This window comes from Variovorax sp. P1_H2, from assembly GCF_056405295.1.
This window is the reverse complement of sequence record NZ_JBFUCJ010000031.1, coordinates 1-53,947: the sequence shown is the minus strand read 5'-3', so window position 1 is coordinate 53,947 and position 53,947 is coordinate 1. Positions and strand designations below refer to the sequence as shown.

The following is a 53,947-nucleotide window of genomic DNA, read 5'->3' as shown; positions in this document are numbered from 1 at the left end:
GGTGGACTGCTGCGAGGGAACGGCCGGCGTGCCGCTGTTGAATGGCGTCATCGCCCGCTTCATCTGTCGCAACGTGAGGCAGTATGACGGCGGCGACCACCTGATCTTCATCGGCGAGGTCGAGCGCTACGACCGCTTCGACGGCGAGCCGCTGGTCTTTCATTCGGGCTACTACCAGGTGACGACGCGACATCCGGAATGCGTGCAATGAGCGCGCGGCCCGCACCATCCATCAACCAATGAACGGAGCACTTCACATGCAGGACAAAGCACCCACCTCCCCGCGCCGCATCCGCATCCAGGCCAGCGACGGCAGCGGAAGCTTCGACGGCTACCTCGCCGTGCCGCGCTCGGGCAGCGGGCCCGGCCTGGTGCTGGCGCAGGAGATCTTCGGCGTGAACCGGACGATGCGCGACGTGGCCGACTACTACGCCGAGGAAGGCTACGTGGTGCTCGTGCCCGACCTGTTCTGGCGCCAGCAGCCCGATGTCGAACTGGGCTATTCACCCGACGACTGGCAGCGTGCCTTTGCCCTCTACAAGGGCTTCGACGAGGCCCGCGGCGTGGAGGACATCCAGGCCACGATCAGCGCGTTGCGCGGGCGGCTCGAAGTGCAGGACGCGAAGGTCGGCGTGCTCGGCTTCTGCCTGGGCGGCAAGCTGGCCTACCTGGCGGCCTGCCGCACCGATGCGGACGTGGCCGTCGGCTACTACGGCGTGGGCATCGACGCGGCGCTGGATGAGGCCGACCGCATCCGCTGCCGCCTCGCCCTGCACGTGGCCGAGCTCGACGCTTTCTGCCCACCCGAGGCACGCGAGCGCATCGTGCAGGCGCTGCGCGGCCGGCCCAACGTCGAGGTGCATGTGTACCCCGGTGTCGAMCATGCGTTCGCGCGGGTGGGCGGCGAGCACTACCACCGGGCCTCGGCGCTGATGGCGCACGAGCGCAGCATCGCCGCACTGAAGAGCGCCATCGGCCCGCACTACGACCTGGCCGCGCTGTGGGACAAGCACTGCGAGTACGAGTTTGCGACGCGCAACGTCGACGACACGATGGGCACCATGGTGGCCGAGCCCTACGTCAACCACATCCCGACCATGACCGGCGGCGTGGGCTACAAGGCGCTGCACCACTTCTACACGCACCACTTCGTCAACAGCAATCCGCCCGATACCTCGCTGGTGCCGATCTCGCGCACCGTGGGCGCGTCGCAGGTGGTCGACGAGATGCTGTTCTGCTTCACGCACACGACGGAGATTCCGTGGATGCTGCCTGGGGTGGCTCCGACGGGGAGGCGGGTGGAGATACCGCTGCTGGCCGTGGTCAAGTTCCGCGGCGACAAGCTCTATCACGAGCACATCTACTGGGACCAGGCCAGCGTGCTGGTGCAGGTGGGGCTGCTCGATGCAACGGGGCTGCCGGTGGCCGGTGTGGAGACGGCGCGCAAGCTGCTGGATGAGACGCTGCCGTCGAATGCCTTGATGGGTGGGCGGGAAGGGGGTTGACTCGCTCTTCTGCTCCGGCGAAAGGCATCGGAACGCCGGTCCAGTCGGACGGATCGGCCTTCAGGTCGCCCCATTCATAGTGGTTGACGAAGCCGGCGGAGGCGATCTCGGCCCGGGCGAGCGGCCGGTCGATGGCTGCGAATTCGCAGTACCGGTATTCGCTCATGGGAAGGGATCGAACAAGGGGTCCGCATCGGGGTCGAAGGCTTCCTGATCCATGAAGCGGCCATGCGCACGCATCAGCGGCAGGAGGTATTGGTCGGCATGGCGGCAGCCTGTCAGCCCAGGATCGATCTGCAGCTCCTTGCCTGCCTGGGTCGGCAGGTGGCCACCGCCCAGCTCAACATTGCGAGCCAGCGCGCCATAGCCTGGCACCCAGGCTTGCGCATCCGGGAACACCTCGCGCAGACTGGCCAGGATCTGCATGCCGGCGTAGTCGAGGTCGCCGAAGAAGCGCACCGGACAGGGCGCATCGGCGAACAGCCATTCTTCGACACGCTGGATGCATGCCGGCGCGGCGCTCGGCGTGCGCACATACAGCCGGCAGCCTTCGCGGGAGCGCAGGCGCCTGGCGCTGCCCTTGAATCCTGCGGCATAGACGAGCAGGCTGGCGGCCCAGCCCGGCCTGCGCCGGTCGGCCATGCGCTCGAAGCTGACCAGGTTCTCGACGAAGAGCACCTCGTCGAAAGCGCTTGCCGGATCGGGCAGCGCCACGAGAAGCTGGATCGGCGCCTCGTGGAACTGCCCAGGGGCCGACCCCAGCAAACGCAGCAATTCCTCGCGGCTGTCCAGCACCTTGGATCGCCCCTGAAAGACCTGGGCCGAGGCTTCGCGCAACGGGAGTGTCCGGCCCGACACGCACAGCGCGCGCAGGGCGTCGATGCTGCGCGTCGCTTCGATCAGCGGCAGGTCCTCCACCAGCGTCAACGGGCTGCGGGCCAGGTAGTCGAGCACGGCCTGCGGGTCGGACGGGCGCACCGATTCGGGCGAGGCCCAATGCGCAGCCAGATGGCCCAGCCATTGCCGTTGCCAATGCAGCGCCCGCGGCGTGTAGCCGGCCCAGGCGGCGAGCGCTTCGAAATCCCGCAGTTCGAGCCGCGGGTTGCGGTCGGTGAAGGTGGCGAAGTCTCGCGGTGGGTTCAGCAGAATGGCCACCCAGCCGGTGGCGCACAGGTCGTCCAGCAGCATCAGCCAGAGCTGCAGCTGTTCGGCGTCGGCTTGCGCATGCAGTTCCGGCGCCCATTTGCGGTCCAGCGGCAGCCGCGCCGGCCCCGTGCTGGGGGAGCGCTCGGCCCTCTGCAGCAACGCCTTCGCGATCCGCTGCAGGAACGGATGCGCAGGCAAGGCGTCGGCGCTCGGCATGGTCAGGCGGTCGGTTCCGGATCGGGCGCCGGCGCTTGGCGCGCAGCCTCGGCGGCCTGGCGATCCGCTTCGTAGGCCGCCCGCGCGACCTCGCGCGCCTGCGCCGCGTGGGCATCCCAGAGCCGCGCCAAGGCCTCCCGGTTCAAGGTCTTTTCTTGCGCCTCGCTGATGAACAGCTCCTGCCCGTCGCGGCTGGCCATGACCTTGGAGAAGGTGAACTCCTTGTCGAACTCGGGCTTGACGGCGCCCGACTTCGAGGTGGGCATCGCCACCACGAGCTGCAGGCCCAGCGTCTGCGACAGAAAGCGCAGCACGCTGCGCGAGCGCGATTCGTCCATCTTGGAGAAGGCCTCGTCGCTGAGCATCAGCCGCAGCGCGGGTGCCTCGCGCCGCTCGCGGCCGAAGTGGCCCAGGGCATTGGCGAGCACGGCCGAGCGCACGACGTAGAACGGCGTTTCCAGTTCTCCGCCCGAGCCGGTGCCCCAAGTGGAAAGTTTGGTCTGCCCGACCGGGCTGGTGCGCACGATGTCGTAGCGCCGGTAGTTGCGGTAGTCGGCCAGTTCCTTGAGCGCACGTTCGCTGGCGCCCTGGTCGTTGGCCAGCAGCAGACGGCGGATGTCCTCGGCGGTGGCACGCTGTTCGTCGCTGAGCTGTGGCGACGCGAAGATCGAGCCGCGTTCGCGCTCCAGCCCCTCGACCACACCCTCGACCGCCTCGAAGAACTCGTAGACCTTCTGCATGCGCGGAATCCAGTCCCATTCGAGCTTGAAGCTGTCGTTGCCGAATCGGATGTCCTGCAGGTGGCGATTGAGCCGCTGCAGCGTGACGGCGCCCTGCTTCACGTCGTCGCGCAGCTTGAAGCAGAAGCTGCTGGTGAAGACGTGGTTGAAACTGGCTTCGGCCTCTTGCAGCGATCGGGCGTTCTCGGCCAGGCCGATGGCGCGCTGGCGCTGTGTCTGTTCGGCGAGCGCCTGACGGGTCTGGAAAACAAGGGGCAGCAGCTCGTCCAGGCGGTCGATGCTGCGTGGCGGGTCGGTCCAGGCGAAGCGCTCGGCATCGTCGCGTGCGCCCGAGAGGTAGGCCCCCACCCCCTGTGCCAGCTCGCGCAGCGTGCGCGGCAGGTTGTCGCGCAGGTTCTGGGCGCGGTGACGCAGCGCGTCGAGGGTGGTCTCGGTTTCTGCGGCCATGCCCTCGGCCTCCGCCAGTAACTGCGTTTCCATGGCCAGTTCAGGCACGGCGCCAGCGAAGCGCGAGGCCCAAACGCCAGCGTTGATACAGGCGATGTCCAGTTCGGGCAGGCGTTCGGACAACTCCCTCTCGCGCCGGCGCAGGTCGGTCAGCACCTTGTCGGTGGCGCCTACCTGCTTCATCTCTTCATCGTGCTGGTCTTTCACGGTGCCGATGCGGGCGTTCAAGTCCTGGCTTTCGGCCAGCAGCGCCTCGATGGACGACAGGTCGAGCGCCTTCAGCGCCTGTTCGGCGTTGGCATGCTGGAGCTGGCTCTCGAGCACGGCCAGCAGCAGCGGCGTCAGCGGCGTGAATGCGGCCCCGTTGAACATGCGGGCGACGGCGTTCAGCGATCGGCGCAAGGCCTCGAGGACCAAGGCCTCGCGCGCCAGCCGCGCCAGCTCCTCTTCGCACCACTGCCGGCGCCGCTGGCGGGCCGCTTCGCCAAAGGCCAGCTCGCCATCGAGCGCCCGGCAGGCGAACATGCCGTAGCCGCGGCTGCCCAGGCCTTGCGCCATCAGGCCCTGGGGCGTGCGGGCCAGCTCGTCCTCGCTGTCCACCTTGCGCACGCGACCGTACTGCGCCATCAGGAAGGCGTTGGCCACAGGGTGCTTGCACAGGAGTTCGTGCAGCACCGCGCGGGCCTCGAGCTGGCGGCCCTCGGTGTCCTCCATCGCCTTGCGCCCCTGTACGACCTTGGGCGAGCGCACCGGATAGCGCTGCTTGACCAAACGTGCACAGCGCGCTTCCATCCCGGCCTCGACGATGATCGCGAAGCGGTCGCCGCCCATGTAGCCTTCGATGGCGTTCTGCCACTGCGTGCCGGGCCGTGGTTCGACCAGCTGCGCCAACAGGTGCGGGTGGGCCTGCGGCAGTTCCTGCTCGATCAGCGCCACGGCGGTCGTGGCATCGCGCGCGGCGGGCAGCCCCAGGCTGCGGCCGGTCTGCAGCAGGCGCAGTTCGGCGTCGAGCTGCCCGGCGTCGTCGGCCGTCGACTTCAAGCGCACGCCCACGTCGGTCAGCGCCTGGACCACGGCAGCCTGCACCGACCCTTCGCCCTCATGGATGCTCCGCTGCAAGGTGGCCAGATGGGCATCGAAGACTTCCAGTTCGAAGGCGGGCAGTTCGACGTCGAGCCGGGCCTCGCGCGCGTAGGCCCGGGCCATGGCCGGCCACGGCGTCAGCACGGCCGTGGCCGCCGGGCGCAGCGCCTGCACGGCGGCGGCCAGCGCCGGCACTTCGGCGAGGTCCAGCGCCAGCAGTTGCCCGAGCTGTGCCACCATCGCGCCGATGCCGCGTGCCGCTTCCTGCACGCGCGTCCAGTGCAGGCGGAACTGGTCGGCCTGCTGGCGTATCTCGTTTTCGAGCGCGGCTTTCTTCTGGGCGACGTCGCTGCCGGCCAGGCGCTGCTCGACCGAACTCAACTGGCCGCGCAACTGCGTTTCCTGCGCCTCCAGGGAGGCCAGCTTCTCCTGCAGCTGGGCTTGCCGCTTGTCCTGCGTGCCGATCTGGCGCTGCACCGAGGCCAGTTCGTCGTGCGTGTCGTTGCGGGCGCGCAAGGCGTGAGCAATGGTGGTGACAACGAAACGGCGCGACTCGTCCAGCGCGCCCTGTGCGCTTTCCGTGGCGGCCTTCAGCCGTTCCAGGTTCAGCGCCAGCCGGTCGGCCTCGGCCTTGAGCGCGGCGATGGAACGCATCAGCTCCCGCATCTTGTCCAGGTCGCGGCTGAAGTCGTGCGGCTCCAGGATCTCGTCGCGCACGAGGTCGTTGACGTTGCCCAGTTCCTTGTAGGCCATGGCCCTGACGACCGACTTGGCGGCGCGCACGGCGTCGTTCTCGCCCACGGCGGTCTTGCCCATCAGTGCGCCGTACAGGTGCTGCAGATAGCCGCCCTTGTCCGGGAAGCGCTGGACCACGGTGTCGGTGCCTGGCTGCAGCCGGTGCTGCAACTGCACGTAGAGTTCCTTGAGCGGCAGCGGCGCTCTCACGAGCGCCTCGCCGGCGCGGCGCGCCAGATGGTCCAGCGACAGGGCACGGCGGACGATGAAGAACTGGGGCGTGCCCTGCAGCACGGCACGCCGCCCGTCCTCGAAAGCCTCGACGCCGACCAGCGCCGTGAACGGCGCGGCCTGCTCGCCGGCGCGCTCGGACGCTTCGAACACGATGCCGGCATAGCTGGTGGAGCGCGAGCGCAGGAACACGCCGTCGGCCTGCTGGCCCAGCGCGTAGGCGGCCAGGGTGCGCGGCTCCTTGCCGCCGCGCCGGCTCTGCGTGGATTCATCCTGGCCGATGTTGAACTGCACGAGGTGCTGGTGGGCGGCGGTCAGCACGGTCTGGATGGCGTCCAGCAGCGTGGATTTGCCCGATCCCGATTCGCCGGTCAGCAGCACCGTGTCGGCGAAGACCCACTCGCGGTCTTCCAGCGAACCCCAATGCCAGGTCAGCAGCTTGGCGATCTTCATGCGCGGTGGTCCTCCTGGGCCGGGGGCGGCACCGGGGTTGGCATCGGCACCTGGCGCCCGGCCAGGCGCAGTGCGTCTTCCATCGCCTCGTCGCTGACGAAGCTCATCACGGGCCGCAGCACGGCCAGGCCCATCTGCATGTCGCCCGCGTCGTCGCCTTCGATGAAATGCACCACCCGATGCTTGCGCAGATCACGCAGCAGCGCCATGCGCTCGGTGGCGGATGCGGGAAGCCGATGCGCTAGCAGCGAGACCACGGCTTGCGACAGCTCTTCGAGGCTGATGGCCAGGCGCTCGTCCACCAGTGGACGGCGGCCGGTGAGCGCCTCGGTGTAGAGGAAGCGCAGCGCGATCACCGTGGCCGCGAAATCGCGTGACAGGCGGACGCGCAGCTTGCGGACGCCGTCCTCTTCCTCATCCCCGCCGCTCTCCCCGGGCGGATACAGGCGCAGCAGGCGCGCATCGGTGTCATGGACGAGCACGAAGCCGACGCAGCCGAACCATTCGCGCAGCAACTGCTCGCATTGCAGCGCATCGTCGTAGAGCGCGGCTTCGGGCCGCGAGTGATCGCGCCAGAGCACGCCGCTGGCCAGCAGCCGGCCGACCAGCTCGGCGAAGCGAGCGGGCCTGACGTTGCCGACCCCCTCGGTGGTCAGGCGCTGTTCGATGAACTGGGCAATCGACTGCAGCATGGCGTTGCCGATTCAGCGGTGCACGGGCTGGCCGGCCTGCGCGGTGACGGGCACTTCGGCCTCCAACTCGTAGTCGTCGGCCTGGAAGAACGCGTTGCGCACCTGGTCGGCGCGCTTGCGGGCGCGCATCAGGCCCCGGCCCTCGGCCGAACGCGCCGCTCCCACGGCGTGCAGCACGCGCACKGCATCTTCCGCAGTCGCCACCGGCAGCGCGGCCAGCGTCACCGGACCCTTCGCAAGGTAGGGCAGGAGGCCCTGCAGCACGTCCTGGTCGCTGAAGGAAAACGCCTCGGCCTCGGCGCGGCGCAGGGCGGCGCTCAAGCGGCTTTCGTCGTCCACCACCAGCGGCGACTGATCGGCGTGGGCGGCCTCGCGGTCGCGCACCGTCCAGCGCAGCACGCCGCCGGGCAGGCGGATTTCGCTGGTCGCCAGGCGCGCGGCCAATGCGTCCAGCAGCAGATCATGCGCCGGCGCAGGCCGGTCCTTGAGCCAGGCCATGGTGCGGCCCAGCGCCGATTCGGCACCGTAGTCCAGCGACAGGGCCTGGCGCAGCAGGCTGGTGAAGCGCCGGACATAGTTGTTCATCTCCGAACGCAGCATCGGCAGCTTCAAGCCGCAAGCGGCCTCCACCATGCTTTCGATGCGATCGGCCAGCCACAGCATCGGACTGCGGCCCTGCACCTCGCGTTCCAGCCAGGGCGCCTGCTGCAACAGGTGGCCGTCCGCCCGCGTGCGGATTTCTTCGGGCAGGGCGCGCACCTCGTCCAGCGTCTCGACGATCTGCCCGCGGTGCCGCTCGGCGGAGTCGGCCACCAGGCGCACCGCGTATTCGCGGGCGAAGCGCTTCTCGATGAACTCGTTGAACTCGCCCCAGGCCACCTTCTGCGCCAGCGCCTCGCGCGTGAGGCTCTGGATCAGCTGGCGAAAGTACTCGATGTCGTCCTGCAGGTCTTGCACGACACGGCTGGCGAACTCGTGGGCGTCGAGCAACTCGTCGGCATCGCGCGTGTCGAGGAAGGCCACCAGCGCCTTGCGCGCCGAGCGCATGTTGCGCTGGCGCGTCTTGACGCGCGAATCGTCCAGGTTGGCAAAGGTCTCGCTGAAGGCCTTGCCCGCGCGGCTGAGCTTCAGCGTCGGCTTGAGGTCGATGGGGTCGCGATAGTCCTCCAGCCAGCCGTGCTCCTTGAGCTTGCGCAGCAGCTCGCCGGCATGGCTGCGTTCTTCTTCGGCTGTCACCGACCGTCCCGCATCGAAGGCCAGCGCGCGCAGGGTGGGGTCGGAGAGGGCGCGCAGGATCACTTCGAGAACCACGTCCCGCGTCAGCGCTTCGGCGTAGTCCGCGTTGGCGCCGTGCACCCGTTCATGCAACTGCCGGAGCACGGCCGCGCACAGCTCGCGATTCTCGTGGGTGAGCGGACGGAAGAAGTGCTCGCGGGGTGGGATGAAGAAGGTCATGGAACCGCATATCTTGCAGGAGTTCCGGATTGGCTTCGATATCGGTCGCCGGATGCGGGCCTGTCACCGGGACGAGCCCAACGCCCGCAGCAACTGCTCCGCCAGCGCCCGCGCCATCTGCGGGTCTGGCAGGGGCAGCTTTAGATAGCGTTTTCCGGACGCTGCGTCGGTGTGAACCATCGGCAGCGCCGGGGCACCGTCCGAGCCCGGGCGGTGGTCGGCTTGTTCGGAGAGTGTCTTCAGCAGTTGCATGCCTGCCTGCAGCAAGGGGGCCCAGGGATCGGCCGCAACGCGACCGGAGGTGTCCGGTTCGGCCGAATCCCCGGACACGTTCTGCCGCGTGGCTTCGTGCTGCCCCGGCACATCCTCGTCCTGCGGACTCTGCGGCGAGGCGGGCAGGGGAATGCCCTCGGTGATCTTGTCCACGCTTTCCATGAAGCGGCTCAGGCTACTGCCCTCCATGAAGACGGCGCTGGCGCCACCATCGAGCACGCCGGCGAACAGCGACTTCTTGAACGACAGCACTGACAGCATGCCCTCCTCGATGCTGCCTTCGGCCACCAGGTTGATCACCTGCACGCCGCGACGCTGTCCCATCCGGTGGACGCGGCCGATGCGCTGCTCCATGACGGCCGGATTCCACGGCAGGTCCATGTTGACGACCACGGCCGCGGCGTGCTGCAGGTTCAGGCCCGTGCCGCCCGCATCGGTCGAAAGGAACAGCCGGCACGCCGGGTCGTCATGGAAGCGCTGCACCAGCGCGCCGCGCTGTTCGGATGGCACGCTGCCGTGGAAGAACACATGGCCCCATCCCCGCGCGGCCAGCCGCCGGATCAGCACCTCGTGCGTGCCCAGCCACTGGCTGAAGACCACCGCCTTGGCCTGGGGGTCCTCGAACAATTCCTCGAGCAGGGTGACCAGTTCGTCGGCCTTGTGGCCGTGGTCGCTTTCATGGTCGAGCAGCCAGGTGCTGTTGCAGGCCATGCGCATGTATTGCAAGGCGCATTGCAATCGCCGCTGATCGGAATCGGACAGGAAGCCCGTCTTGCGCCAGCGCTGCACGATGCGGGTGACGATCATGCCGTTCTCGTCGTGGTGCACCCGTTGTTCGGGTGTCAGCGGAACGAACAGGGTCTGGTCCACCCGCTCGGGCAACTGGCTCAGCACCTCGGATTTGCGCCGCCGCAGCAGGATCGGCGCGAGCGTGGCGCCGATGCGGTCCAGGTTGCGGTAGCCGATCACGCGCCCGGCGTCGTCGGTGTCCTGGTGCTCGTGAAGCAGGCGCCACGTGGGGCCCAGGCAATTCTGATCGACGATCTGGACGATGGAGACCAGCTCCTCCAGCCGGTTTTCGAGCGGCGTCCCCGTCAGCACGATGACGTGCGGACAGAGGGAGGGTGCCGAGATGCGCTTGATGGCCCGCGCGGCCCGGGTGTTCCAGTTCTTCACGCGCTGCGCCTCGTCGACGATCAGCAACTCGGGCGCCCAGTCTTGCGCCAGATCGGCGTCGCGCACCAGGGCTTCGTAGTTCATGATCTTGCAGAACGCATCCTCGCGCCATTGGCCCTGGCGCGCCGTGCGCAGGCCGCCCAGCACCTGCGCATCGCGGCCGGAGAAGCGCTTGATCTCGCGCTGCCACTGCTGCTTGAGCGAGGTCGGGCAGACCACGAGCACGCGCTGAACGCCGAAGTGGCGGGCCATCAGCTCGACCGCGGCGATGGCCTGGACGGTCTTGCCCAAGCCCATCTCGTCGCCGATCAGCACACGCCCGGCGCGTGCTGCGAACAGGGCACCCTCGATCTGGTAGGGATACAGCCGGGTGTCCAGCAGCTTGGCCAGTCCCTTGTCCTCGATGCCCTTGGGATAGGCCGCGACCAGCACCTGCAGGCGATGCTGCGCATCGCGCGCCTGGGCCACGAAGGCCAGTGCGTCCTCGTGAACCTGCAGCGTGTGGCCTTTCGACTCCGCGAGCTTGCGTGCTGCGTCGATGAAGCCATCGAGCTGCAGCAGCCTGTCGTCCGGCAGCCGTGCGTCGTCGGCCAGGTCGAACAAGCCACCCGCCAGTTGCTGCAGCTTGGCCGGGCACTGCGCGCCGGCACGCCAGCGCACCGAGCGCTGATCGCCGTAGTGCAGCCATATTTCACTGAATTCGGGCTGGTATCCCTGCCGGAAGGCAGCTTTCGCGCCACGCTTGCCCTGGAGCTTGTGCAAGGCGAACTCGATGTGCTTGCAGGTGCCCAGGCCGTTGGTGGCGTAGTCCGCGCAGGCGCAGAAGTTGTCGCCGGCCGCCAGGCCGCGGATGGCTACGCGATAGCTGGACTGGCTGCCGGGGTTGCCGACGTGGTAGTCGCCGAATAGCGGGGCGGATCCCAGCGCCTGGAGCGTGAAAGCCTGCTCGGCCCCGAACTGGCGGCGCAGTGCGCGCTGCCAATCGGCGGGGGCCATGTCATCGGGGCGCCGCCGGGGCGACAGGCGCGGTGCCGCCTTGAGGGGCTTCCTGGGCTTGAGGGGTCTCTTGGCCTTGGCGGGCCGGGCATTGCTGATCTGGAAGGAGGTGTCGGTCATCGGATCGCGCCCTCGGCAAGGGCTTGTGGGTGGCGAGCGGGACGGGGTTTCCGGATGGCTTGAGCGATCGCGAAACCCGACGGCTTGCCGCGGTAGCGAGCCTCCGACGTGCTCATGATCTTGGAAAGTCTATCAGCCAGTTCCTGTGACGAAACAGGACGTGGGGCCAGCGTGAAGCGTGCGCTCGCGCCACCGTATTCGCAGGCTGCGAGACTGGCGTTTGCGGCAGGCGTCGATCGCGAGATGTCCCGCAGCGCGCGTGGACCTGCACTTTGGTTGCCTTCAAATTTGCCGCGATCGACCAGGAAGAGCGGGACATGTTCCATAGGCAGGCCCATGCGGCCCCTGATGGCGTCGAGCCATTCGAGGCCAAGGGTGGGCCGACTCGCTCCTTGAGCCTTCGCAAGAGGGAAGACTCGCACCCCACCCCGTCACATTGCACGCAGGGGTTTGTGTAGCTTGGAAAGCAAATGAACGCGAACAAGATCGCATCGGCCCGCACCTTGGGCTCTGATTTGGCGAAGGTGGACAGCCACCAGGTGCAGGCCTCGGAGTACGACGAGTTGCCGGAACTGTCGGATGACATGCTGGCGCGAGCAACGGTGAACCGCGGCGGCCGGCCACGCTCGGCATCAAGCAAGGTGCTGCTGTCGGTTCGGTACAGCCAGGAGGTGGTCGACTTTTTTCGGGCGACGGGCGACGGCTGGCAGTCCCGGATGGACGGAGTGCTGAAGGAGTACGTCGCGCAGCATTCGCGTAGATAGATAGGGAGCGCGCCGGCGGGTTGAGCTGGTGCTCATGACCACCTTCAAGCCCAGCTCATAGCCAGGGCGACGAGGAATGCGAGGAAGAGGGCGGCCCCTCCTTGCGAATGACGGACGCGGATATTCGATGCGCTCAACCGCGCGAGCAGCCTGGAGCTGATCCAGCGGCGGCTCAGTCCAGGCCGAGGATGGCCCGGTTGCGGGCCTTGAGCGTGTCAACCGTCTTCGCCGTCGCGCCCGGGCCGGGTTCGAGACGCACGTCGCGCAGCCCGAGACTGCGCCTCCCCACGCGCAGGCCCATGGGCTCGACAGGCTGACCGCTGTCGTGCTCGACGAGCCGCAGCGGTGCTTCGTGCCCGCACCACTGGTCGCCCCATTGCATCAATGCGACGAGTGCCGGATAGAGAGCCTCGCCCTTCTGCGTCAGCCGGTACTCGTTGCGCCGTTCGCTGCCCTCGGTCAGCACCTTGTCCAGCACGCCGTGCTCGACGAGGTGGTTCAACCGCGCAGTCAGCACATTGCGCGCAATGCCCAGGCGGCGCTGGAAGTCATCGAAGCGCGTCGTGCCCAGCGTGCACTCGCGCACGATGAGCAGGCTCCACCACTCGCCGACCTGATCGAGCGCGCGCGCGATCGAGCAGTTCATGCCGTCGAAAGTCTTTCGGTACATGGGGCCATCCTACCCTCGATAGTTGCGTGACGCAACTTGATTGGCTATAGTCAGTTTCGTCACGCAACTATTTTGATTCGACCCACGCCGCTGCGGCGCGGGTCCCTCTGGAGTTCCTCATGGACAAACGCCTCCTCGTTCTGGCCAGCGGCATGTTCGCGATCGGCACCGACAGCTTCGTCGTCGCCGGCGTGCTGGCCCAGGTGTCCGCCTCGCTCGGTGTATCCGTCGCGCTGGCCGGGCAGATGGTGACGCTCTACGCGCTGAGCTATGCGCTGCTGTCGCCGGTCATCGCGGCGACCGCCGCGCACTGGCCGCGCAAGCGGCTGCTGCTCACCGGCCTTGTGATCTTCGTGCTCGGCAATGTCATGACCGCCTTGGTACCGAGCATCGAACTCGTGTTGGCCAGCCGGCTGCTGGCCGGCTTGGGCGCTGCCATGTTCAGCCCGACGGCGACGGCCACCGGTGCGTCGCTGGTGCCGCCCGAGCAGCGCGGCCGCGCGCTGGCCATCGTCATCGCCGGCCTGTCCAGCGCGACGGCGCTGGGCGCGCCGCTGGGCACCTTCATTGGAGGATGGCTGGACTGGCGCGCGACGATGTGGTTCGTCGCAGCCGTCGGCACCCTGGCCGCGGTCGGCGTGGCTTGGCGCCTGCCGGACATCCCGAACCCGCCGGCCGTCAGCCTCGCGCGCCGTCTCGAGCCGCTGGGCGATGCACGCGTGCTGCTCACGCTGTTGACCACCTGGCTTGTCTATGCGGGCCTCTTCCTCGTCTACACCTATATCGGCTCAAGCTTCGACCGCGCCACCGGCGGTGACGCGCGCGTGCTGGCTGGGCTGCTCCTGCTCTGGGGCGTGGCCGCGACGATCGGCAACCTGGCCGCCGGCCGGCTGACCGACCGCTTCGGTAGCCGCCGCATCATCAACGCCGCCATCGCCATCGTCGCGCTTGACTTCGCGCTGCTGCCATGGAGCTCGGCCTCGCTCGCGACCGCCGTGCCCGCCCTCGTCGTCTGGGGCCTGTGCGGCTGGGGCCTGCTCGTGCCGCAGCAGCACCGTCTGATCGGCATCACGCCGGCCGCGGCGCCGCTGCTGCTGGGGCTGAACTCGGCCGCCATCTATGTCGGCGTGTCGATGTCGGGGCTCGTCGGCGGAGCGGCACTCACGTGGTTCGACAGTCATTCCCTCGGCCTCGTCGGCGCGGTCTTCATCGCGGTGGCGCTGTTCGTTGCCGAACGGGCGCACCAGCGTATTGCACGAGCGGTTCGCCACCCGGCCGGCCCGGCCGCCGCTGCGTCCAGCACGGCCCGCTGAGGCGATGGCGCGCTCGCGCCGAGGCGGCCTGAAGGCATCAGCTCTCGTTGTGCGCGACCTGCACGCGGCTGCGCGTGCGGGCCGCGACGTCGTAGACGTTGAAGTCCTTCATCGAGCGTCCGTACAGGTGCAAGCTCACGGCCCTTGGGCGCTCGGTCGGAACACCGGTCATGTGGATGTGATCCGGATTCGGTACAAAGCTTGTCACGGCGCCGCGCGTGAGCAACAGGACGCCGCCGCGCGCAAGTTCGATGTCGTCGTCGCCACCCTCGGGCGACATGCGTAGATAGCTGCGCTCCTCCAGCACGCCTTCGACGACGCCGACAACGCCCCAGCTGCCGTGATCGTGCACCGGTGTCCACTGGCCCGGACGCCAAACCAGCGCGTAGAGCGACAGGCCGTGGTCCGGGTCGTCACGGATGAGGTTTCGTGCGTACCCGTTCGGATCGCTTCGATAGTGCTGCGGCTGCAGGAACGCAGCGGCTTCACCTATCAACTCCAGCATCAGCGGCGCCAGGGCCAGCACGCGATCGGCGGCCTCCGAATGCATGCGGCTGCGTGCAGCAGCCTGGGAGAGAAAGTCGTCCAGCGTGGATGTCGTCATGGCGAGATTGTCTGCGGCCCATCCGAGAAACGGTCTTCGTCCAAGGCCGATTACCAGTTTTCCGTGATGGTGTGATTGAAACAAAAGACACACACTTAAACATGTTTCGTTGAGTTTGTCTTCATTTCGGAAATCACTCATGCCGGCGCCTGTCCAAGCCAATAGCACCTTCCGTCAGCCCTGGCGCTGCGTGTCCACATCACTCGCAAGAACCCTTCGGCATCCGCTGCCAGTGCTTGCACTGCTTGTCGCCGGGAGCGCCTGCGCGGCCGACTATTCGGCGGGCGGCGCGGGCAACGGAGGACTTGGATCTTCCGGCGGGACGGGAGGCGCCGGAGGCGGCGCAGCCGTGGTCTCGGGAGAGGGCGCCACCGCGGTCGGTGCGGGCGGTGACGGCGGCGCCGGCACCTCTGGCGGAATCGGCGGCGCGGGTGGGGCGGGCGCCAGCGCCACCGCTATCGGCGCGACGGCCGTCGGCGGCGGTGGTGCCGGCGCGCGAGGCGATGCGGGGGGAACGGGCGGCGCAGGGGGAACTGGCGCCCAGGCTTCGGCGGGCGGTGCGATCGCGCTCGGTGCGGGAGGCGCGGGAACCGACAGTTGTTGCGGCAACACCGGCTCGGCGGGCGGCAGCGGCGCGCAGGCTTCCGGCAACGCCGCGGTCGCCATCGGAAGCGCCTCGGGCACCAGCCGGGGCGCCTTGGCATCCGGCGACGGCAGCACCGCGATCGGCGGCGCGAACAACGGGGCTTCGGGCGCGACCGCATTGGCCACGGGCAGCGTGGCGATCGGGTCCGGCAGCCAGGTCGCAAGCGGCGCGAACGGCAGCGTGGCCATCGGCGCGAACTCGGTCGCCACGGCGGCCAACACGGTGTCTTTCGGGTCCGCGAGCCAAACGCGTGGCCTGGTCAATGTCAGCGCCGGATCGGTGGCCGCCACGAGCACGGACGCCATCAACGGCGGCCAGCTGTATACCGTGCAGCAGACCTCGAACACGGCGGCATCGGCCGCCACGGCTGCACAAGCCACCGCCAACTCCGCGCTGGGCGTGGCGCAGAACTCGGCGCAGTACGGCGCGGGCGGCACCTCGCTGCAGCTCAACGCCAATGGCGGCGCAGGCACCACCATCAGCAACGTCAGCGCAGGCCAGGCGTCCACCGATGCGGCCAATGTCGGCCAGGTGCAGCAGGCCCAGCAAACGGCCGTCGCCACGGCGAACAACTTCACTGTCCAGCAGGTCAGTGCGCTTCAGAACCTGATGAATCAGGCGTTGGCCAGCGGCGTGTGTGCGGTGGGGGCCGGCGGCGCCGTTGCCTGCGGTGCCGGGGCCGCCGCGAGTGGCGCGGGCAGCACCTCGATGGGCACCAACGCCCAGGCCAATGGAGAGAAAACCGTCGCCATCGGGAATGGTGCCCAGGCCAACTATGCCGGCTCGGTCGCCATCGGCGCGGGCGCCAGGGCGCTGGCCGATCCCACGACCGCGGTGGGCAACGACGCAGTGGCCGCCGGCAACAACGCCGTTGCCCTTGGGGCCAATACGCTGGCCACGGGCAGCAATGCAGTCGCGCTGGGGCAGGGGTCGTTGGCCGATCGGGACAACACCGTGTCGGTGGGCAACGCAGCCACCGGCCAGTTGCGCGGCATCACGAATGTCGCGCCGGGCCTGCTGGGCACCGATGCCGTCAACGTCAATCAGTTGCAGCAGGCGGTGGGCAAGGCGAACGACTTTGCGGCGCAAGGCGTGGCAGCCTCGTTGGCCATGCCGTCAATGCCGGCGCTGCCGGCGGGCAAGAAGTGGATGGGCGCGGCGGCTGGCAACTATGCCGGCGCGTCAGCCGTCGGCTTCGCTTTCGGCTACCAGGTCAGCGACAGCCTGAACCTCGGGCTGGGCGTCTCCACCGCAACCAGCGGCAGCAGCAACCGCGCCGCCGCCCGCGTGCAGGCAGGCTACGCCTGGTGACGAAGGTCGCTCGGCCGATGCTCGCCGCCGCTCAGGGGAACCGGACCACGGGCCCCTCGGCCTTCGTGCCCGGCGGCACGTAGGCGGGGGCCGGCGTACCGGCCGCGCCCAGCGAACGGGTGTAGGCGTAGATGGCCTTGAGGTCGGCGTCGCTCATCGCGCGGACGTTGAACCAGGGCATCGGCGGCCTCGGCTCCATGCTGCGCGCGTAGCGCAGCCACTGTTGCTCGCTCATGCCGGCGAAGAGCAGCCGCAGGTTGGTGGCATAGGTCGTGCCCCAGGGGCCTTGCCAGCCGAGGCCGTCGCCCGTGAGCCAGAGGCTTTCGTCGACCCGCCCATTCTTCGCGCCGTAGTTCGGCGTATGGCAATCGTTGCAGCCGGCCACCTTGATCAGGTAGTGGCCCCGTTGCAAGGGACTGGCGGGCGCTGCGGCGGGCTGTGCCGCGGCGGCGCACGCGGCGCCAGCGAGGGCCAGGCCGGCGGCTACTTTCCAGAGAGATGCGTTCATGACAAGCTCCTTTCTGCTGCGGCGACCAGGGCCCGGATGGCCCAGCGCCTGACCTTGCGTGCCTCGGCGTCGTCGAGCCGCAGCACGTCCTTGAACACGATGGCGGATTCCGGGCCCATCACCAGGGCCAGGGCATGCTTGAGGTGCTTCAGCGCCGCGGGCGAGAAGCGGTCGCTCGCCGGCGCCAGCGCGGCTTCGATCAGCGGCGTGCGCCGGTTCTGCCGCGCCGGCAACTGCGCGTCGGTCTCGCCCCGGGCGCTGAGCTCCAGCGACTGCGCCAGCATCAGGCGCAGAGACACCTCGTTGGCCACTGTCATCGCATGCAGCGCGTCGTCGACGCGCTCCAGCCGCGCGACCGGGTTGGCCGCCGGTGCGCCGGCCAGCACCTGCTGCGCATCCGGCGTGTCGACGTCGATCGCGGCCTCCAGGTAGAGCGCCTCGACCTTCGGAAAATAGCGATAGGCCGTGGCGCGGGACACCTGGGCTTGCGCGGCGACTTCCTCCAGCGTCGGCCGGCCGCCGCGCGGCATCAACTCGGCTGCCGCTTGCAAGAGGGCCTGGCGGGTGCGCTGCTTCTGCTGGTGGCGCAAGTCCGTGCCGGTCATGGCGCGGGCACGGACTGCGGCAACTGCTGAACGATGGCGGCCATGTCGACCCAGACGTTCTCGCGGCCGATCTGGCCGTCGTCCGTGAACTCGATGACGTGCAGCAGCCGGAAGCTCAGCGGCCGGTCTTGTCCGTCGAGCCCGAACGGCCGCCCGGGCGCCTGGCCGCTCCACAGCGAGTCATCGACCATGAAGCCGTCGCCATAGAGGCGCCGCAACGACTTCACCTGCCCGTGCGACAGGTCGGCGAACAGAGTTTCGTAGAACGGCCGGGCGCCCTCGCGGCCGCGGCTCGGCCCGGTGGGCCAGCCGACCACGTCGTGCTCGACCTCGGGGGCCAGGGTGCGCAGGACGCCCGCGACGTCGTCCCGGGCCTCGAAGCCGAAATGCTCGTCGAGCCGGCGGTCCATTTCTGCAGGGGTGAGTGGCATGGCAATGGGTCCTTTCAAGAAGTCGTGTCTTGTCGGTGATTTGGTGAGATGAAAATCTCACGATGAGAATTGTAGATCGTGAAAAAGGCGCAGGCAAGACGCTGGGCCGGCGCATGGCGATGGCATCGTCGGACGCCGAGTGGTGCAACGCATGGTCCGCGACGGCGAACTGAGGCGCGTCGACAGAGGCCTGTACGACAGACCGACCATCAACCGTCTCGCCCAACGGCCCCAGCGTTGCTGCCTTGCAGGAGGCCATCAACGCGGTGGCCCCAAAGCCCGCCGCGCGCAAGGCGGGGGCCGCGTGATCAACTACGTCAGCGACCGCGCACGCGAAGAGCCCTTCATGTTCGGAAAGGCTGTGCGTGCGCCGCCGGAAATGGCCTGTCCGGGATGGTTTTCACCGGAGACCTGGGCGGGGTGTAAGCGCGTTCCGCCAAAGCCTTGGCGAGCACATCGGACGGGTCTATCAGGCGCACGCTCGGGTGGCGCGACAGCGTACGCAACGCCAAAGGAATCTCCGTGCAAGCAAGCACCAATGTGGAGAGGCCATGACGCTCTACCAGGCGTTGGGCAACCGTCTCGAAGTGCATGCGCGCCAAACCAAGATTGCCTGCTTTCACACCGTCGCAAATTCCATTCATCACCAGCATCTGCTCTTCGCGCGTTGGCGCATGGCAATGAATGCCTGCTCGCTGCAACTCTGACTCGTACAGATGGGTCTTGTGTGTACCCATCGTGGCCATCAGACCCACTGCCTCGACGCGATCTGTCCGGAGCTTGCTGACGGTTTGTTCCACGATGTGCAGCAATTCCACTTCCGGACAACTGTGCTGCAGTGCTTCATGCCACGCATGCGCTGTGTTGCACGGTATGGCTACCGTCTTGGCCCCCAAGGCTTTCAGTTGCCGCAACCCTGCCACCAGCCCGGGCAACGGGCTGGGCGCCCCATCGATCAATGCGTTGGTTCGATCAGGCACCGGCAACTGTGCGAGCCAGTGTTCGGGAAAGGCCTGATCGACGATCAACTCTCCACGCCCCTTCAGAAACGCATCGCAAGCCTGAACGAACAATTGGATGAAATTGGCCCCCGCAGCCGGGCCCATCCCGCCCAGAATGCCGACAATGGCCGGCCTGATCTCTCTCACTTGATGATTCCCCATGACACAGACACGATCAGCGCAGCATCGACGACATGGCTGAACAGCAGTTCAGCATGCGCACCGCCGCTTCCACCGTGTCGGCGGTGAAGCGCAGGGTGACGCCGTCGAGGCGCTCGAACGCCGGCCACTGGCAGAACAGGTCGGCCAGCGAAGGCGACTGGGTGCGCAGCGTGACCACCTGCGGTCCCTTGAAGACCAGTGGGCGCGCATGGGAGCGCGCAGCCAGCGCCTGCGCCACGCCGGCACGGATCGCCTGGCGCGACTGTTCGGGCGAGAGCGACACACCGCTGTTGAAGCCCGTGGCCCGCTTGGTCTGCACGAAGGTGGCATGCGGAAAGATCGGCCGGTTCTCGGCGATGAACACATCGTCCCCGCTGCCCATCACGACCGGCACGCCGTATTCGCCGGCCAGGGCGCCGTAGAGCCCGGCCTCGCCCAGCGCCTGCTCGGCCAGCCAGATGCCGGCAAAGGCAAAGCTGTTGATCGTGTGCGCGAGGATGCCGCGTCCCTGGGCGCGTGAGTGGTAGCCCACCATGCAGACCGCGTCCACGCCTTCCTCGACGCCCGCCACCATGCTCAGGTAGCGTGGCTTGCCCTGCACGACGCGCGCGCGTGGGTCGAGCACGTCGGGCGGCATGTTGCGAAAGCCGCCATGCGAGTCGTTGACCAGCACCTCGGTGGCGCCGGCGTCGAAGGCGCCGGCGATCGCGGCATTGGCTTCCTGCGTCATCAGCAGGCGGGCGCGTTCGAACTCCGGGTTGCCGGGGCGGGTCTGCTCCGAGTGGTAGACGCCCGCGACGCCTTCGATGTCGGTGGAGATCAGGACTTTCATGTGGGAACGCGCAATTGCGCGAAGGAGGAAAGAGAAGAGGCTGGCAGCAGCTCGCTGAGTGCCGCCCGGTGGTTGCCATCGCGGCCCGTCACGGCCGTGGCGCGCCAGAGGGCGTGCAGGATGGCCTGCTCGGTGCTGTCGGCTGCAGCCTGGAAGAGGCCATCGAGCAACCCGTCATGCACCATCGCAATGGCCGGCATCGGGCGATCGACCCGGTCTGGCACCGTGTAGCCGGTGGAGAAGGCCAGCACGATGTCGCCGCTGCCATGGCCGAAGACCGAACCGGTGCGCGCCAGCCCGGCGCCCGCGCGCAGCGCCAGCCGGCGCAACTGACGCGCATCGAGCGGCGCATCGGTGGCGACGACGATGATGATCGAGCCCTTTTCCGGCTCTGTGGGCACAGCCCGGCTTTGCGCCGCCAGCCGTTCGCCGACCGCGTGACCGGCAAGCACCATCTGCGGCTGACGCCCGTAGTTGGCCAGTACCAGCGCGCCCACCGTGTGCAGCTCGCCATCGGGTGCCGACGACACGCGGCGCGAGGCGCTGCCGATGCCACCCTTGAGCTGAAAGCTCGACATGCCGCGTCCCGCGCCGACCGAGCCTTGGGCGAAGTCGGCATCGGCGCCGGCCAGTGCGTGCAGGTAGTCGGCTTCGGTGACCGCCAAGCGCTGGATGTCGTTGAGAAAACCGTCGTTGCACTCGAAGACCAGCGGATTGACCGTGGGCAGCGACCGGCCGCTCTCGGGATTGGCCGCCACGCAATGGCGGATCTGCGCCGTGGCAACCGTGCCGACCGAAAAGGTGTTGGTCAGCGCGATCGGCGTCTCCAGCACGCCGAGCTCGGCCAGCTGCACCAGGCCCACGCTCTTGCCGAAGCCGTTGAGCACCACGGCGGCCGCCGGCACCTTGTCGCGGAACGGATCGCCGGCGTGCGGCCGCACGACCGTCACGCCGGTCTGCACGTCGCCGTCATCCAGCGTCTGGTGACCGACCGTGACGCCTTCGACGTCGGTGATGGCGTTGCGCGCGCCCTGGCGCAGGTTGCCGATGCAGGGCAGGGGAGTGGATGACATGAAGAAGGAATTACTGCCGGTCGATCTTCGGATCGAGCGCATCGCGCAGTGCGTCGCCCAGCAGGTTGAAGGCCAGCACGGTGAAGAAGATGGCCAGGCTCGGGAACAGCGCCACGTGCGGCGAGGTGACCATGTCGGCGCGGGCCTCGTTAAGCATCGCGCCCCACTCGGGCGTCGGCGGCTGCGCCCCCATGCCGAGGAACGACAGGCTGGCGGCCGTGATGATCGAGGTGCCCACGCGCATCGAGAAGTAAACGACGATCGACGAGATGGTTCCCGGCAGGATGTGCCGCACGATGATGGTCCAGTCCGACGCGCCGATGCTGCGCTCGGCCTCGATGTAGGTCTGCTGCTTCAGCACCAGCGTGTTGCCGCGCACCAGGCGCGCGAAGGCCGGCACGCTGAACACCGACACCGCCACCACCACGTTGGTCATGCTGCTGCCCAGGATGGCGACAACGCCCAGCGCCAGCAGGATGCCGGGGAAGGCGAACAGCACGTCCGAGATGCGCATCACGATGCGGTCCCACCAGCCTTCGTAGTAGCCCGCGAGCAGGCCGAAGGCCGTGCCGATGAAGCCGCCCACCAGCACCGACAGGAAGCCGGCGGCCAGCGAGATGCGCGTGCCCATCAGGATGCGGCTGAAGATGTCGCGCCCCAGCGGGTCGACGCCGAACCAGTGCGTGGCCGAAGGCCCGCTGTTGAGCATGTCGTAGTCGAAGAAGTTCTCCGCGTCGAAGGGCACGACCCACGGTGCGAACACCGCCACGGACACCAGCAGCAGGACGAAGATCGCCGCGACGATGCCCACGGGCTGCTTCTTGAAGCGGCGCCAGCATTCGCCCCAGGGCGTGCGGACCTTGCCCGCGGTTTGCACCACGGCGACAGGGGCGAGTGGAACGATGAATTCGGCAGGCACGCCGGAAGCTTGCGTCATGGCTGCTTGCTCACTTGTAGCGGATGGTGGGGTTGATGAAGCCATAGAGCACATCGACCACCAGGTTGATCAGGATGAACTCGAGCGAGAACAGCAGTACCAGCGTCTGGATGACCGGGTAGTCGCGCATCTGCACGGCATCGACCAGCAGGCGGCCGAGGCCGGGCCAGTTGAAGACCGCCTCGACAAGGATCGAGCCGCCCAGAAGAAAGCCGAACTGCAGGCCCATCATCGTGACGACCGGAATCAGCGCGTTGCGCAGGCAGTGCTTGATGATGACGGTGCGCTCGCGCACGCCCTTGGCGCGCGCGGTGCGCACGAAGTCTTCCTGGATCACCTCGACAAAAGACGCGCGCGTGAAGCGCGCCATCACGGCGGCCACCGCCGCACCCAGCGTGATCGAGGGCAGGATGTAGTGCTTCCAGGTGGCGGCGCCCACCGTGGGCAGCCAGCCGAGCTGAACCGAGAAGATCTGCATCAGCAGCATGCCGAGTGCAAATGCAGGAAAGGAGATGCCCGACACGGCCAGCGTCATGCCCAGCCGGTCGGGCCATTGGTTGCGGAACACGGCAGAGACGATGCCGATGCCCATGCCGAAAATCACCGCCCACACCATGCTGGTGATGGTCAGCATCACCGTCGGGAAGAAGCGCTCGGCGATCTCCGTCGACACCGGCCGCCGCGTGCGGATCGAGGTGCCGAAGTCGCCTTGCAGCATGCGGGTGAAGAAGCTCGCGAACTGCTGAGGCAGCGGCTTGTCGAGGCCCAGCTCCTGGCGCACCACGGCCACGGTCTGCTCGTCGGCGTCCTGGCCGGCGGCAAGGCGCGCCGGGTCGCCTGGCAGCATGTGGACGAACAGGAACACCAGCACCGCCACGATGAGCAGCGTGGGGATCAGGCCCAACAGTCGTTTGAGAAAGTAATTCAGCATGGGGTGCGGGTGTCGCGAACGGGCGGCAGCAAGCGTTGCCGCCCGCCGGACAGTCAGTCAGGGAACGAAGGACCGGCGATCAGTTCGACACGGAAATGGCGTCGATGTTGATGTTGGCGTCAGGCATCACGAACACGCCCGACAGACGCTTCGAGTGCGCCGACAGGTTCTGCTCCGTGACCAGCGGCACGCGCGGCAGGTCCTTGCGGATTTCGTCCTGCGCGGTCTTGTAGAGCGCGGCCTTTTCCTTGTCGTCCACGGTGATCAGCGCCTTGGCGAGCGCGGCGTCCACCACGTCGCTCTTGTAGAACGACATGTTGTTGAGCTTCGGCGCCCACGACTCGGAGGCGAACAGCGGGCGCAGGCCCCAATCGGCTTCACCCGTGGACGAAGACCAGCCCGTGTAGTACATGCGGACCTTGGCCGTCTTGGGGTCGGGCCAGGCATCGACCTGCTCCGTGCGCTGGCCCACCTCGAGCGCCAGCACCTGCAGCTTGATGCCCACCTGTGCGAGCTGCTGCTGCACGAACTGGATGGTCTTCTGGCTGGTCGTGTTGTTGTAGGCGCTCCACAGCACCGACTCGAAGCCGTCCGGGTAGCCGGCTTCCTTCAGCAGCTCCTTGGCCTTCTTCACGTCGTACGGAATCGGGGCCATCTTCTCGGCGAACTTCACGCCCTGCGGCATCACGCCCTGCGCGGGGAAGGCATAGCCGCCGAAGGCGACCTTGGCGAGCGCTTCCTTGTTGATGGCGTAGCCGATCGCTTCGCGCACCTTCGGGTTGTCATAGGGCTTCTGCAGCATGTTGAAAGCCAGGAAGCGCGTGATGATCGAGGGCGACGCCACCACTTCGAGCTTGTCGCTCTTCTTCAGCAGCTCGGCCTGCTCGTAGGGAATGGGGAAGGCGAAGTCGGCCTCGCCGGTCTGCAGCATCGCGGCGCGCGTGTTGTTCTCGAGCACCGGCTTCCACGAGAGGTTGTCGATCTTCGGGTAGCCCTTCTTCCAGTAGCCGTCGAACTTCCTGGCCTTGACCGCATCGGTCTGCTTCCACTCGACGAATTCGAAGGGGCCGGTGCCCACGGGGTGGAAGGCGATGTCCTTGTTGCCCCACTTCTGCAGCGCGGTGGGCGAGATCATTGCAGCCGAGGCGTGGGCCAGCGAGTTGATGAAGGGGCCGAAAGGCTCCTTCAGCGTGATGCGCACGGTGCTGGCGTTCACCGCCTCGACCTTGCCCACGCGGTTGAACTGGTTGTAGCGCAGCAGCTTGTTGTCCTGGTTCAGCACGCGCTCGAGCGTGACCTTCACGGCCTCGGCGTTGAAGTCGGTGCCGTCGTGGAACTTGACGCCGGTGCGCAGCTTGATGGTGTAGACCAGGCCGTCCTTCGACACGTCGTAGCCCTCGGCGAGCACGTTCTGCACCTTCAGGTCCTTGTCGAACTGGAACAGGCCTTCGTAGAAGGACTTGGTCACCGCCGTGGTGATGGTGGTGTTGGTGTTGTACGGGTCCAGCGTTTCCGGCTGGTAGCCGATCGACAGCACCACGTCGCGCGCGGCCAGTGCCGTGCCCGATGCGGCCAGCGCGGTCAGGCCCAGCAGTGCGGATGCCCAGCGCAGGGAGGAAGAGGATTGCTTCAAGGAAGAACTCCAGTCGGTTCGTGGAAAAAAGCAGGAGGGCCTGCGGGATGAAAAATCAGAAAGCGGCGCCGATGGCGTCAAGAATCAAAAGGCCCCGCCGATGGCGTCAAAAATCAAAAGGCCCCGCCGATGGCGTGGCGGGCAACGAAATGGCCGGGTGCGACCTGCACCAGCGGCGGCACGTCGGGCTCGTCGCCGACGGCGCGGATCGGGCTCGGGATCTCGCCTTCGAGCAATGCGCGTGGCTTGTGGCGGCGCGACGGATCGGCCACCGGCACGGCTGCCATCAGCTTGCGGGTGTAGGCATGCTGCGGCGCCTCGAACACCGCGCGGCGCGGGCCGATCTCGACGATCTGGCCCAGGTACATCACGGCCACGCGGTGGCTGATGCGTTCGACCACGGCCATGTCGTGCGAGATGAACAGGAAGGCCACGCCCAGCTCGCGCTGCAGGTCGAGCATGAGGTTGACGATCTGCGCCTGGATCGACACGTCGAGCGCCGACACCGATTCGTCCGCCACCACCACCTTGGGGCTGAGCGCGAGCGCGCGTGCAATCGCGATGCGTTGGCGCTGGCCGCCCGAGAACTCGTGCGGATAGCGCTGTGCCACCTCGGGCGGCAGGCCGACCTTGCGCAGCAGCCAGTCGACGCGCTGCTGGGCCTCGGCGCCTTTGGCGATGCCGTGGATCAGCAGCGGCTCCATGATCGAGAAGCCGACCGTGACGCGCGGATCGAGCGAGGCGAACGGATCCTGGAAGATGAACTGGATGTTGCGGCGCAGGGCCTGCAGTTCGCGCGTGGGCAGCTCGCGGATGTTCTTCCCGCCAAACTCGATCGCGCCACTCTGGCTCTCGACCAGGCGCAGCAGCGAACGACCGGTGGTCGATTTGCCGCAGCCCGATTCGCCAACCAATGCCAGCGTCTCGCCGGGGTAGAGATCGAAGCTGATCTTTTCCACCGCATGCACGCGGCGCTTCACGCGGCCGAAAATGCCGCTGCGCACGTCGAAGCGTGTGACCAGATCGCGCACGCGAAGGATCGGGCCGGCCTCTTCGCGCACGGTGGTCTGCGGCGTGGTGTGGGTGCACGGCACGGCCTCGGGGCTGCCCTCGGTGCGCAGCAGCTCGAACTTGGCCGGGAGGTCGGTGCCCTGCATCGCGCCCAGCTTCGGCACCGCCGACAGCAGGGCCTTCGTGTAGGGGTGCTGCGGCGCGGCGAACACGGCGTCCGAGCTGCCCGCTTCCACCTTGTCGCCGCGGTACATGACGAGCACGCGGTCGGCAATCTCGGCCACCACGCCCATGTCGTGCGTGATGAAGAGCACGCCCATGCGCATCTCTTTCTGCAGCTCGCGGACGAGCTGGAGGATCTGCGCCTGAATGGTCACGTCGAGCGCGGTGGTGGGCTCGTCGGCAATCAGCAGCTGCGGCTTGCACGACAGCGCCATCGCGATCATCACGCGCTGGCGCATGCCGCCCGAGAGCTGGTGCGGAAAGCGGTCGAGCACGTTGCGCGCTTCGGGAATGCGCACCAGCTCCAGCATGCGCAGCGTTTCGGCACGCGCGGCCGCATTGCTCTTGCCCTGGTGGATGCGGATGGCCTCGGCAATCTGTTCCCCGGCGGTGAACACCGGGTTCAGCGAGGTCATCGGCTCCTGGAAGATCATCGCGATGTCTGCGCCGCGAATGCCGCGCATCGTGCCGTCGCGCGCCTGCGCCAGGTCGAGCACCTCGCCATTGCGACGGCGAAACGCCATGCGCCCGCCGAGGATGCGGCCGCCGCCATGTTCCACCAGCCGCATCAGCGCGAGCGAGGTGACCGACTTGCCCGAGCCTGATTCGCCCACCACCGCGAGCGTTTCGCCATGGTCGACGTGGAAGGACAGATTCTTGACGGCATCGACGGTGCGCTCGGAAGTCRAGAAGCGCACGGTGAGGTCGTCGACGGCGAGAACGCGACCGTCCGGGAGGGCGAGGGCAGGGCTGGACATGGGAGTGCGAGGGGAAGAGGGCGTGTGCGTCAGGCGAAGATGGCCGTGACCGGCGCTTCATCGCCGCGGGCGTGGCCGCGGTACATGCCTTCGGTGTTGAAGGCGAGGCTCAGGTTGCCGTGACGGTCGACGGCGATCAGCCCGCCGCTGCCGCCGATGGCGGGCAGCGACTGCCGCACGACGGCGTGCGTGGCGGCTTCGAGCGTTGCGCCGCCGTAAGCCATGCGGGCGCAGACGTCGTGGGCCGCCGCAACGCGGATGAACGTCTCGCCGCTGCCGGTGCACGAGACGGCCGCGGTGCGGTCGTCCGCGTAGGTGCCGGAGCCGATCAGCGGCGTGTCGCCGATGCGGCCGACGCGCTTGTTGGTCATGCCGCCGGTCGAGGTGGCTGCCGCCAGGTGACCGTGCATGTCGAGCGCCACGGCGCCCACGGTGCCGAACTTGCGGTCTTCGTCGAGCGGTGGCGTCATGGCCGCGCCTTCGTGGTCCACGACCACGCGGCCGGTGTCGCGTACACGGTAGAGCTGTTGGCGGCGCGCCTCGGTGGAGAAGAACGAAGGCTCGACCATCTCCAGCCCGTGTTCACGTGCGAAGACTTCGGCGCCCGCACCGGCCAGCAGCACATGGGCGCCGTCTTCGAGCACGGCGCGCGCGGCGCGCACCGGGCGGCGGATGTGGCAGACGCCGGCAATCGCGCCGGCGGCGAGCGTGGCGCCGTCCATCACGGCGGCATCGAGCTCATGCGTTTCGTCGTGCGTGAACACCGCGCCGTGACCGGCGTTGAAGAGCGGGCAGTCTTCGAGCATCTCGACCGCGAGGCACACGGCGTCCATCGCCGATGCGCCTTCGAGCAGCATCGCCTGCGCGGCGCGCGTGATGTTCTGCAGGGCGTCGTGGTACGCCTGTGCCTGCGCTGCGTTGGTCGTGGCTGCGCTGATGGTGCCTGCGCCACCGTGAATGGCGATGACGGGAATGCCGGGGAATTTCATCGGGAAGACTTCTTCTTTTTCTTGAGGGTGTCGGCCTTGTCGGCCTTGCCGGCCGCGGCGTCCAGGCCGGCGCGGTGCGTACCGGTTTCGGCGCGCGGCAAGCCGTTGGCACCGTGCAGCCACGGTCGCACGGCTTGCAGGACGCGGCCCGCGGACTGCACCGCGTCCGGCGCACGCAGCGCGACGGCGCTGGTCAGGGCCTCGATCAGCGCGAGCACGCTGGTTTCGCAGTTCGGGCGGTAGCGGGTTTCGGTCTGGCAATACAGCGCCACGTCGGCCAGCGGCGCGAGCGGCGAGCTTGGGCGGTCGGTCAGCGCGAGCACGGCGCAGCCCTGGCCCTTGGCGATCTGTGCGAGCGCCACGGTGTCGGTGAGGTAGCGCGGAAAGGTCAGGCCGATGAACAGGTCCTGCGGCCCCGCATGCATCAACGTGCGCGCCGCGTGCGTGACGCCGCTGACGCTGGACAGCATCCGAACGTCGTTGCAGCTGCCGTCGAGCCCGTGCTGCAGCAGGCCCGCGAGCCAGGCGCTGGCGCCGAAGCCCGCGATGTAGATCGAGCGCGCGCGGCCGATGCGCTGCACCGCGGCGTCGCAGGCGGYGTAGTCGAGCGTCTGGCGCGTGGCTTCGATGTTGCGGCGGCTCTCGTCGAGGGCGGTGGCGAACACTTCGGCCACGGTGGTCGGGCGCTCGAGGTTGCCACGCAAACGCTCCACCGGCGCCACGAGCGGCTCGAAGCCTCGGACGAGCTCCGCGCGAAAGGTGGCGTAGCCATCGAAATCCAGCGCGCGAGCAAAACGGTTGGCCGTGGCGATCGACACGCCCACGGCGGCGGCGAGTTCGTCGATGGGCAGCGTCGCCACCTGCAGCGGGTGTTCGAGCACGTAGTCGGCCACTTGCCGGTGCGAGCGGGTCAGTCGCGGCAAGGCCTGCGCAATGCGCTGGGCCACGGTGGTGCCCGGGGTGTCGACGCTGGTGCTCATGCGTGGGTTCGTGCACCTCGGAAGGTGCGTCGGATGTAAATCGATTTACAAAAATAAGTCAGCTAGGGAAATTTTCTGTCATTTTTGATCGGAATCGCAAGAACCGGGCCAGAAGGCAGGGTTTATGCGGATGCCGCCGTGTTCGCGGACGCTCGTTCAAGCTCGCCGCGGTTCGTCTCTCTGGATTTCCGGCGCCACTGCAAATTGACGCTTTTCTGCGCTACAGTGAAAAGCACGTAACCTATTGATTAATAATGTTTTTCACTATAAAAATGAAAGATACGAAAGCACAGTGAAAAATGGCCGGTACGATCGAGAACAGCGAAAGCCAGAAGCGGCAGTACATCGACGCGGAGAGCGTGTTCGATGAACTGCGTCGCGTGCGCAAGGAGGCGGCCCAGACGCGCGGCGGAATGATCTGGCGGGAGATCTCCGGCGGGAAGTACCTGATCCGGACGAGCCCGAAGGGCGCTCATAAGTCCCTTGGCGCCGAGAGCCCCGAGACCCTGAAGATCTACAAGAGCTTCACCGATCGGAAGGCGCAGATCAAGGAGCGGCTCGCCTCGATCGAGAACGCCGCGGAGGAACAGCGCCGGCTGAACCGCGCGCTTCGCGTCGGCCGTGTTCCCCCGGTCGTCGTTGACATCCTGAACGCGCTCGATAGCGCGGGGCTGTCCGAACATTTCTCCGTTGTTGGCACCCATTCCCTGTACGCCTACGAGAGCGCCTGTGGCGTGCGCTTCGTCCCGGCTGCGATGGCCACGAGGGACATCGATCTGCTCCTCGACACGCGCAAGCACCTGGCCTTCTTTTCACGCATGAAGGAGGCCGACGCTTCCTTCCTGGGACTGCTCAAGAAGGCCGACAAGACCTTCGTGCGGCTCGAGCACAAGAAGGAGACGGCGCGCAATGCTGCCGGCTTCGAGGTCGACGTGATTCGGCGCATGGCCAAGAATGGCGACCCGCACCCGTTAAGTGACGATGAGGACGATGTCCGGGCGGTCCAGGCGTCCACTGGAGATCGGATCCTTGGCTCGCCGAGATTCAGCCAGATGGTCGTCGCGACCAATGGCGAGATGGCGGTCATGAACACCATGCACCCGATGGACTTTGTGAAGATCAAGCGCGTGCTGGGCACGTACCCGACGCGAGACCCGCTCAGACGCACGAAGGATTTGCTGCAAGCGGACCTGGTCGAGGCGCTCGTTCATTCACACATGCCGCAGTACGCACGCGCCGAGGGAGCCATCGACGGTCCGGATGAGCCCGCCACCAGGCCGCCTGTCGGGTGATATGAGCCTCGCTCGCTACTGGCGCGTTCTCACGCCCGTCCTGTTCCGAGGGGAGCCGGAGAACCGCCTTCGCGAGCGAGGCCACCGCTACCGGCCGTGGGTCTTTGGAATGCCGGGATGAACAGCCTGCGCCTGCAGAAGACGTGGAGTCTGCCATCGCTTGACGGCGCCATCGAGAAGGCGCGTTTTTCGGATGTGAGGCCTGCGGTGCCGACACCGCGGGAGAAGATCGGCCGCTCGCCACTTCTGGGAAAGCGTTGACGACTGAGAGGCATCCTGCGAGATGCAAAGGCCCTTGCGCGCCTCGCCGCCCGTGCCTGACCTGCAAGTGGGGCCGCATCGCGCGCCGAGCGACGAACGCCCCTGGAACGCGCACACTGTTCGCTCTCGGCCTTGCCGGGATTGGAACGTCGGATGACGGAACTGAACATGGCGCGGCAGCGCGGGATCCTGGTGTGGGAGGCTGCTTGCGAGCGACTCAAGAACGCACTGCACGCGGCCGCGCATATGCCGCCAGCGACGCCCGAACAGGTCGTGGAAGCGTTGCGCCTCGCCCGCAAGGCCCTCGACGAGCTTGAACTGGCGTTTGCACCGGAAGACGCCGATTGATCACGGATGCCGGCCCCGTCGGGGGACCTGGCAGGCCTGACCAGCCAGGCGCTCTCCGCTGAGGTCTATATGCCCCCCCGGGGGGCTGGGGAGACACGCCATGGCCCTTTTTCTTGAAGCCGCCGAAGCCTTGGTCACCGACTATCTGCACGGACGCACCCTGCCGGAGGTGGTGCACAAAGCAGTAGTGCAAGCGGTTCGAACGCGGCTGATCGATGGGAAGCTGCCCATCCTTGACAAGGCGCTGTGTAGCGATATCGACCGCGAGGCGAGTTAACCGACCAGGTCAATCCGGACTGCGCACATGACCCTCGATCTCGTCGCGCGCGTCCCCAAGCGTCTGATACGCGCGGATCAGCGCCACTCGAATGACGTCCTGGTGAGTGGGCGCGTCAAAGCTCCGATCGCTGCTCAGCGAATTGGCGGATACGGCTGCGGCAACCAGCTGCACGGCTTGCGCAAAGCGTGCGTCGTCGATTTTGGTTTTTTCGCTCACGGACACCCTCCGGTGAAAGGGTTGGTGACATGCCCGATGGGCGGGGCAAGGTCGCCATCAGCAGCCGAGACAGGCATAGAAACGACATGCCGATGCGGGACTGTACGCCTGCGCCGCGCCGCCATCCTGATCGCGCGCAACTACTTGTCTCGACGAGCGCTGGCAGACGTGTCCGGCGGTTTCGGCGCAACGTCTTCCGGCTTCTTGTAGTCGCCGATCACGCCTTTCAAGGGGCAGATCGAGAATGCCGGACATTTCTTGCAGCCGACGGCTATGGCAATCGGGCACAGCGTCATATGGACCTCCTTCACGCGTGGCCGGCCAGCACAAGCATCGGGCCAACGCGCGACCAATGTACTCCTTGATGCAGCACCAGGTTGTGACCCAAGGGCAGATGTCCAACAAGCTCCAGGATGTCGCGGCCGATCTGCCAGTACAGCGATTGGCCACGCGGAGCGTAACATTCATCGGCAACTAGCGAAGGGGTCGACGGGTGTGAACGGGTCTGATCTCAGGCAGCGCCTGGCAGCGATCCTCGCCGCGGATGCGGCGGGCTATTCGCGCCTGATGGCGATCGACGACCGCGCGACCGTGGCCGCGCTCGATGCGGCGCGCGCGGTATTTCGTGCGCAGATCGAGTCGAACCAGGGCCGTGTGATCGACATGGCTGGCGACTCGGTGCTCGCCGTGTTCGAGACCGCGGCCGGAGCGGTGACCGCCGCCGTTGCTGTTCAGCATGAGTTAGACATGTCCTGCGACGCCGCTCCGCAGGATCGGCAAATGCGCTTTCGGATCGGCGTTCACATGGGCGACGTGATCGAGAAGGCGGACGGCACGGTGTACGGCGACGGGGTCAACATTGCCGCGCGGCTGCAGGCGCTGGCCGAACCGGGCGGCATCACCGTATCGGACGCAGTGCACGGGGCCGTGAGGAGCAAGGTCAGCGCGGAGTTTGTCGATCAGGGCGAACAGCAGGTGAAGAACATCGACCATCCAGTGCGGGCCTTCAAGGTGGCGCCCGCGAGGCCATCGGTGAATGTCGCCGCGGCGGCATCGCCATCGTCCGCGCCGGTGCTGCGTCTGCCTGACAAGCCCTCGCTCGCGGTGCTGCCGTTCACCAACATGAGCGGAGACCCCGAGCAAGAGTACTTCGCCGATGGCATCACGGAAGACATCATCACCGACGTCTCCCAGATATCCGGCCTGTTCGTGATCGCCCGCAACTCGTCCTTCACCTTCAAGAAGCAAAACGTCGACATCAAGGACGTCGGAAGGAAGCTGGGCGTTCGACATGTGCTCGAAGGCAGCGTGCGAAAGGTTGGCATGAGAGTGCGCATCAATGTGCAACTCATCGATGCCGAATCCGGCGGCCACGTCTGGGCCGAGCGCTATGACCGGGACCTCGAGGACATCTTCTCGGTCCAGGACGAAGTGACGCGAAAGATCGTCCATACGCTCGAAGTGACCCTCACCGGCAGCGAAAGGGCGCGCCGGCAGGATCGCGGCAAGGTCAATGTCGAGGCCTACGACTGCTTGATTCGCGCGAAAAGCTGCATCCGGGATTTCAATGCCGCGGCGCTCGTCGAGGCCCGTGCCATGCTGGAGCGCGCGCTGGCGATCGACCCGGGGCTGGCGCAGGCCTATGCGGGCTTGGCGCTATGCTGCGGCGTCGAGTATGTCAACGCATGGAATGGTCGCACGGCGAGCGATCTGGAACAGGCCCTGGCGCTGGCACGCAAGGCGTGCGAGGTCGACGCGTTCGAAGCGGTTTCGCATCACGCGCTGGCCGTCACCTTGATGTGGCTGCGAAGGCTGGACGAAGCCGAGAGCGAGGCGCGGCGGGCGATCGAGCTCGACCCGAACTCTTCCCAATCCCATGGGGCCCTGGGCAACGTGCTGCATTTCACTGGACGGCACGAGCAAGCGCTCGAATCGTTGGAACGGGCGCTTCGGCTCGACCCGGAATTCAACCTGTGGATGCATGCTCTGGGGCGGGCCCTGTTCGCCCTCGGGCGCTACAACGAGGCCGAAGCGACGTTCAAGCGGCGCCTGATCCATATGCCTGCATCGGACGTCACGCGCGCCTACCTTGCCTCGCTTTACGGTCATACCGATCGTCCAGACGAGGCCCGTCGAGTCTGGCGAGAACTGATGGCCATAAACCCCCAATACACGATCGAACACACGATGCGAGTCCTGCCGTACAGGAACCCCGCGCCGCTCGAACAGTTCGTGCAGGGTCTGCGCAAGGCCGGGCTGGCGCAATGAGTCCGGTATGCAGAGCTTCGGGCTGGTGCCAGCGGCCCCACCAGGAGCGCCACAGCACTGACGACTGCTGGCGCCGTTCTCGCCGGCTGCGCCCACCCCATCGTGGTCAGTGCCGAGAAAACGCCGGAACGCGTCGAGTCCCAGCTGATCCAGAAGAAGGTCGCCTATGCAATGACCGATGCGGACCGCGCCAAGCAGGTGATCACCGAAGGCGGCGGCGGTGACCGTGTCAGCTACTACCCGTATCGTGATCTGGAAAAGGCGATCCGCGAATCGTTGCGATCGGTGTACGCGGACGTGGTTGTGATCCGTTCGGCAGCCGATGCCAACGACGCCACTGGCCAGGAAGTCACTCGTGTGCTCGTTGCTGGATCGGGCGACGCGGAGTTCAGCGAATTCAAGAGTAACTTAAGCCTCGCGGCGAGCCGTGCGGGCACGGACCTCGCCAGCAAGCTGAGTGCCGACATCAGGGCCAACGAAAAGCTACGCTGAAGCGCCTGAAAATGAGCGGCCGCCGTTGCAAGGCCTTTCATCCAACCAGCGGCCCGCTCCGCATTCCCTCCGATCCGGAGGAAGCGCGACGCCCTGATGCAGCTTTTCGCGGGCGCAATCGGCTCCTACAAGAAGCTCCACTCCCATCGAACCGTGACGATTGCGGATCCCGCCGAGGCCCAAGAAATGGTCTTGCTCGCATCGCATCTGCTCCGGATCGTTGACGCGCGCCGCGCCGTCGTCAACCGTTCGCCGACCTCGTCGTCAGCCCTTGATACCAATCCTTGACGCTGCGCGGGTCGGCGCCGCCGGCCCCCTCCAGCAATGTGTCGACCGCGGGTGCGCGGCGGCGCAGAATCCGCTCGAGCGACCTACACGGACGCGAGATCGATGAATTGGAGGGTCCGATGATTCGCGAGCGCGAGCGCTTGAGCCGGAAGAAGTATGCCGAGCTGCAGATGAGCTACCTGATCGCTGGCTCGGCCGCGGGGGCTCTGGTGTTCGTTCTGCTCGCGACATTCGCGGGCGCCGGCTTCTATGGCAACGGGCTGATCTGGATCCTCGGCATGATCGCCTGCGGCGTGATTGGCATGCTGATCGCGGGTGCCGTATTCGACAGCCGGTTCTACACCCGCAAGTAGTCCTCATACCTTGATCCGCGCCCTCTTCCTGGCGCCAGGTCGGGATAGGCCAGGTAGAACTGGCGGAAGCGGATCAGGTTGCTGCGGCTGAAGCCCTTGCCGTGGCGCAGGCCGAGGTCGGCGGCCAGGGTGTCAATCAGCGCCTTGCCGTACTCGGCGCGCACCTGCCTGGCCTGCTCGAACTTGACGGACGAGCGGCTTCACTGGACAACACGCCTGGAACTATTCCCCAGGCGCCCGYGGAACCCTCTTCCTCCCCACCCCCACACCCCCCAGCCCCCGCAGCCCGCACGATGCGCCGAAAGGTAGGGCATTCCATGTGGCTAGGCGCGGGGCAGGCGGCGGCGTGCCGCAGGCCGTCGCGCATGGCGCTCAGCTTGCGGATCGTCCGGTCGAGCTCGTCCGCCTTGGCCGCGAGCATCTGGCGGTCGATGCGCGGCTGCCCCTCGGGCGCGAACATGCGCGCGATCTCGTCGAGCGAAAAGCCGGCGGCGCGCCCCAGCGCGATCAGCGCCAGCCGTTCCAGCACGCCGGGATCGAACAGGCGGCGCAGCCCGCGCCTGCCGGTGGAGGCGATCAGCCCCTTTTCGTCATAGAAGCGCAGCGTCGATGCCGGAACGCCGGATTGCTGCGCCACCTCGGCGATGTCCAGATGTCTCACCCTCTTGACCTCAAGTCGACTTAGCCTCCGCCTCCCTCGAGGGCAAGCAAAGGAAGACGACCATGGATGCCACGCCATAGACCGACAACGAGAAGACCGCGCTTTGGAACGGCCGCGTCGGACGCGCCTGGGTCGACGCACAGCAGGTGCTCGACCAGTGCGTATTCCGGCGAACGTGACCAACGATTCCGCGCCATCGTGACCGGTCGTCATGCGTGCTGAGCTGAAAGGCGAATGGAATCTTCCGAGAGTTCGGATGCAAGGCCAGAAGCTGCTCGTTTCCCGCCTTGCCCGCTGTAGCCTCCGAGCCGATTCAGTCAAACATGGAGGCGTACATGGCGGTGACGGCGATCGGCGGCAGCTACGATGGATTTCAGAGGTGGAAAGAAGGCATTGACCGAGCAGGCAGCGATTGGGACTACTACGATTCGTCAAGCGGAGAGGTCCACGATGAAGACCATTTTCTCGGGATGCGTCGCCACGCTCGCGTTGAGCTTCGCTTCAGCTTCGCTCGCCGGTCCGCCTTGCGCGGGTAGCTATCCGAGTTGGGGGCGCGCGTGTTACGGCAGTGTCAAGATCACTGCCAAGTCGATCGCATGGCAAGCGCAGTTCAGCAATTGCGAGGCCAGCCCATATGAAGTCATCGCAAGCGACCTTGGGGGTGAGAAGCCCTTCGTCGTCTACAGGTTCAAGAAGCGCAGCAAGGCCTGCCTGTACGGGGTCATGGAGATCGCAAAGCAAGGCGGAGACCATTGGGCTGCGATCGGCTATCGCTCCGTCGAAGACTACGACCAGCGTCATGACGATCCGGGCTCTTCCGACTACTGTCCATTGGGCCCGATGCCGTCCCAGAGCTGCAATCTTCCCCTGGTCCGCGATAGGAAATAGCGGCGGCGGCTCGCTTGAGCCGGGCGCAGCTCAAGATCGGCTTTCTGGCACTTTGGCTTCAGGGCGCTCGGTCATGGCATGGCAGCCTGCAACATTGGCGCCACGCGAACGCGAACTAATCTCCCAGCGCCTTCGCAACCTTCTTCCTCCCAGCTCCCACACCCCCAGCCCCCGCAGCCCGCACGATCCGCCGAAAGGTGGGGCATTCCAGATGGCTAGGCGCGGGGCAGGCGGCGGCGTGCCGCAGGCCGTCGCGCATGGCGCTCAGTTTGCGGATCGTCCTGTCGAGTTCCTCCGCCTTGGCCGCGAGCATCTGGCGGTCGATGCGCGGCTGCCCCTCGGGCGCGAACATGCGCGCGATCTCGTCGAGCGAAAAGCCGGCGGCGCGCCCCAGCGCGATCAGCGCCAGCCGTTCCAGCACGCCGGGATCGAACAGGCGGCGCAGCCCGCGCCTGCCGGTGGAGGCAATCAGCCCCTTTTCGTCATAGCGGGCCAGTCGCCGACCCCTCTCCAGGCACCGACAGTCCACTGGACTGTTTGTGGCCCGGCTCGCCACCCGCACCTGATTCGCTTCCACGACGTGCTGGCGCCCATTACCGCTCAAGGCTTGCTACATGAGGCGAGCGCATCCGCTGAGGCCGCGCAGAAACCTAGCGCAGGGCCCCGAAATCAGACCTTCACGGTCACCTTGAGAAAGGTGGCGGCGATGACCGTGGAGCCAGCGCTCGGGCTCTTGTTCTGCTGGGTTGCCAGCGCGATACCTGCGCGACGAAGGTCGGATCTTTCGGAGTCCAGTTGCCAATCACGATCCGGCCGCCGCGCCTGGCGACACGCACGAACGCCTGGCCACGTCGAACGGCTTCGGCGCGAACATCGCGCCGAAGATGCTCACGACAAGGTCGACGGAGCGATCGGCGATGCCTTCGAGGTTCGATGCGTCGCCGTGCCGGAACCTGCAGTTCGTGAGGCCCGCGGCGCGCGCGCGTTGCCCGCGGCAACCAGGTTGCGGGCAATGTCGACCTGTCGGCAAGCGCATCGTGACGACGATCGCCCGGTTCACTCGACCTTGAATTCGATGACGTACTGGCCCGGACCGCTCGGCCCCGCGGTATAGGTGAATGACTTTCCTGCCAGCGAGGCTGCCGCGCCGGTCGCGAGCTTGTAAATGCCTTGGCCCGTGCCGACGAAGCCCGAGACCTTTCCGTCGGTCATGGTCAGGGCGTTCTTGAACTCGCCGAGCACGATGACCACCAAAGCTCCCGGTTTGCGCACGACGGCTTGGCCGGAGAGTCCCGTGCCGGCGATCTTGTCCCATTCATAAATGATGTTTCCCGTCAAGATGCCCCCATCCAATGGGGCTCCTTCGATGCGGCAGTTCTGCAGAAGTACTGCGAGCGAATGGCCCTCCCGGTCACCGATGGGCTCGAACGGGTTCGCGCCGACGTTCTGGCACAGTGCCCGGTAGCTGATGGCGGTCTGCGCCGTGGCGGTGGCACCCATTGCGCCGAGGGCGAGCGCGGCGACGACATTCTGGAACGCTGCAAGTGGTCTCATCGGTCTTCCTTGGTGGTGAACATTGTGGGATTTGGCGCAGCGGCAGCGCCTTGGCGCGCTGGCCCGTGAACGAGGGTTAGGATGGGCGCCGGGCCGCGGTTCGGTCCCGAAGGAACGCCGAATGGACGCCGAAATCTCGCCGAAAGTCGGATCCCCGCCTGGCACGATGGCGAGCGGCGACCGTTGCGAGATCAACGCCTTCGATCGTTTTCAACTCGACTTGCGTCGCGGAACGCTTCGCTCGGCCGAAGGCGAGATTGCACTGCGGCCGAAGACCTACGCGTTGCTGTGCTACTTGCTGGCACATGCCGGTCGGCTTGTTTCGAAAGACGAACTGCTGGAACAGGTATGGGCGGGCACGGTGGTCACCGAAGACTCGGTGGTCCAGTGCGTAGGCGAATTGCGAACGGCGCTCGGCGCGCGCGGGCCGGTGCTGGTCAAGACCATACCGCGGCGCGGCTACCTGCTCGACGTGGTGGTTTCGTCGAGTGCGCTGGCGTCCAAGCCGGATTCGAGCGATGCGGCCGCGGCAAGCGTCGCAAATACCCGCTCGGCAGGAGGCCGGATGCAACAGCGGCTGGTGCTCGCCTTGCTGATCGCGCTCTCTCTGGTTGGAGGGGGAGTTGCGTGGTGGCTGCAACAGGGCCGCCCGAACATTGACAAAGCCATCGCGGCCACCCGTGTCATCGCCATCCTGCCCTTCAGCGATCTGAGCGAGCCGGTGTCACCGGCGTTCACCGAGGCGGTCGTCGAAGACCTGACGGTCGCAGTCGCGCAGCTTTCGGAAACGCTCGTCATTTCCACCGGCTCGACAGCCGGATTCGGCGATGCCAAGGTCGAGGCGTCAGGGGCGGCGAAGGCCTTGGGTGCCACGCACGTTCTGACCGGCAGCGTACAGCGGGACGGAGAGTCGGTGCTGATCCGCGCCCAGTTGCGCAACGCCACGGAGTCCACGGTCCTGTGGAGCGAACGCTTCGAATACACCGGTGCGGCGCACTGGGACTGGCAACGCGACATCACGCAGCGTGTGGCCAACGCGTTGGACACCCGGCTTCGGGACGCACACGTTCCGCACGCAGCGCATGCCGGCTATGCCACGGGCGCGATCGAGGCAACGCAGAAGGGCGACTATCTGCTTCGGCACGCCAAGGTGCGTGAGGATCTGCACCGCGCGAGGCGCTTGTTCGAGACGGCGCTGGCGACCGATCCGGACTCGGTCGTCGCGCTCGACGGGTTGGCCTTTACGCACATCGCCGAGGTGTCGCACCGCTGGAGCACGGAGCGCGAAGCGCAAATCGAGGCGGCCTCGAAGCTGCTTGACCGCTCGCTGGTACTCGCGCCCAACTACGCGATGACGCACTACGGCCGCAGCCAGATCCTGTACGTGCGGGGTCGCATCGACGAGGCCGCTCAGGCCTGCGAGCAGGCCCTCGCGCTGTGGCCGAACCACATCTACGCGCTGCAGCGATTGGGCTTCTACCGCCTGCAGCAAGGTCGACCGGCGGAACTGTTCGAGCCGGTCCAGCTTGCCTTGCGCTTGAATCCGCTTGACAGCCAGTGGGCTTCGCAAGGGCACTTCTTTCTCGGAATGGCGCAGTTTCATCTGCGACGCGACGAAGACGCCTACGCGGAGATGCGCAAAGCCGCGGCGGCCAATCCAAGCAACGGCTTTCCCTGGCAGTGGATGGCGGTCATCGACGCCTTGCATGGCCGCGACGAACCGGCGCGGTCCAACCTGGCCTCGTTCCAGAAGCTCATTCCGAATCAGACCGTGAGTGGCCTGAGGGCGACCGAAAGCTCCAGGAGCCCTGCGTTCTGGGCTGAGCGCGAGCGCTTTTACGAGGGTCTGAGCAAGGCCGGCCTGGCGCCTTGACGCCTGATGGCTGGGCAGTGCGGCGCCGACACGGCGTGCCTAAAACGCGACGGAAGGTGGGGCACTCCAGGTGGCTCGGTGCGGGGCAGCCCATAGAGGCAGCCCCAACCCACTGACCAGCCCGGTCCGCTGATTCGCGAAGGCACCCGGTCGCTTACTTCACCAGCAGGACGGGCACCTTCGACAGGTGCACGACCTTCAGCGTGATCGAGCCGACCAGCAGCTCGCGCAGCGCATCGCGCCCATGCGTGCCCATCACGATCTCGTCGCAATGCAGCGCATCGGCCAGCCGGGTGACGACCTCCCCGACATGGCCGACTTCGGCGTGGGCGCTGTACTTCACACCGGCCGCATCGAGCAGCGAACGGGCTTCGCGCAAGGCCTTCTCGCTCTCTTCGGCGTGAAACGTGGCGATCTGGTCGTGGCTGGCGAACTGGATGATCGCGCGGGTCAGCGGCACCTGCACGTTCACCAGGTGGATCTCGAGATCGTCCGGATTGCGGTAATTGGCGCGTCGGGCGAGGACATGCTGGACGGCGTGCCGGGAGCATTCCGAGCCATCGATGGGCAGCAGAACCTTCTTCATGATGTCACCCCCTTTCCGGTGCGACATCGCTGGGAGGCCCGGCACCGGTCGGGCGAACTCGCCACGATTATGCGCGGCGGTGCGCGAGCGCACCAACGGTCAATCGTCGCGCGCCGCGGCCCGCGCGGCGGGCGTCGCCACCTTGCGCCGGCGCAGGTACAGCTTGAGCAGTTCCATCGCCACCGGAGAGGCGAAGAAAAACGGCAGCATCAGCATCCAGTCGCTCGGCGACAGCGGCACGGTGTCGAAGAAGGGTGCCAGGAAGGGTACGTACACCACGCCCAGCACCAGCACGAAGGACGCCGCGACCGCGGCCACCATCCAGCGGTTCGAGAACAGGCCGATCGCGATCACGCTGTAGCGCTCGGACCGCGCGGCAAAGGCACGGAACAGCTCCGAGGTGCACAGCGTCACGAAGGCCATGGTCTGCGCGGCTTCCAGGTGGTCCGGATAGCGCTGCAGCGCGAGATGGAACACCCCCAGGATCGCCAGCACGTCCACCGCGCCCACGACCCCGATGCTGAACGCCATGTCGCGGTTGATGACCGGTTCCTTCGGCGAGCGTGCGGGCTGCTTCATGATGTCGTCCTCGCCTTTTTCCATGCCCAGCGCGAGCGCAGGAGCGCCGTCGCTGACCAGGTTCAGCCAGAGCAGTTGCACCGGCCGCAGGGGCATCGGCATGCCGACGAGCATCGCGCCGAACACGATCAGGATCTCGCCCACGTTGCAGGCGAGCAGGAAGTAGACGAACTTTCGGATGTTCGAGTAGATGATCCGCCCCTGCTCGATGGCGGCGACGATGCTCGCGAAGTTGTCGTCGGTGAGGACCATGTCGGCCGTCTGCTTGGCCACGTCGGTGCCCGTGATGCCCATGGCGACGCCGATGTTGGCGCGCTTGAGCGCCGGCGCGTCGTTCACGCCGTCGCCGGTCATCGCCACCACGTGGCCGCTCGCCTTGAAGGCGTCGACGATGCGCGTCTTGTGCTGCGGCGACACGCGGCAGCAGACGTCCAGCCGCTCGGCCCGCGCCGCGAGTTCGGCGTCGGAGAGCCTGTCGATCTCGGCGCCCGTGAGCACCAGTCCGCCGGGCGTGCTCAGGCCGATGTGGCGCGCGACGGCCTCGGCGGTGTCGCGATAGTCGCCGGTCACCATGACGGTCTTCAGCCCGGCACCCTTGGCAACCTTCAGCGCTTCGATCACTTCGGGCCGCGGCGGGTCGATCATGCCCAGCAGCCCGACGAAGACGAGGTCGTGTTCCACCGTCTCGGGGCTGAGCGTCTCGGGCATCGCCTCCAGCGCCCGGAACGCCACGGCCAGCACGCGCAGCGCCTGGCCCGCCATGTCGCGGTGCTGCTCGAGGATGGTGTTGCGCATCGCCGCCGCGAGCGGCACGACATGGCCGCCGTCGAGCATGCCCGTGCAATGCTCGAGCACCACGTCGGGCGCGCCCTTGACAACCGCCGTCAGCGGCGGGTAGACGAACCCGGTTGCGGCACCATCGCCCGCATTGCGATGGATCGTCGTCATCCGCTTGCGCTCGGAGTCGAACGGAATCTCCTGCACCCGCGGCATCGTCTTCGCGAACGCGTCCTGCAGGTAGTCAGCCTTGGCCGCTGCGACGATCATCGCGCCCTCGGTCGGATCACCGATGATGGTCCACGACCGTGAGCCCGACTCGTCGGGGCGCTCCTCCAGCTGGGCGTCGTTGCAGGCGATCGCGCCCTGCACCAGCGCCGAAGCGTCGGGGCTCGTGCGCGGGTCGAAGGCCTCCTCGCCATGGAAGAACGCACCCTTGGGCGCGTAGCCCTCGCCCGTGATGCGCAGCCGCCGGCCACCGGTCCAGGCCTGGACGACCGTCATCTGGTTCTGCGTCAACGTGCCGGTCTTGTCCGAGCAGATCACGGTGGCGCAGCCCAGCGTCTCCACAGCCGGCAGCTTGCGGATCAGTGCATGGTGCTTGAGCATGCGCTGCATCCCGACCGCCAGGCAGATGGTCACGATGGCCGGCAGCCCTTCGGGCACCGCTGCGATCGCCAGGCTGACCGCGGTCATGAACAGGCTGATGATGTCCTTGCGCTCGGCCTCCAGGTAGTTCATCAGGCCGATCCTCGCAACGTCGGCGATGTGCGTATCGCGGAACAGGCCGTACACGAAGACGATCGCGCAGATCGTCAGGCAAGCGGTGCCCAGCACCCTGCCCAGGTGCTCGAGCTTGGCCTGTAGCGGCGTGCTCTCGTCCTCGAAGGACTGGATCATCTGCGCGATCAGGCCGATCTGCGTGTCCATCCCGGTGCCGGTGACCAGGCCCTTGCCGCGACCGTAGGTGACCAGCGTGCTCATGAAGGCCGTGTTCTTGCGGTCGCCGAGCGGGATGTCCTTGTCCAGCACCACAGCATGGTCCTTCTCGACTGGCACGGATTCGCCGGTCAGCGAGGCCTCCTCCACCTTGAGATTGAAGCATTCGAACAGGCGCAGGTCGGCCGGCACGAAGTTGCCGGCTTCGATCAACACCACGTCGCCGACCACGATCTCGCGGCTCGGGATCGACAGACGGTGGCCGTCTCGGATCACCTGCGCATTGGGCGCGGCCATCTTCTTCAGCGCCGCCAGGGCCTGCTCGGCCTTGGACTCCTGGATCACGCCGACCACGGCGTTGAGCACGACGATGACCATGATGGCGATCGAGTCGACCCATTCGCCGAGTAGCAGCGACACCACGGCCGCGATCACGAGGATGATCACCAGGTAGTTGTTGAACTGGTCCCACAGCAGGGACCAGAAACCCGGGCGCGGGCGTTCCGATAGTTCGTTGGCGCCCAACCGCCCGAGTCGCTCCGCTGCCTCGCGAGCGGTCAGGCCCTGCTCGAGATGGGTCTCGAAGTCGGCGACGAGCTGATCGATCGGCTTGCCGTGCGAATCGCGGTCGTGCATGACGGGCTCCTGGTCATTGCGCGAGTGTCGCGCGCCGCGGAGCGGATGGAAATCGGAGTTTTGCACGGCGCCGCCGCGGCGCGAGACGGCGGCTTCGAAGCCCCCGCAGCCCGCACGATGCGCCGAAAGCTAGGGCATTCCATATGGCTAGGCGCCGGGCAGGCCGCGGCGTGCCGCAGGCCGTCGCGCATGGCGCTCAGCTTGCGGATCGTCCGGTCGAGCTCGTCCGCCTTGGCCGCGAGCATCTGGCGGTCGATGCGCGGCTGCCCCTCGGGCGCGAACATGCGCGCGATCTCGTCGAGCGAGAAGCCGGCGGCGCGCCCCAGCGCGATCAGCGCCAGCCGCTCCAGCACACCGGGATCGAACAGGCGGCGCAGCCCGCGCCTGCCGGTGGAGGCGATCAGCCCCTTTTCGTCATAGAASCGCAGCGTCGATGCCGGAACGCCGGATTGCTGCGCCACCTCGGCGATGTCCAGATGTCTGCTCACCCTCTTGACCTCAAGTCGACTTGAAGTTGCACAGTCTAGCTTCCGCCTCTYGAGGGCAAGCRAAAAAAGGAARACGACCATGGATCTCACGCACCACCAGACCGACAACGAGCAGACCGCGCTTTGGAACGGCCGCGCCGGMCGCGCCTGGGTCGACGCACAGCAGGTTCGACCAGATGCTCAAGCCCTTCGAAGACCGGCTCGYCGAAGCGGTCCGCGCCGGGGCCGGGCAGCGGGTGCTCGACGTCGGCTGCGGCACSGGCAGCACGACGCTCGCCGYGGCGCGGCRGCTCGGCGCCRAGGGCCACTGCATCGGCATCGACATTTCGGAGCCGATGATCGCCGCCGCCCGGGCCCGCGCCGAACGGGAAATAGGCACGCCGGCCCGCTTCATCCGCGCCAACGCGCAGACCCAGGCGTTCGAGCCTGCAAGCTTCGACATGATCATTTCGCGCCTCGGCGTCATGTTCTTCGACGACGCTGCCAGAGCCTTTGCGAACCTGCGGCGTGCCGCAAGGGATGGCGCCGAGCTGCGCTTCGTCGCCTGGCGGAGTGCCGCGGAAAACCCGTTCATGACGACGGCGGAGCGCAGCGCGGCAGTTCGCCTTCGCAGACAGCGCTCATGACCGCGCTCGATAGGCTCAATGCGCGCTACGGTCGCGGCACCTTGCACGTGGCCAGCACCGGCGCGACGGTCATCCAGCGCGACTGGGAAATGAAGCAGGAGCGGCGAACGCCCAACTACACGACTGTGTGGGCTGAGATGCCCACCGTTCGAGCGTAAATTGTTCCGGCATACCGAAACAAATGCCTTCAGCGACGCGTAGGGGTCATTGTTCCGTAATGTCGAAACTAATAGTGGATTTTCAGCTTTCGGTTTATAGTTTCGGAAAACCCGAAACAATATGGCGCGCACACTTCCTGAATTCCAGCAGAACCTGAGTCCAGCCGCTGCATCCCTCGAGCAACTCGGCAAACTCGTGCGAAATCGACGCGCCCAGTCGCGCATGCGCATCGACGACGCTGCTTCCCTCAGCGGAGTCTCCAGTGACGTGCTTTCGCGTTTGGAGAACGGCAAGCCGGTGACCGCGGACAAGCTCATGCTGGTGCTGGAGAGTCTGGGCCTCCGCATGCTCGTCGTGCCCAAGACCGACATTCCTGCCCTCGAAGCAGTGCTTGGCCTCTCTGCGAGTGAGGGTCGGTGATGGACGGGTACATCCTGGGCGTGTACGCGGGAGCCGTGCGCGTCGGCACGTTGGGCTATGACCAGGCTCAGGATGCCTTCCAGTTCGACTACGACGCTGCCTGGCTGGCGTTGCCAAGCCGGTACCCACTCTCGCCACATCTGCCCTTGGAGGGCGGCGCGGCGCCGCAGGCCATCCGCCGTTTCCTGGAGAACCTGCTCCCTGAAGGCGAGGCACTGGTTGTGGCGGCCAACGATGCTCGCGTGGCGCGCAACAACGTCTTCGGGCTTCTTCGCCACCTCGGACATGAGACTGCTGGCGCGCTGAGCTTTGTCGCTGCCGGCCAGGTGCCGGCTGAGCAGGAGCCACTGCGCCGGCACCTGCCGTTCGAAGAACTGCAGGCACGGATCGACAACCGCGCGAACGAACCCTTCAACCGGTGGGACGGCAAAGCGCGCATGTCCATCGCGGGGCACCAGGACAAGCTTCTGGTGGCCATCGAAGAAGACCAACTGTTCCTGGTCGACGGGGCGCTGTCGTCTACGCACATCCTCAAGCCAGAGCCTGCGCGCGAGGAAGCGAGGTTCATGGTGGCCAACGAGCATTTCTGCATGCAGCTGGCCAATCGCATCAGCATGCGGCGCTGGAAGGCGCCTGGTGCCGCGCACGTGAGCATCCTGCGGGTACCGTCGCCGGTCTTGAGCATCGAGCGATTCGACCGCCGCAGGACGCCGGACGGTGTCGAGCGGTTGCACATCATCGATGGGTGCCAGGCGCTGGATTTGTCGGTGAGTGCAAAGTACGAGCGTAACGTGGGGTATCAACCGGAGGTGCGGCACATTCGCGATGGAGCCAGTTTCGAAAAGCTCGGCACGCTCAGGCCCGGGTTCGTCGAACCAGCGCTGGGGATGCAGCGCCTGGTCCTTTGGGCGGTCACGACCCTGCTCTTCGGCAACAGCGATTCGCACGGCAAGAACATCTCGTTCTTCGTCAACCGCACAGGGCTCACCCCGACGCCGCTGTATGACCTGGTGAGCGTCGTGCAATACGCGGCGTTCCATCACGACCTGGCGATGGCATTCGGGGATGAGTTCGAGCTGGAAGCAGTGCGCTCGTTCGCGCTTGCAGACTTCTGCGCGCGCTTGGGCATTGAACGCAGGTACTTCGCACGCGAGCTGACGCGACTCTGTGAGTTCGCACTTCAAGAGGCGCCGGCGCAGGCGGCGGACCCCGCGTACATGGGAGAGGAAGTCGCTTTCGTGCAGGGCCTTGCTCAGTTCGTGGCCACCCGAGCGGAGGCCTTGTTGGCCATGGCGCGCGACATCCCGAAATTCGCTGCAGGCAACTTGTAGTTGCATCGTGACGACGATCGCCCGCTTCACTCGACCTTGAATTCGATGACGTACCGGCCCGGGCCGGTCGGTCCCGCGGTATAGGTGAATGACTTTCCTGCCAGCGAGGCTGCCGCGCCGGTCGCGAGCTTGTAGATGCCCTGGCCCGTGCCGATCAAGCCCGTGACCTTTCCGTCGGTCATGGTCAGGGCGTTCTTGAACGTCCTGCAATCAGCCCAAAGTTTCCTGTTCGAGCTGGCCTTCGGTCATGGCTGTGCGTCGGAGTCGTCGAGGGCACCGAGCGTGCCCAAATCGTTGGCCAGCTCCGCTTCGATCGCGGCGATGCTAGGCAGGCTGTGTTCCAGCGCATCGGGCAGATCGCGCAGCAACTGATACTCGGCCACGCCGATCGGCTTGTCGATGCCTGACAGCGCGTATTCGGCGACCAGACGGTTTTGTTGCTTGCACAGCAGCAGGCCGATGGTGGGCTTGTCGTCGGGGGCCTTGATTTGCACCGAGTTCCAGCAGGAAGCGCGTGATGTGGCGGATCAGACCGTTTTCGATCTCGCGCTCATGCGCGTCATCACCCAGGCCCAGAAAGTCGAACAGGTAAGGGTCTTTGAGCGTGTCGTGCGCCAGTGCCGAATCTGGCGCCGGCAGGCGAGCCTGAAAGTTGGTGACCGCCGTGCCCTGGCGAAGGTGCAGACGGTTCTTGATATTCAGCGCCAGCGTGCTGCGCGACCAGCCTTGCTGCACCGTCTGTTCGGCGTACCAGGCGCGATCTGGTGTCGCATCCAGCTGGGTCAGCAGGGTGACGATGTGGAACCACGGCAATTGGTCAGCGGGCTGCTGACCAAATTGGCCGTCAGGGCAATGCTGGGCAAAAAACCGCATGTACTTGAGGTTGCTGGACGACCAGCCGCGCATGTCCGGAAACGCGTCCTTCAGGTCGCGCGCCAAGCGGTCGATCACCTTGGCGCCCCAGCCCTCGCGCGCCTGCCGCGCCAGGACGTCGCGGCCGATCTGGCGGAAGCCGAACGGTTCTGGAATTTCCCCTATGCGGCGGTGGAAGAGGCGGTGGTGAACGCGGTGTACCACCGCTCATATGAAGAGCGGGAGCCGATCGAGGTGCGCGTGAGCCCCGACGAACTTGTGGTGGTGAGCTACCCAGGCCCCGACCGATCCATCAGCATGAGCGACCTGCGCGCCGGGCGTGCCGTGAGCCGCCGCTACCGCAACCGCCGCATCGGTGAATTCCTGAAGGAGCTGGACCTGACCGAGGGGCGAGCCACGGGCATTCCGAAGATCCTGAAGGAGATGGCGAGCAACGGTTCTCCTCCCCCGCTGTTCGAGACCGACGTTGATCGAGCGGCTTTCGTCATCCGGCTGCCGGTGCACTCAGGCGCGCGCGCGGCCAGGGAAGTCACCACGGAAGTCACCACGGAAGTCACCACGGAAGTACGCCGGGTCGTCGCGGCCATGAATGGTGAGCTGTCACGCCAGGAACTTCAGCGCCTGCTGAGGCTGGCGAATGCCGAGCATTTCCGAAAGGCCTATTTGTTGCCGGCGCTGGCCAGCGGCGTGCTGGAAATGACGCTTCCGGAGGCACCGCGCAGCAGCAAGCAGCGCTACCGTCTCACCGCAGCTGGCCAGCGGGTCAAGGAACGCCTGTGAGGACGCGGGCATGAGCGAGGCGAGAACCTGTTCGAGGCCTTTCCCAATGTCGCGCGCCACCCCGATCGCATCGGCCGGTAGGCGGAGCGTTCGGCATGGCAGCCTACAACAGTCGCGCCACGCGAACGCGAACTAATCTCCCAACGCCTTCGCAACCCTCTTCCTCCCCACCCCCACACCCCCAGCCCCCGCAGCCCGCACGATGCGCCGAAAGGTAGGGCATTCCATATGGCCAGGCGCCGGGCAGGCGGCGGCGTGCCGCAGGCCGTCCCGCAAGGTGCTCAGCTTGCGGATCGTCCGGTCGAGCTCGTCCGCCTTGGCCGCGAGCATCTGGCGGTCGATGCGCGGCTGCCTCTCGGGCGCGAAAAATTGCGCGCGATCTCGTCGAGCGAGAAGCCGGCGGCGCGCCCCACCGCGATCAGCGCCAGCCGCTCCAGCACACCGGGGTCGAACAGGCGGCGCAGCCCGCGCCTGCCGGTGGAGGCGATCAGCCCCTTTTCGTCATAGAAGCGCAGCGTGGATGCCGGAACGCCGGATTGCTGGACACGCCGGCCAGCTTCATCCGCGCCGACGCGCAGACCGCATCTTGTCGCACGAAATCCCGGCAACAGGACGGCCGTCCAAGACGCACCTGAATCCGCCCAGCAACCCGAGTTGGAGGCCGTGATCGGGGGGGGGTCGGGCGGGTTCAAGGTCGGCCGTGACTATATATCGGGGGGGCCAAACGTGCGAACGATTGGCGAACGGTGGCTCGGTACCGTCAAGGCATGCGCATCAAGACAATCGAGTCCGGTCGCGATCGGCATGTTCTTCGGTCAAAAGCTGCGCGGGCCGCCCTGGGAGATCGTCATGAAGTCAATCCGCGGAACTCACGCAGCGATGTGTGTCTGCATTGCGTTCGTCGCATCCGGGTGTCACGAGCTTGGCAGCCCATCGGTGGTGCTGCCGGCCAAAGCGGTGGGCCACCAGCTTGCGCAAGGGGAGCCCGGTGCCTACATCGGTGACGTCTTCTCGGAGGTCCAGAAGGCGCTCGCGGCCCTCCCCCGGAACGAGCCGGACCTCATGCCGTATGGAGAATGAGGCATGAACCGGCTGGGGGCCGCCCTGTTGCTGGCCGGCCTGATGGCCGTCGGCCCAGCCCGCGCCGATGGCGAGTGCCACTCGCTCAAGCAGGTCGTCAAGCAAAGCTCGGAAGCCGGCTATGCCCGCTTTCTGTATGCGAACGAGATCGCCAACGACGACAGCGCCTTCAAGGGGATCGCCACGCGCAGCGCAGGCGCGTCGCGCGTCCGCAAGGAGCTCGAACGGATGGTCGAGGTGTCGCTCGACGCCGGGACCTTCGCCGGGCAGGAAGTGGCCAGAGGCGCCATCCAATCCGGCGCGGAGGATCAGTACATCGCCCAGTCCCGGCTACGGCTGCATGCGGGCCTGACGCGCTACCGCGCGAACGCGGCCTGGCTCGTGCTGATGGTCAACCCATCGACCAGGAAGGGCATCGTGCTGGTGCGCCAATACGAATTTCCGCGTCACGGGCTCGCCGGGCTCATGAATGGCGCCGACCAGGTGTGCCTGCGAGTTCGGCTCGAGCAAGTGGCTCGATGGTCGGCCGAGCAGCCCGCGACGGCGGAGGCGCTGCTCGGCGGCCGCGAGCGGCCCGACTGCGGATTCGCCTCCGGTGCAGGCGTGAACTGCTCGGGTCTCTCCGGCCAGCTCGAGCTGGCTGCGTTGGAGGGCGAATCGGTGTTCGCGACGGCGAAGAGCCGATCGGTGCTGTGGGTCTACACGCTCAATCAGCGGACCGGAAAGGGCCGGGCGCTGCATGTGGACCCCAATGGCACGGCACTCGTCGACACCTGGCTCTTCAATGTCGACGCGCCGATGTGATGGGGTCTGCCCCACATGCTCGGGCTTGCGAACGATTGGCGAACGACGGCGCAGTAACTTCGGCCAGCTTCATCGAAGATCAAACCGACCATAGGAAGGAACAAGCCATGAGTTTTTCTCGCCATCATTCCGCCGGCCCAAGAAGGCTCTTGACCGCTGCATTCCTTGGCTTCGCCGCTCTCGTCCACCAGCATGCGCTCGCTCTCGAAATCAACGATGGCAGCGTCTATTTTTGTCCGTCAATGACAACTGCGGCGGGAGGGGAAATGAATGGAATCATGTGCGATGCGGAGCATTGCTACAACAGCCGATCGCCCAAACTCGGCACTGCACAACGGCTCTTTCTGGAATCCGCGAAAGAGAAGTGCCGCTACTTGTCGGATCAGGAAGTCAAGCTCTACTGGCCTGAATACGCGCCCACAACCGCGTCGGTTGCCCAACCCACCGCCAAATAGCAAGCCAGTCAGAGCAGTCGTCGACGGGCGTAGCGGACCACCGTCACGCCCGCCTTGGCCTGGCGCGTCGAGGGCATGACGAGCACGCAGTCGTCATACGGCGTGACCACCGGCTCGCCGTCATTCCAGCCGATGACGGTAGTTCCGCGGCGCGCCGCCGCTCCCGTGTATCGCCGGCCTCGATGCGTTCGGGCGACTATTGGCGGTTGAGGTCCTCGTCGACAAAGCGCGAGGCATCGTGGCTGGCCGGATCGAAGCAGCCGAAGGCCTCCAGGTTGCAGAACGCCAGCGTGAGGCGGCCGCGCTGCGGGCGTACCCCGGCGTCCAGCAGCCCCTTGAGCGCCCATGCGCCGCACAGTTCGTTGCCGTGCACGAGCGCGCTGATCATCACGTGCCGACCGGGCTGGTCGGCCTCGAAGCGCCAAACGCCTTCGACGCCGGTGTTGCCGGCACGCCAGGCGGTGATGTCGGGGGCGGGGAGTTGAAACGACAACACGGGCACGCTCATTCCTTGATGTTGGCGAACTTGACGATGTTCTTGTACTTGGCGGTTTCGGCGGCGAGAAACTTGTTCACGTCCACCGCCGAAGTTGGCACGGTCGAACTGGTGGCTTCCATCTTCTTGCGAAAGTCGGGGGACTGCAGGGTCTCGTTCAGCGCTGTCGTCAGCCGGGCCTGCACCGGCTCCGGCAACCTGGCCGGCCCCATCAGCACGAACCAGACACCGATGTCCAGGTCCTTCAGGCTCGGGCTTTCGCTGAGTGCGGGCAGATCGGGCGTGATGGCCGAACGCTTGGCCTCGGTGGTGCCCAGTGCCACCAGCTTGCCGCTGCGGATATGGGGCAAGGCGCTGGAGAGCACGAACACGCCGAAATCGATGTTGCCGCCCAGCAGGTCGCTGGTCAGCGGCGCCACGCCACGATAGGGCACGTGGGTCATGAAGACGCCGCCCCGTTGCTTGACCAACTCGCCGGCCATCAGCGACGGCGAAGGGGCCTGTCCAGCTTGAGGAGATCCTGATCTGTCAATGAAGAGCATGATGGCGGTCGAGCCCCGTGCTGCAGGCGAATTCACTCGTCACATTGTTCAATAGGAGAAAGACCGTGAAACAATTTCAGTGGACTTCAAACTTGCGTTGCACCGTCGCGGCGGCGCTTGCATTGGCGGGCGCAGGGCAGCTGCATGCATTCTCGCAAGCGCCCGTTGCGGCCGAAAACGGCATGGTAGTGAGCGCGCAGCACCTCGCAAGCAAGGTCGGCGCCGACGTGCTCAAGCGCGGCGGCAACGCGGTCGACGCGGCCGTCGCCGTGGGCTACGCGATGGCTGTGGTGTATCCGGCGGCGGGCAACCTCGGCGGCGGCGGCTTTATGACCGTGCAATTGGCCGACGGCCGCAAGACCTTCCTCGACTTCCGCGAGAAGGCACCGCTGGCCGCCACCGCCAACATGTACCTTGACAAGGAAGGCAACGTCATCAAGGGCCTGAGCACCAAGGGCCACCTCGCCGTGGGCGTGCCCGGCAGCGTCTCGGGCATGGAGTACGCGCGCGAGAAGTACGGCACCATGAAGCGCGCCGCGCTGCTCGCCCCGTCGATCCGGCTGGCCAACGAGGGCTTCGCGCTGGAACAGGGCGACATCGACCTGCTCGACACCGCCACGGCCGACTTCAAGGAAGACCCCGCGTCGGGCGCCATTTTCCTGAACAAGGGCAAGCCGTTCGTGGCCGGCCAGAAGCTGGTGCAGAAAGACCTCGCGAAGACGTTGAGGGAAATCAGCGTCAGGGGCACGGACGGCTTCTACAAGGGCTGGGTCGGCAACGCCATCGTGGCGTCGAGCCAGGCCGGAAAGGGCCTGATCACGCAGGCCGACCTCGACCAGTACAAGACCCGTGAACTGGCGCCCGTCGAGTGCGACTACCGCGGCTACCACCTCGTGTCAGCGCCCCCGCCGAGTTCGGGCGGCGTGATCATCTGCGAGATACTCAACATCCTCGAAGGCTATCCGCTCCAGGATTTGGGCTACCACTCGGCCCAGGCCGTGCACTATCAGATCGAAGCCATGCGCCACGCCTATGTGGACCGCAATAGCTACCTCGGCGATCCGGACTTCGTGAAGAACCCGCTCGACCGCCTGCTCGATAAGAACTATGCAGAGAAGATCCGGGCCGTCATCGACCCGAAGAAAGCCGGTGTCTCCAAGGATCTCAAGCCGGGCGTGCCGCCGCATGAAGGCAACAACACCACGCACTACTCGATCGCCGACAAGTGGGGCAATGCGGTGTCAGTGACCTACACGCTGAATGACTGGTTCGGCGCCAAGATCACGGCCGCCAAGACTGGCGTGTTGCTGAACGACGAGATGGACGACTTCACCTCGAAGATCGGCGTGCCCAATCTCTACGGCTTGGTGCAGGGCGAAGCCAACGCCATCGCCCCTGGCAAGCGTCCGCTGAGCTCGATGAGCCCGACCATCGTGAGCAAGGATGGCAAGCCCGTGTTTGTCGTCGGTACGCCTGGCGGCAGCCGCATCATCACGGCGGTGCTGCTCACCATACTGAACGTGGTGGACTACGGCATGAACGTGCAGGAAGCCGTGGACGCACCGCGCTTCCACCAGCAATGGCTGCCCGACGTGACCAACGTCGAAACCTTCGCGCTCAGCCCCGACACGCGCAAGATCCTGACCGACATGGGCCACAATCTGGGCGTGCCCCAGCCGGCAAACCACCTTGCGGCGATCATTGTCGACGCCCCCTCGCTCGGCGGCAAGCCGGTGGCCGGCAACCGGTTCTACGGCGCCAACGATCCCCGCCGCAACACCGGGCAGGCGCTCGGGTACTGATGCGGATCGATCGGATCCTTGAGGGCAAGCAAAGGAAGACGACCACGGGGCGCAGCGGACTGATTGACTCGCAGACATCGGCCGCCGACTTGCTACTCGCTGACCGAGTCGTGGAATTCTTCGTAGAGCTTCTTCACGCTCGTCCCGTTGAACGTCCAGTAGGGCGACGGCTGGATCGCGGTGTCGGGCGCGAGTCCGAGAACCTTTCGGGTCGCGGACGTCAGCGACTGCTCTTCGCCTTGGTAGACCACCCTCGTCTCGCTCACAACCTGGGCCTCCGCCTGGCCATCTCTTGAGAGCAGGATGGAGCCGGGGGGATCCCGAGATCGCTGAAATTCATGCGCGGACGACGGTCCTTCATCTGCTGGGCGGATTGCTTGTCCGCCGAGGTGACGTCTGCCTCGATCTGCTGTTCGACCTGGCCGGTAATGTCCTTCACCTCCAAGAGCTTCAAGACCGCGACAACCCGCTCCGACTCGATGCGGAAGAACTCTAGCCGAAGTCCGTGGACCCAGTGCGGCCGGCGCGCTGCCCGACCAGAGGCGACGCGCAAGCTTCTGGACGAGCCACTGCCATCGAGCAGGCAATAGCGCCTTGCCGTACGGGCGCGCACCTGCCCGGCCTGCTCGAACTTGATGGATGAGCGGCTTCACTGGACAACGCGCTTGGAACTACGTCCCGGGTGCCTTCGCAACCCTCTTCCTCCCCGCCCCAACACCCCCAGACCCCGCAGCCCGCACGATCCGCCGAAAGGTAGGGCATTCCATATGGCTAGGCGCCGGGCAGGCGGCGGCGTGCCGCAGGCCGTCGCGCATGGCGCTCAGCTTGCGGATCGTCCGGTCGAGCTCGTCCGCCTTGGCCGCGAGCTTCTGGCGGTCGATGCGCGGCTGCCCCTCGGGCGCGAACATGCGCGCGATCTCGTCGAGCGAGAAGCCGGCGGCGCGCCCCAGCGCGATCAGCGCCAGCCGTTCCAGCACGCCGGGATCGAACAGGCGGCGCAGCCCGCGCCTACCGGTGGAGGCGATCAGCCCCTTTTCGTCATAGAACCGCAGCGTCGATGCCGGAACGCCGGATTGCTGCGCCACCTCGGCGATGTCCAGATGTCTCACCCTCTTGACCTCAAGTCGACTTGAAGTTGCACAGTCTAGCTT

57 protein-coding genes and 6 pseudogenes (1 of these 63 cut by a window edge) are annotated in these 53,947 nt (G+C 66.6%); 24 read left to right on the top strand and 39 right to left on the bottom strand.

Going from position 1 to position 53,947, the window contains the following annotated elements; translation table 11 throughout:
- Together AC1D2E_RS13530 and AC1D2E_RS13525 are read left to right on the top strand one after the other, a co-directional pair.
- A protein-coding gene (locus tag AC1D2E_RS13530) for a flavin reductase family protein (protein ID WP_478172815.1) crosses the window boundary here: on the top strand, window positions 1-211 show its final stretch. It extends 314 nt beyond the left edge of the window; only the last 211 of its 525 coding nucleotides appear in the window; the start codon falls outside the window, past its left edge; the stop codon is at window positions 209-211.
- 46 nt (window positions 212-257) lie between these two features.
- Window positions 258-1,505, top strand: coding sequence for a dienelactone hydrolase family protein (locus tag AC1D2E_RS13525; RefSeq protein WP_478197862.1), 1,248 nt, complete (start codon window positions 258-260; stop codon window positions 1,503-1,505).
- Between the two features lie 162 nt (window positions 1,506-1,667).
- On the opposite strand, the gene AC1D2E_RS13520 is transcribed toward AC1D2E_RS13525, so the two are convergent.
- From AC1D2E_RS13520 to AC1D2E_RS13495, 6 genes are all read right to left on the bottom strand, one after another.
- Window positions 1,668-2,867: a Wadjet anti-phage system protein JetD domain-containing protein gene (locus tag AC1D2E_RS13520; RefSeq protein ID WP_478197861.1), complete on the bottom strand. Its 1,200-nt coding sequence runs from the start codon at window positions 2,865-2,867 to the stop codon at window positions 1,668-1,670.
- Between the two features lie 2 nt (window positions 2,868-2,869).
- Window positions 2,870-6,556 (bottom strand): SbcC/MukB-like Walker B domain-containing protein, encoded by a 3,687-nt coding sequence (locus AC1D2E_RS13515; RefSeq protein ID WP_478197860.1) that lies wholly within the window; start codon window positions 6,554-6,556, stop codon window positions 2,870-2,872.
- Window positions 6,553-7,248 carry a DUF4194 domain-containing protein gene (locus AC1D2E_RS13510; protein ID WP_478197859.1) on the bottom strand — a complete coding sequence of 232 codons (696 nt, stop codon included), beginning with the start codon at window positions 7,246-7,248 and terminating at the stop codon, window positions 6,553-6,555. Before AC1D2E_RS13510 ends, AC1D2E_RS13515 begins: the two co-directional genes overlap by 4 nt.
- A 12-nt stretch (window positions 7,249-7,260) precedes the next feature.
- The gene (locus tag AC1D2E_RS13505; RefSeq protein ID WP_478197858.1) at window positions 7,261-8,703 is read right to left on the bottom strand and encodes a Wadjet anti-phage system protein JetA family protein; all 1,443 of its coding nucleotides are present in this window, start codon (window positions 8,701-8,703) and stop codon (window positions 7,261-7,263) included.
- Between the two features lie 63 nt (window positions 8,704-8,766).
- Entirely contained in the window at window positions 8,767-11,268 is a 2,502-nt protein-coding gene (locus AC1D2E_RS13500) for a DEAD/DEAH box helicase (protein WP_478197857.1), read from the bottom strand.
- Window positions 11,265-11,594 carry a hypothetical protein gene (locus tag AC1D2E_RS13495; RefSeq protein ID WP_478197856.1) on the bottom strand — a complete coding sequence of 110 codons (330 nt, stop codon included), beginning with the start codon at window positions 11,592-11,594 and terminating at the stop codon, window positions 11,265-11,267. The genes AC1D2E_RS13500 and AC1D2E_RS13495 overlap by 4 nt, the downstream gene beginning before the upstream one ends.
- A 144-nt stretch (window positions 11,595-11,738) precedes the next feature.
- Here AC1D2E_RS13495 and AC1D2E_RS13490 point away from each other — a divergent pair, with 144 nt between their 5' ends.
- Window positions 11,739-12,032 carry a BrnA antitoxin family protein gene (locus AC1D2E_RS13490; protein ID WP_478172796.1) on the top strand — a complete coding sequence of 98 codons (294 nt, stop codon included), beginning with the start codon at window positions 11,739-11,741 and terminating at the stop codon, window positions 12,030-12,032.
- A 172-nt stretch (window positions 12,033-12,204) separates the two neighbouring features.
- On the opposite strand, the gene AC1D2E_RS13485 is transcribed toward AC1D2E_RS13490, so the two are convergent.
- Window positions 12,205-12,702: a winged helix-turn-helix transcriptional regulator gene (locus AC1D2E_RS13485; RefSeq protein ID WP_478197855.1), complete on the bottom strand. Its 498-nt coding sequence runs from the start codon at window positions 12,700-12,702 to the stop codon at window positions 12,205-12,207.
- A 119-nt stretch (window positions 12,703-12,821) separates the two neighbouring features.
- Here AC1D2E_RS13485 and AC1D2E_RS13480 point away from each other — a divergent pair, with 119 nt between their 5' ends.
- On the top strand, window positions 12,822-14,015 hold the full coding sequence (locus tag AC1D2E_RS13480) for an MFS transporter (RefSeq protein ID WP_478197854.1): 1,194 nt from the start codon (window positions 12,822-12,824) through the stop codon (window positions 14,013-14,015).
- Between the two features lie 37 nt (window positions 14,016-14,052).
- Here the strand turns inward: AC1D2E_RS13480 and AC1D2E_RS13475 are convergent, their stop codons facing one another.
- Window positions 14,053-14,619, bottom strand: coding sequence for a cysteine dioxygenase family protein (locus AC1D2E_RS13475; RefSeq protein ID WP_478197853.1), 567 nt, complete (start codon window positions 14,617-14,619; stop codon window positions 14,053-14,055).
- A gap of 232 nt (window positions 14,620-14,851) precedes the next feature.
- Here AC1D2E_RS13475 and AC1D2E_RS13470 point away from each other — a divergent pair, with 232 nt between their 5' ends.
- Entirely contained in the window at window positions 14,852-16,576 is a 1,725-nt protein-coding gene (locus AC1D2E_RS13470) for a YadA family autotransporter adhesin (RefSeq protein WP_478197852.1), read from the top strand.
- A gap of 31 nt (window positions 16,577-16,607) precedes the next feature.
- Here the strand turns inward: AC1D2E_RS13470 and AC1D2E_RS13465 are convergent, their stop codons facing one another.
- The 12 genes from AC1D2E_RS13465 to AC1D2E_RS13410 form a co-directional block, all read right to left on the bottom strand.
- Complete coding sequence (locus AC1D2E_RS13465) at window positions 16,608-17,084, bottom strand: c-type cytochrome (protein ID WP_478197851.1); 477 nt, start codon at window positions 17,082-17,084, stop codon at window positions 16,608-16,610.
- Window positions 17,081-17,689 (bottom strand): TetR/AcrR family transcriptional regulator, encoded by a 609-nt coding sequence (locus AC1D2E_RS13460; RefSeq protein ID WP_478197850.1) that lies wholly within the window; start codon window positions 17,687-17,689, stop codon window positions 17,081-17,083. The genes AC1D2E_RS13465 and AC1D2E_RS13460 overlap by 4 nt, the downstream gene beginning before the upstream one ends.
- On the bottom strand, window positions 17,686-18,120 hold the full coding sequence (locus AC1D2E_RS13455; protein WP_478197849.1) for an ester cyclase: 435 nt from the start codon (window positions 18,118-18,120) through the stop codon (window positions 17,686-17,688). The genes AC1D2E_RS13460 and AC1D2E_RS13455 overlap by 4 nt, the downstream gene beginning before the upstream one ends.
- A 344-nt stretch (window positions 18,121-18,464) precedes the next feature.
- Window positions 18,465-19,268, bottom strand: coding sequence for an aspartate/glutamate racemase family protein (locus AC1D2E_RS13450; protein WP_478197848.1), 804 nt, complete (start codon window positions 19,266-19,268; stop codon window positions 18,465-18,467).
- 28 nt (window positions 19,269-19,296) lie between these two features.
- Window positions 19,297-20,115 (bottom strand): M55 family metallopeptidase, encoded by an 819-nt coding sequence (locus AC1D2E_RS13445; RefSeq protein ID WP_478197847.1) that lies wholly within the window; start codon window positions 20,113-20,115, stop codon window positions 19,297-19,299.
- Window positions 20,112-21,188, bottom strand: a complete 1,077-nt coding sequence (locus tag AC1D2E_RS13440) for a P1 family peptidase (protein ID WP_478197846.1) — start codon at window positions 21,186-21,188, stop codon at window positions 20,112-20,114. The genes AC1D2E_RS13445 and AC1D2E_RS13440 overlap by 4 nt, the downstream gene beginning before the upstream one ends.
- 10 nt (window positions 21,189-21,198) lie before the next feature.
- Complete coding sequence (gene gsiD, locus AC1D2E_RS13435) at window positions 21,199-22,125, bottom strand: glutathione ABC transporter permease GsiD (RefSeq protein WP_478197845.1); 927 nt, start codon at window positions 22,123-22,125, stop codon at window positions 21,199-21,201.
- A gap of 10 nt (window positions 22,126-22,135) precedes the next feature.
- Entirely contained in the window at window positions 22,136-23,056 is a 921-nt protein-coding gene (gsiC, locus tag AC1D2E_RS13430; protein WP_478197844.1) for a glutathione ABC transporter permease GsiC, read from the bottom strand.
- Window positions 23,057-23,135: 79 nt separating this feature from the next.
- Window positions 23,136-24,689, bottom strand: coding sequence for a glutathione ABC transporter substrate-binding protein GsiB (gene gsiB, locus AC1D2E_RS13425; protein WP_478197843.1), 1,554 nt, complete (start codon window positions 24,687-24,689; stop codon window positions 23,136-23,138).
- A gap of 113 nt (window positions 24,690-24,802) precedes the next feature.
- Complete coding sequence (locus AC1D2E_RS13420) at window positions 24,803-26,680, bottom strand: dipeptide ABC transporter ATP-binding protein (RefSeq protein WP_478197842.1); 1,878 nt, start codon at window positions 26,678-26,680, stop codon at window positions 24,803-24,805.
- 29 nt (window positions 26,681-26,709) lie between these two features.
- Window positions 26,710-27,669 carry an isoaspartyl peptidase/L-asparaginase family protein gene (locus AC1D2E_RS13415; protein ID WP_478197841.1) on the bottom strand — a complete coding sequence of 320 codons (960 nt, stop codon included), beginning with the start codon at window positions 27,667-27,669 and terminating at the stop codon, window positions 26,710-26,712.
- Window positions 27,666-28,649, bottom strand: coding sequence for a MurR/RpiR family transcriptional regulator (locus tag AC1D2E_RS13410; protein ID WP_478197840.1), 984 nt, complete (start codon window positions 28,647-28,649; stop codon window positions 27,666-27,668). Before AC1D2E_RS13410 ends, AC1D2E_RS13415 begins: the two co-directional genes overlap by 4 nt.
- 299 nt (window positions 28,650-28,948) lie before the next feature.
- Here AC1D2E_RS13410 and AC1D2E_RS13405 point away from each other — a divergent pair, with 299 nt between their 5' ends.
- From AC1D2E_RS13405 to AC1D2E_RS13390, 4 genes are all read left to right on the top strand, one after another.
- Window positions 28,949-29,941, top strand: a complete 993-nt coding sequence (locus tag AC1D2E_RS13405; RefSeq protein ID WP_478197839.1) for a GSU2403 family nucleotidyltransferase fold protein — start codon at window positions 28,949-28,951, stop codon at window positions 29,939-29,941.
- A gap of 117 nt (window positions 29,942-30,058) precedes the next feature.
- Window positions 30,059-30,202 carry a hypothetical protein gene (locus AC1D2E_RS13400; RefSeq protein ID WP_478197838.1) on the top strand — a complete coding sequence of 48 codons (144 nt, stop codon included), beginning with the start codon at window positions 30,059-30,061 and terminating at the stop codon, window positions 30,200-30,202.
- Between the two features lie 153 nt (window positions 30,203-30,355).
- A complete protein-coding gene (locus AC1D2E_RS13395; RefSeq protein WP_478197837.1) occupies window positions 30,356-30,550 on the top strand; it encodes a hypothetical protein in 195 nt (64 codons plus the stop codon).
- A 100-nt stretch (window positions 30,551-30,650) separates the two neighbouring features.
- On the top strand, window positions 30,651-30,827 hold the full coding sequence (locus AC1D2E_RS13390) for a hypothetical protein (RefSeq protein WP_478197836.1): 177 nt from the start codon (window positions 30,651-30,653) through the stop codon (window positions 30,825-30,827).
- Between the two features lie 9 nt (window positions 30,828-30,836).
- Here the strand turns inward: AC1D2E_RS13390 and AC1D2E_RS13385 are convergent, their stop codons facing one another.
- On the bottom strand, window positions 30,837-31,046 hold the full coding sequence (locus tag AC1D2E_RS13385) for a hypothetical protein (RefSeq protein WP_478197835.1): 210 nt from the start codon (window positions 31,044-31,046) through the stop codon (window positions 30,837-30,839).
- A 140-nt stretch (window positions 31,047-31,186) separates the two neighbouring features.
- Window positions 31,187-31,342, bottom strand: a complete 156-nt coding sequence (locus AC1D2E_RS13380) for a hypothetical protein (RefSeq protein ID WP_478197834.1) — start codon at window positions 31,340-31,342, stop codon at window positions 31,187-31,189.
- 199 nt (window positions 31,343-31,541) lie between these two features.
- On the opposite strand from AC1D2E_RS13380, the gene AC1D2E_RS13375 reads away from it, so the two are divergent.
- From AC1D2E_RS13375 to AC1D2E_RS13360, 4 genes are all read left to right on the top strand, one after another.
- Window positions 31,542-33,314 (top strand): adenylate/guanylate cyclase domain-containing protein, encoded by a 1,773-nt coding sequence (locus tag AC1D2E_RS13375; RefSeq protein ID WP_478197833.1) that lies wholly within the window; start codon window positions 31,542-31,544, stop codon window positions 33,312-33,314.
- A gap of 102 nt (window positions 33,315-33,416) precedes the next feature.
- A complete protein-coding gene (locus AC1D2E_RS13370) occupies window positions 33,417-33,806 on the top strand; it encodes a hypothetical protein (RefSeq protein WP_478197832.1) in 390 nt (129 codons plus the stop codon).
- Window positions 33,807-33,845: 39 nt separating this feature from the next.
- On the top strand, window positions 33,846-34,094 hold the full coding sequence (locus AC1D2E_RS13365; protein WP_478197871.1) for a TIGR02391 family protein: 249 nt from the start codon (window positions 33,846-33,848) through the stop codon (window positions 34,092-34,094).
- Window positions 34,091-34,447: a hypothetical protein gene (locus AC1D2E_RS13360; protein WP_478197831.1), complete on the top strand. Its 357-nt coding sequence runs from the start codon at window positions 34,091-34,093 to the stop codon at window positions 34,445-34,447. Before AC1D2E_RS13365 ends, AC1D2E_RS13360 begins: the two co-directional genes overlap by 4 nt.
- Here the strand turns inward: AC1D2E_RS13360 and AC1D2E_RS13355 are convergent.
- Window positions 34,432-34,611 (bottom strand): DUF1016 N-terminal domain-containing protein, encoded by a 180-nt coding sequence (locus AC1D2E_RS13355; RefSeq protein WP_478197830.1) that lies wholly within the window; start codon window positions 34,609-34,611, stop codon window positions 34,432-34,434. The genes AC1D2E_RS13360 and AC1D2E_RS13355 overlap by 16 nt on opposite strands.
- 95 nt (window positions 34,612-34,706) lie before the next feature.
- Window positions 34,707-35,108: pseudogene (locus tag AC1D2E_RS13350) on the bottom strand (helix-turn-helix domain-containing protein); the annotation flags it as partial.
- Between the two features lie 450 nt (window positions 35,109-35,558).
- On the opposite strand from AC1D2E_RS13350, the gene AC1D2E_RS13345 reads away from it, so the two are divergent.
- On the top strand, window positions 35,559-35,996 hold the full coding sequence (locus AC1D2E_RS13345; RefSeq protein WP_478197829.1) for a hypothetical protein: 438 nt from the start codon (window positions 35,559-35,561) through the stop codon (window positions 35,994-35,996).
- Window positions 35,997-36,111: 115 nt separating this feature from the next.
- Here the strand turns inward: AC1D2E_RS13345 and AC1D2E_RS13340 are convergent, their stop codons facing one another.
- The 3 genes from AC1D2E_RS13340 to AC1D2E_RS13330 all read right to left on the bottom strand — a co-directional run bounded on the left by AC1D2E_RS13340 (window position 36,112) and on the right by AC1D2E_RS13330 (window position 37,550).
- The gene (locus AC1D2E_RS13340; RefSeq protein ID WP_478197870.1) at window positions 36,112-36,525 is read right to left on the bottom strand and encodes a helix-turn-helix domain-containing protein; all 414 of its coding nucleotides are present in this window, start codon (window positions 36,523-36,525) and stop codon (window positions 36,112-36,114) included.
- Between the two features lie 273 nt (window positions 36,526-36,798).
- A complete protein-coding gene (locus AC1D2E_RS13335) occupies window positions 36,799-37,056 on the bottom strand; it encodes a hypothetical protein (protein WP_478197828.1) in 258 nt (85 codons plus the stop codon).
- Window positions 37,053-37,550 carry a hypothetical protein gene (locus tag AC1D2E_RS13330; protein WP_478197827.1) on the bottom strand — a complete coding sequence of 166 codons (498 nt, stop codon included), beginning with the start codon at window positions 37,548-37,550 and terminating at the stop codon, window positions 37,053-37,055. Before AC1D2E_RS13330 ends, AC1D2E_RS13335 begins: the two co-directional genes overlap by 4 nt.
- 121 nt (window positions 37,551-37,671) lie before the next feature.
- Between AC1D2E_RS13330 and AC1D2E_RS13325 the strand changes: the two genes are divergently transcribed.
- Window positions 37,672-39,423 carry a winged helix-turn-helix domain-containing protein gene (locus tag AC1D2E_RS13325; protein WP_478197826.1) on the top strand — a complete coding sequence of 584 codons (1,752 nt, stop codon included), beginning with the start codon at window positions 37,672-37,674 and terminating at the stop codon, window positions 39,421-39,423.
- A 154-nt stretch (window positions 39,424-39,577) separates the two neighbouring features.
- Here the strand turns inward: AC1D2E_RS13325 and AC1D2E_RS13320 are convergent, their stop codons facing one another.
- The 3 genes and pseudogenes from AC1D2E_RS13320 to AC1D2E_RS13310 all read right to left on the bottom strand — a co-directional run.
- Window positions 39,578-40,009 (bottom strand): universal stress protein, encoded by a 432-nt coding sequence (locus AC1D2E_RS13320; RefSeq protein WP_478197825.1) that lies wholly within the window; start codon window positions 40,007-40,009, stop codon window positions 39,578-39,580.
- 99 nt (window positions 40,010-40,108) lie between these two features.
- A complete protein-coding gene (locus tag AC1D2E_RS13315; protein WP_478197824.1) occupies window positions 40,109-42,940 on the bottom strand; it encodes a cation-translocating P-type ATPase in 2,832 nt (943 codons plus the stop codon).
- Window positions 42,941-43,005: 65 nt separating this feature from the next.
- Window positions 43,006-43,428, bottom strand: a pseudogene (locus AC1D2E_RS13310) (helix-turn-helix domain-containing protein); the annotation flags it as partial.
- 79 nt (window positions 43,429-43,507) lie between these two features.
- On the opposite strand from AC1D2E_RS13310, the pseudogene AC1D2E_RS13305 reads away from it, so the two are divergent.
- From AC1D2E_RS13305 to AC1D2E_RS13290, 4 genes and pseudogenes are all read left to right on the top strand, one after another.
- Window positions 43,508-44,027, top strand: a pseudogene (locus AC1D2E_RS13305) (class I SAM-dependent methyltransferase); the annotation flags it as partial.
- Window positions 44,028-44,050: 23 nt separating this feature from the next.
- On the top strand, window positions 44,051-44,212 hold the full coding sequence (locus AC1D2E_RS13300) for a DUF4113 domain-containing protein (protein ID WP_478197823.1): 162 nt from the start codon (window positions 44,051-44,053) through the stop codon (window positions 44,210-44,212).
- A gap of 121 nt (window positions 44,213-44,333) precedes the next feature.
- Window positions 44,334-44,633: a helix-turn-helix domain-containing protein gene (locus tag AC1D2E_RS13295; RefSeq protein ID WP_478169443.1), complete on the top strand. Its 300-nt coding sequence runs from the start codon at window positions 44,334-44,336 to the stop codon at window positions 44,631-44,633.
- Complete coding sequence (locus tag AC1D2E_RS13290) at window positions 44,633-45,964, top strand: HipA domain-containing protein (protein WP_478197822.1); 1,332 nt, start codon at window positions 44,633-44,635, stop codon at window positions 45,962-45,964. Before AC1D2E_RS13295 ends, AC1D2E_RS13290 begins: the two co-directional genes overlap by 1 nt.
- A gap of 26 nt (window positions 45,965-45,990) precedes the next feature.
- Here AC1D2E_RS13290 and AC1D2E_RS13285 read toward each other — a convergent pair whose 3' ends face one another.
- The 3 genes and pseudogenes from AC1D2E_RS13285 to AC1D2E_RS13275 all read right to left on the bottom strand — a co-directional run.
- Complete coding sequence (locus AC1D2E_RS13285) at window positions 45,991-46,146, bottom strand: hypothetical protein (RefSeq protein ID WP_478197821.1); 156 nt, start codon at window positions 46,144-46,146, stop codon at window positions 45,991-45,993.
- Between the two features lie 63 nt (window positions 46,147-46,209).
- On the bottom strand, window positions 46,210-46,458 hold the full coding sequence (locus tag AC1D2E_RS13280) for a PDDEXK nuclease domain-containing protein (RefSeq protein WP_478197820.1): 249 nt from the start codon (window positions 46,456-46,458) through the stop codon (window positions 46,210-46,212).
- A gap of 51 nt (window positions 46,459-46,509) precedes the next feature.
- Window positions 46,510-46,915 (bottom strand): annotated as a pseudogene (locus AC1D2E_RS13275) (DUF1016 N-terminal domain-containing protein); the annotation flags it as partial.
- On the opposite strand from AC1D2E_RS13275, the gene AC1D2E_RS13270 reads away from it, so the two are divergent.
- Window positions 46,817-47,617 (top strand): Fic family protein, encoded by an 801-nt coding sequence (locus AC1D2E_RS13270; protein ID WP_478197819.1) that lies wholly within the window; start codon window positions 46,817-46,819, stop codon window positions 47,615-47,617. The pseudogene AC1D2E_RS13275 and the gene AC1D2E_RS13270 sit on opposite strands and share 99 nt — an antisense overlap.
- A 132-nt stretch (window positions 47,618-47,749) precedes the next feature.
- Here the strand turns inward: AC1D2E_RS13270 and AC1D2E_RS13265 are convergent.
- Window positions 47,750-48,195 (bottom strand): annotated as a pseudogene (locus AC1D2E_RS13265) (helix-turn-helix domain-containing protein).
- Window positions 48,196-48,421: 226 nt separating this feature from the next.
- Between AC1D2E_RS13265 and AC1D2E_RS13260 the strand changes: the two are divergent.
- The 3 genes from AC1D2E_RS13260 to AC1D2E_RS13250 all read left to right on the top strand — a co-directional run bounded on the left by AC1D2E_RS13260 (window position 48,422) and on the right by AC1D2E_RS13250 (window position 49,956).
- On the top strand, window positions 48,422-48,697 hold the full coding sequence (locus AC1D2E_RS13260; RefSeq protein ID WP_478197818.1) for a hypothetical protein: 276 nt from the start codon (window positions 48,422-48,424) through the stop codon (window positions 48,695-48,697).
- Between the two features lie 3 nt (window positions 48,698-48,700).
- On the top strand, window positions 48,701-49,501 hold the full coding sequence (locus AC1D2E_RS13255) for a hypothetical protein (protein WP_478158518.1): 801 nt from the start codon (window positions 48,701-48,703) through the stop codon (window positions 49,499-49,501).
- Window positions 49,502-49,608: 107 nt separating this feature from the next.
- Window positions 49,609-49,956 carry a hypothetical protein gene (locus tag AC1D2E_RS13250; protein ID WP_478197817.1) on the top strand — a complete coding sequence of 116 codons (348 nt, stop codon included), beginning with the start codon at window positions 49,609-49,611 and terminating at the stop codon, window positions 49,954-49,956.
- 199 nt (window positions 49,957-50,155) lie between these two features.
- Here the strand turns inward: AC1D2E_RS13250 and AC1D2E_RS13245 are convergent.
- Both AC1D2E_RS13245 and AC1D2E_RS13240 read right to left on the bottom strand, forming a co-directional pair.
- Window positions 50,156-50,464, bottom strand: a pseudogene (locus AC1D2E_RS13245) (M14 family metallopeptidase); the annotation flags it as partial.
- Window positions 50,461-50,994, bottom strand: a complete 534-nt coding sequence (locus AC1D2E_RS13240; RefSeq protein ID WP_478197816.1) for a Bug family tripartite tricarboxylate transporter substrate binding protein — start codon at window positions 50,992-50,994, stop codon at window positions 50,461-50,463. The pseudogene AC1D2E_RS13245 and the gene AC1D2E_RS13240, both read right to left, overlap by 4 nt.
- Before the next feature lie 182 nt (window positions 50,995-51,176).
- Here AC1D2E_RS13240 and ggt point away from each other — a divergent pair, with 182 nt between their 5' ends.
- Window positions 51,177-52,796 carry a gamma-glutamyltransferase gene (gene ggt / locus AC1D2E_RS13235; protein ID WP_478197869.1) on the top strand — a complete coding sequence of 540 codons (1,620 nt, stop codon included), beginning with the start codon at window positions 51,177-51,179 and terminating at the stop codon, window positions 52,794-52,796.
- Window positions 52,797-52,888: 92 nt separating this feature from the next.
- On the opposite strand, the gene AC1D2E_RS13230 is transcribed toward ggt, so the two are convergent.
- The 3 genes from AC1D2E_RS13230 to AC1D2E_RS13220 all read right to left on the bottom strand — a co-directional run bounded on the left by AC1D2E_RS13230 (window position 52,889) and on the right by AC1D2E_RS13220 (window position 53,905).
- The gene (locus tag AC1D2E_RS13230; RefSeq protein WP_478197815.1) at window positions 52,889-53,062 is read right to left on the bottom strand and encodes a hypothetical protein; all 174 of its coding nucleotides are present in this window, start codon (window positions 53,060-53,062) and stop codon (window positions 52,889-52,891) included.
- Window positions 53,059-53,250 (bottom strand): hypothetical protein, encoded by a 192-nt coding sequence (locus AC1D2E_RS13225; RefSeq protein WP_478197814.1) that lies wholly within the window; start codon window positions 53,248-53,250, stop codon window positions 53,059-53,061. The genes AC1D2E_RS13230 and AC1D2E_RS13225 overlap by 4 nt, the downstream gene beginning before the upstream one ends.
- A gap of 217 nt (window positions 53,251-53,467) precedes the next feature.
- Window positions 53,468-53,905: a helix-turn-helix domain-containing protein gene (locus tag AC1D2E_RS13220; protein WP_478197868.1), complete on the bottom strand. Its 438-nt coding sequence runs from the start codon at window positions 53,903-53,905 to the stop codon at window positions 53,468-53,470.
- Window positions 53,906-53,947: the final 42 nt, after the last annotated feature.

What these genes read in the sequence shown, in the direction of transcription:
- AC1D2E_RS13520 (WP_478197861.1), bottom strand. Translation starts at nt 2,867, where the DNA reads ATGCCGAGCGCCGACGCCTTGCCTGCGCATCCGTTCCTGCAGCGGATC.
- AC1D2E_RS13515 (WP_478197860.1), bottom strand. Translation starts at nt 6,556, where the DNA reads ATGAAGATCGCCAAGCTGCTGACCTGGCATTGGGGTTCGCTGGAAGAC.
- AC1D2E_RS13510 (WP_478197859.1), bottom strand. Translation starts at nt 7,248, where the DNA reads ATGCTGCAGTCGATTGCCCAGTTCATCGAACAGCGCCTGACCACCGAG.
- AC1D2E_RS13500 (WP_478197857.1), bottom strand. Translation starts at nt 11,268, where the DNA reads ATGACCGACACCTCCTTCCAGATCAGCAATGCCCGGCCCGCCAAGGCC.
- AC1D2E_RS13495 (WP_478197856.1), bottom strand. Translation starts at nt 11,594, where the DNA reads ATGGAACATGTCCCGCTCTTCCTGGTCGATCGCGGCAAATTTGAAGGC.
- AC1D2E_RS13490 (WP_478172796.1), top strand. Translation starts at nt 11,739, where the DNA reads ATGAACGCGAACAAGATCGCATCGGCCCGCACCTTGGGCTCTGATTTG.
- AC1D2E_RS13485 (WP_478197855.1), bottom strand. Translation starts at nt 12,702, where the DNA reads ATGTACCGAAAGACTTTCGACGGCATGAACTGCTCGATCGCGCGCGCG.
- AC1D2E_RS13480 (WP_478197854.1), top strand. Translation starts at nt 12,822, where the DNA reads ATGGACAAACGCCTCCTCGTTCTGGCCAGCGGCATGTTCGCGATCGGC.
- AC1D2E_RS13475 (WP_478197853.1), bottom strand. Translation starts at nt 14,619, where the DNA reads ATGACGACATCCACGCTGGACGACTTTCTCTCCCAGGCTGCTGCACGC.
- AC1D2E_RS13465 (WP_478197851.1), bottom strand. Translation starts at nt 17,084, where the DNA reads ATGAACGCATCTCTCTGGAAAGTAGCCGCCGGCCTGGCCCTCGCTGGC.
- AC1D2E_RS13460 (WP_478197850.1), bottom strand. Translation starts at nt 17,689, where the DNA reads ATGACCGGCACGGACTTGCGCCACCAGCAGAAGCAGCGCACCCGCCAG.
- AC1D2E_RS13455 (WP_478197849.1), bottom strand. Translation starts at nt 18,120, where the DNA reads ATGCCACTCACCCCTGCAGAAATGGACCGCCGGCTCGACGAGCATTTC.
- AC1D2E_RS13445 (WP_478197847.1), bottom strand. Translation starts at nt 20,115, where the DNA reads ATGAAAGTCCTGATCTCCACCGACATCGAAGGCGTCGCGGGCGTCTAC.
- AC1D2E_RS13440 (WP_478197846.1), bottom strand. Translation starts at nt 21,188, where the DNA reads ATGTCATCCACTCCCCTGCCCTGCATCGGCAACCTGCGCCAGGGCGCG.
- gsiD (WP_478197845.1), bottom strand. Translation starts at nt 22,125, where the DNA reads ATGACGCAAGCTTCCGGCGTGCCTGCCGAATTCATCGTTCCACTCGCC.
- gsiC (WP_478197844.1), bottom strand. Translation starts at nt 23,056, where the DNA reads ATGCTGAATTACTTTCTCAAACGACTGTTGGGCCTGATCCCCACGCTG.
- AC1D2E_RS13415 (WP_478197841.1), bottom strand. Translation starts at nt 27,669, where the DNA reads ATGAAATTCCCCGGCATTCCCGTCATCGCCATTCACGGTGGCGCAGGC.
- AC1D2E_RS13405 (WP_478197839.1), top strand. Translation starts at nt 28,949, where the DNA reads ATGGCCGGTACGATCGAGAACAGCGAAAGCCAGAAGCGGCAGTACATC.
- AC1D2E_RS13400 (WP_478197838.1), top strand. Translation starts at nt 30,059, where the DNA reads ATGAACAGCCTGCGCCTGCAGAAGACGTGGAGTCTGCCATCGCTTGAC.
- AC1D2E_RS13395 (WP_478197837.1), top strand. Translation starts at nt 30,356, where the DNA reads ATGACGGAACTGAACATGGCGCGGCAGCGCGGGATCCTGGTGTGGGAG.
- AC1D2E_RS13390 (WP_478197836.1), top strand. Translation starts at nt 30,651, where the DNA reads ATGGCCCTTTTTCTTGAAGCCGCCGAAGCCTTGGTCACCGACTATCTG.
- AC1D2E_RS13380 (WP_478197834.1), bottom strand. Translation starts at nt 31,342, where the DNA reads ATGACGCTGTGCCCGATTGCCATAGCCGTCGGCTGCAAGAAATGTCCG.
- AC1D2E_RS13345 (WP_478197829.1), top strand. Translation starts at nt 35,559, where the DNA reads ATGAAGACCATTTTCTCGGGATGCGTCGCCACGCTCGCGTTGAGCTTC.
- AC1D2E_RS13330 (WP_478197827.1), bottom strand. Translation starts at nt 37,550, where the DNA reads ATGAGACCACTTGCAGCGTTCCAGAATGTCGTCGCCGCGCTCGCCCTC.
- AC1D2E_RS13325 (WP_478197826.1), top strand. Translation starts at nt 37,672, where the DNA reads ATGGACGCCGAAATCTCGCCGAAAGTCGGATCCCCGCCTGGCACGATG.
- AC1D2E_RS13320 (WP_478197825.1), bottom strand. Translation starts at nt 40,009, where the DNA reads ATGAAGAAGGTTCTGCTGCCCATCGATGGCTCGGAATGCTCCCGGCAC.
- AC1D2E_RS13315 (WP_478197824.1), bottom strand. Translation starts at nt 42,940, where the DNA reads ATGCACGACCGCGATTCGCACGGCAAGCCGATCGATCAGCTCGTCGCC.
- AC1D2E_RS13300 (WP_478197823.1), top strand. Translation starts at nt 44,051, where the DNA reads ATGACCGCGCTCGATAGGCTCAATGCGCGCTACGGTCGCGGCACCTTG.
- AC1D2E_RS13295 (WP_478169443.1), top strand. Translation starts at nt 44,334, where the DNA reads ATGGCGCGCACACTTCCTGAATTCCAGCAGAACCTGAGTCCAGCCGCT.
- AC1D2E_RS13290 (WP_478197822.1), top strand. Translation starts at nt 44,633, where the DNA reads ATGGACGGGTACATCCTGGGCGTGTACGCGGGAGCCGTGCGCGTCGGC.
- AC1D2E_RS13285 (WP_478197821.1), bottom strand. Translation starts at nt 46,146, where the DNA reads ATGACCGACGGAAAGGTCACGGGCTTGATCGGCACGGGCCAGGGCATC.
- AC1D2E_RS13270 (WP_478197819.1), top strand. Translation starts at nt 46,817, where the DNA reads ATGCTGGGCAAAAAACCGCATGTACTTGAGGTTGCTGGACGACCAGCC.
- AC1D2E_RS13260 (WP_478197818.1), top strand. Translation starts at nt 48,422, where the DNA reads ATGTTCTTCGGTCAAAAGCTGCGCGGGCCGCCCTGGGAGATCGTCATG.
- AC1D2E_RS13255 (WP_478158518.1), top strand. Translation starts at nt 48,701, where the DNA reads ATGAACCGGCTGGGGGCCGCCCTGTTGCTGGCCGGCCTGATGGCCGTC.
- AC1D2E_RS13250 (WP_478197817.1), top strand. Translation starts at nt 49,609, where the DNA reads ATGAGTTTTTCTCGCCATCATTCCGCCGGCCCAAGAAGGCTCTTGACC.
- AC1D2E_RS13240 (WP_478197816.1), bottom strand. Translation starts at nt 50,994, where the DNA reads ATGCTCTTCATTGACAGATCAGGATCTCCTCAAGCTGGACAGGCCCCT.
- ggt (WP_478197869.1), top strand. Translation starts at nt 51,177, where the DNA reads ATGGTAGTGAGCGCGCAGCACCTCGCAAGCAAGGTCGGCGCCGACGTG.